Genomic DNA, 52,207 nt, shown 5'->3' with positions numbered 1-52,207 from the left:
GAACCGAACGTCCGAACCCTGCACCAGTGACGCCGAAACCATGCCTTACCAGCGGAAACTCAACGATCACATCCGGAAAGACAACGGCTTCTGAGCCTGTGCTGCGCGGGCTTGTGCGCTGGGTGCCGGCCTTGCGCTGAGGCGTTGGATGCGCCAGGTCAGGACTCGTGCGGGGCGGCGGGCGTCGCCCAGGGCGCGCTGGTCGGCGATCTGCTGGAGGAGCTGTTCCGGGTCGTGTCCGGCTGCTTCTGCCTCGGCGAGGGCGGTGGTGAGGGCTGCGAAAGCGGGGTCTTGGATGACCTGTTCCGCGTGCTCGGGTACGACCTGGCGTAGGCGGCGGATCTGCCGCTCCACGGCCTGCTGGGGCGGCTGGCGCTGTGCGAGAGCGGCCAGGGGTGCGGCGGCTGCTTGGTCGTAGGCGGCCTGGAGGTGGAGCAGTGTCTGCTGGGCGGCGGCGACTTGCTGGTCGTGGTGGCGCAGCCCGTGCCAGCGGGCGGCGGCGATCACGACGAGGATCGCGGCGTCCAGGAACATCGCCAGGATGGCGCCGTCCTGGGGGGCGGGTGCGCGGACCATCGCCCGTACCGCGCCGCGCAGTGCGCGGGCGTGTTGGTGTTCGGCCTGGATGCGGGAGCGAGTGGCACGCTCGAACACGGTTGCTGCGTCAAGGAGTTGGGGCCGCAGCGCCTGGGGTGCGAGAAGTGGGAGGACGTCGAGGGCTTCGCCGAAGGCGGCGAGGTGGGCCTGGGAGGCTTCGTCGTCGGCCTGGTAAAGGTGGTCGGGGATGCGTTCGGCTACGGCGGTGGCCTGGTGCCAGGGGTTGGGCCTGCGCTGGCCCGGCTGCCCGATGGGCTGCGGATCGCTGTTTTCCAGGCGCTTGCGGATCTTGGGGAAGGACAGGTCGGGAGCGAGTTCGGAGCCGGAGAACCAGACGGGCTCCTTGCCGGCGGTGGTGGTGTCTTCGGCAGCGACCTTGTAGCCGCGTACATCGCCGGAGGGGAAGTAGACGACTTCCACGAGCACGCCGTCGAGGTGGCTGAGCAGGTGGACGAACTCCTCCATGCTGGAGGCGGCGGCCACGGCGGTGCGCACGGTGGCGCGCAGCCGTTCGCGGGCGGGCTTGTCCTGGCCGGCGCGGCGGGCCTTCTCCTGCTCGGCGCGGGTGGGCCGCTTGGCGGCGGTGCGGTCCCCGCGGACCACTTGGAGCAGGCCGTATTCCTTCTCGATGGCGGCGAGTTCACGGTCGGCGGTGTGGTAGTCGTTCCAGTGCCGCGCGGTGCGCAGATCCGCCCGAGCTGCGCATGAGCGCCCAGGACCTGGCCGACCGCTGCGCGGAGATCGGCCATCCGATCCCGCGCAACGTGATCGCCAACATGGAGTCCGGCCGCCGCGCCAGCCTGCCCCTGGTCGACGTCCTCGTCCTCGCCGAAGCCTTGCGGACCTACCCGATCTGCCTGCTCTACCCCGTCGGCTACGTCGACCGAGTCCAGCGCCTTCCCCTTCAGCACTCCGACCCGACGTGGGATGCCATGTGCTGGTTCACCGGCGACAGGGAGGACTTCGGCATGGAAGACGACATGCTCCGCTCCTTCCGAGCCCACGTCCGCCACCAACGCGCCGCCCTGGCCGCTCTGAAGGGCGAGAAGCACGAGCGCTGGAAAGTTGCGACGGCGCCCAACCAGGCCGAACGCGAGGAAGCCGTACTCGCCCAAGCCGACTACGCCGAAAGGGCGTTGGAAGCCAAGTACCGACTCCGCAGCGCCCGCGCCTTCATCCGCGAAGACGGCGGCACACCACCGCACCTGCCACCAGAACTCGCCGACGTCGACCCACCCATCGGCGACACCACCGAGGAGAACGATCTTTGAAGGGTTCCACCCACCGCCGCTGCTACTGCCGCGACCCCCACACCGGTAAGCCGCTCGGCAAGCAGTGCCCGAAGCTCTCCAGCCGCAAGCACGGCTCATACTCCATACGCCAGGAGCTCCCGGCCCGCGAAGACGGCACCCGCCGCTCCTTCAGCCGTGCCGGCTACGAGAGCCTCAAGGCCGCCCAGGCCGATCTCGACCACATACGCGCCCTACTCGGCCTCGCCGACACCGACGACGCGGAGGGCTTGGCCCAGATAGCCGAGTTGCTGGAGAAGGTGGCCGACGTGAAGGCCCCGCTGCCGGACATCGAGGCGACCCGCAGGCGCCTCAGCCACGGCCTGGACCTGACGAGCAGGCTCACGGTCGGCGAGTGGCTGGACATGTGGCTGGCGGGCAAGAAGGGGCGGCAGAGCGCCATCAGCCGCGATGAGAGCAACATCCGGGTGCACCTGAAGCCGCGCATCGGCCATTACCGGCTCGACCGGCTACGAGTCGCCCACCTGTCGGAGATATTCGAGGCCATAGCCGAGGCCAACGTCGAGATCGCCGAAGGCAACGCAGCCCGCCGCAAGGCGTTCGAGGACCTCGCCCAGATCCCCTGGAAGGGCCGCGAGCCCCGCGCCCGCCGTAAGGCCATGAAGGCAGCCATCGCCGAGATGGAGCCCTACCGCCGCATCGTCGGTCCGGCCACACGCCAGCGGGTCCGCTCCACCCTGCGGGCCGCACTCAACGCCGCGATCGCCCAGCAGCTCATCGCCTTCAACCCGGCCGCTCACGTCGAGTTGGAGGCGGGCAAGCGGCCCAAGGCCCTCGTATGGACCGAGGAGCGCATCCTCCACTGGAAGCGCACCGGCGAGAAGCCGTCCTCAGTGATGGTCTGGACGCCGGAGCACACCGGGCTCTTCCTCGACCACGTCGCGGAGGACCGCCTGTACGCCCTGTTCCACCTGATCGCGTTCCGCGGACTGCGACGGGGCGAGGCATGCGGCCAGAAGTGGACCGACACCAACCTGGACGCCGGTCTCATCACCGTCGCCAAGCAACTCGTCGTGGACGGCTGGGAGGTGTACGAGGACGACCCCAAGACCGACGCCGGCGCGCGGACCATCGCGCTCGACTCCGACACGGTCCAGGCCCTCAAGCGGCACCGCGCCCAGCAGGACAAGGACCGTAAGGAGTGGGAGAAGGCCTGGGTGGAGACCGGCCGCGTCTTCACCAAGGAGAACGGCGAGATGCTTCACCCCGCCAACGTCACACGGCGGTTCATCGAGCTGTACGAGGAGATCGACCTCCCGCCGGTCCGACTCCATGACCTCCGCCACGGTGCCGCGACCCTGGCCCACGCGGCCGGGGCCGACCTGAAGGGCATCCAGGAGATGCTCGGCCACTCCTCGATCACCATCACGGCCGACACGTACACGAGCCTGCTCCCCGAAGCGGACCTGGCCATCGCCGAGGCCGCAGCCCGGCTCGTCCCGCGCGCCCGCGCCACCTCCGAGAACACCGCTCCCGAAGCGGCGCCGGAGCCCGATGACGCGGAGAAGCCCGCCCCGGAGTCAGTGCCGGATGATGCTGATCCGTTGGGAGATATTTCGGAGATCAACTCCCCGTCCGCTCACGCAAACGGCCCCGGACGACGAGTCCGAGGCCGAATAGGACCCCTCCCTGGGGGGATAAACCCCAGGTCAGAGCGGTGATGCGTTGTGCCCCCGGCAGGATTCGAACCTGCGACACCCGCTTTAGGAGTTCGATCCCTCCTCGGCACTGCCGGGAAATCACCCGGCCACACTGGCCGTGGCAGACCGCCCAGGAGTGCCGGCGTCCGGCGCCGTTGATGTCACTCGTGGATGTCAGAACGGAGCAACCCGCGCCTCGCTCGCTGGCACGATGGTCGCGTGGTTGACCTGGAGCGCATCAGAGCAGAGACCGTGGCGTACTTCCGAGCACTCGATGAGAACGCCACCCTGCGGCACCACTTCCGTCACGCGGACGAGGAGGGCGGCTTGTGGTACATCGAGGCCGTACCCGACCGCGGTGAGTCGATCGTCATCAAGCAAGCCGAGCTGACTTCGGCCGGCCAGCTCCACCGATATAGCTGGGAGCACCTGGAGGACGAGCACGGCGGCCTGACGGACCAAGCGATCGACCCTGAAGAGGACCTGCTGGAGACCATTCCTGCCGAGGAGTTCCAGCGGGTGTGGACTCGGTGAGCGGGCTGGACAACCACTTTAGGAGAGAGGCTGGGTGATCTTGGGCCTGAGTTGCGGCTTCGCCAGCCGAGGAAGCGGGCCGCTACTCGACCGTAGGGCACCGGTGTTGACCGTGGCTGACCCCTACAACTGGCACGGTTGTGGCACGAACCTCAGCCGACGACAGTCCGCCACGACGGCGGGTGCGCCGACCGACCAGGCGCGCGTGTGCCTCGCTGCGGCCCCACCGACCTCCACCACGCTGCCCAGTGCCGTCGACCAGAGCAAGTTACGACGGCCGGCACGTGAGGACGGTGCCTGAGCCCTTAGTGGTCTGCGTCGTAAGTCCTTCGGGGGTTGACTGCGGAGGCGGAAGATTTCAAGTCCAGTGAGACGGTCGTGAGGCTATGAGGTTTGTGGTGCGGGTTCCCTGCGCTTGGCCGGGTCGTTGATCCATGCCTGCTGGGGTATCCGGGGTGGTCGGGGGCGGCGGCCGAAGCGTTCGGGGTGGCGGGCGTATGCCTCGGCGAGGGTGACGGCACGCTGGTCACGGACCTCCTCGGCGGTGCCGAAATGCACGCTGGCGGGCGTGTGCCAGCCGATGCCCGAATGCCGGTGCTCGTGGTTGTAGTACGCGATGAACGCGTCGAACCACTCACGGGCATGGGCCAGCGAGTCGAACCGTTCGGGGTAGTCGGACATATACTTCGTGGTCTTGAAATGGGCCTCGCTGTAGGGGTTGTCGTTGGAGGTCTTCGGCCGCGAGTGCGACCGTGTGACGCCGAGGTCGATCAGCAGCTGCGAGACCTTCTTGGAGGTCATCGAGGTGCCGCGGTCGGCATGCACGGTCTCGGGCACGATGCCGTTGCGGATGATGGTCTCGCGGATCAATTCCTCGGCCCGTACCGCTGATTCGGCCCGCTCGACGGTGTGGCCGACGATGTAGCGGCTGAAGATGTCGATGATGACGTAGGCGTGATACCAGACGCCCTTGACCGGTCCGGCCGCCTTGGTGATGTCCCAGGTGAAGACCTGCGACGGTGCGGTGGCCACCAGCTCGGGCACCGTCTTCGCCGGGTGGGTGGCCTGTCTTCGACGTTCGCCGGACTGCCCCTTCTCGCGAAGGATCCGGTACATCGTGGAGATGGAGCAGTGGTAGCGCCCGGCATCCAGCTCGCGGGCCCAGATCTGCGCGGGCGGCAGTTCGGCGTACTCGTCGCTGTTCATCAGCTCCAGCACCGCGGCCCGCTCCTCGGGCGTGAGGGCCGAGGGCTGGACCTGCGGTTTCCTGGGCTTTCGCCCCGATGGAGGCCGCAGCCGGCGGTAGTGGGTGGCCCTGGAGCGGCCGGTCAGCCGACACGCTGCCGTGACGCCCAGCTCTGCCTCGATGCCGGTGAACGCTTCGTCGACCACCGGGCCGACGGCAGCCTTCAGTCCGCGCCCTCGGAGATCATTTCCAAGAGCGCGGAAGCTTTTCCCATGACTTCCAACGCGGCCTTGTTCCGGGCCAGTTCCTTCTCCAGCCGTTCCACCTGGCGGCGCAGCTTCTCGTTCTCCGCCTCAGCGGCCGGCTTCTTCGGCCTCGCCGGGCTGGTGCGCTTGTCGACCAGTTTCTCCAGTGCCCCGGCATCCCGCGCGGCCCGCCATTCCTTGACGTGCGAGTGGTACAGGCGCTCTCGGCGCAGGACCGCGCCCTTCTCGTTCTTCGGTGCGGCGTCGTACTCGGCCACGATCCGCAGCTTGTATTCCGGGCTGAAAGTGCGGCGCTTCGGCCGGGGAGCCGGATCGGACCCGGCAGGCTTGGTGCTGGTCATGAGGGGGTGGTTCTCCTGTCGTGCCCTCTCAGGCTAACCCGACGAAGCGGGACGTCTCACCCAAGGCTGACAGAGAGGGTCTCGCCCAACGACTTCACCGACCTGACCGAGGTTGGGGACCGGCTCCGAGCCTTCGAAGACCGCTACAACGCCACGGCACAGCCGTTCCAGTGGAAGTTCACCACCTCCGACCTGGACGATCTGCTGGCCAGACTCGACCGGCACACCACCGATCACCAGGAAGAATCCTCCGCCGGGCCAGCTACATGATCAACCCCCGAAGGACTTCCGGACCGGACCACTTAGCTCGGGAAGCTTGGGTGATCCAGGGGACGCTGGACGCCTCACCTGCGAGGGAGCGCCCGGACGCCCCTCCGGCGCGTCCGACTTCGTCGCTGCTGTTCCCCGTGGCTCCCCGCTCGTTCTGGCACGGTTGTGGCACGGGGAACATCCGATCCGTAGCTCTCTACGGGGCAGTCGATGACTTCCTCGTCGCCCCCTCCGTGTGGCTCACTCCTCCCCGTCCCTGTTCAGGTACAGCGGGGAGGAGAGGTCCGTGTCCAGGTCCAGGAACCACATGGTGACGGCGTGTTCGAACTTCGCGCAGGCGTTGAGGTGCTGGGCGGTGAGGTGGGCGACGTACCGGGCGGCGGACGTGCTGTGTCGGGCGGGCGCGTCGGTGCCGTTCGGCAGGTCGTTCTTCAACGAGAGGATCGCCAGCCACCAGCCGTTGAGGAGGTCGGTAGCGAATAAGTTCAGCATCTTGCGGGCTTCGTCCATGCCGTGTTCGGACGCGAGGTGGCGGATCTCGTCGGCGTCGAAGCCCCTGAACGCAATGTCGGGGATGCCGGACAGGTTTTCGCGGAAGCGGGCAATCGCCTCCAGCTCGGCCGCGGTGAACGGGTCGGTCCCGGACTCGTACTTGGACAGGTCATCAATGCCTGTGTCAGCCATCGTGCTCCTTCGGTGGTGCTACGGGGGTGGGACGGGGTCAGCCGAGGTAAGAACACAGGTGCAGGTGCTGGAGGAAGATCTCGGCGTCCTCGACACGTATTCGACAGGAGGGATTCCGAACGTCTATCGCCCAGGGGCCGAGTGAAGTTGGTGGAGCGAGTTGACCTGCCCAATCCAGAACTCGAGTCTCGCCGTTGCGGAGGAGCCCTTGGGGAGCAGGTCAAGCTGCTGCGCGAGCGTGTAGAAGCCCGGCCCGGCGTCGTTCGCACCGAGATAGTGAACCAGTGCAGAGATCATGAGCCCGCTCTTTGGGTAGTCCTGTCCCACTATCAGTCCAAGCAGGTAGCCCATGGCTGCACGTTCGTCCGCCTGCTCGAAATCGAAGCCGGGAAGCCCTGTCCGCCGGGCCAGCACAGAGTTCATCTCCGTGTAGGTCGTGACCTTGTGGAGCTGTGCCCGTTCAACGAGGAACTTCAATCCGGCATCGGTCAACTGCTCCCATGCCTCATCGCTTCGGCCGTACATCGCCACCCCCTGCACTCGCGGTCCAGGCATCAAGTATGCCGATCCGGCAGCCACGGTGGGGCGGCTTCGATCGCACGCGGCTCCGGAGGCCCCTTCGCTCTCAGGCGACTCCGCTGATCAGGGCACTGCAGATGCGATGCCAGCTAGGGTCTGTCCACAAGTGGTCCACGGGAGCCTCACCACCGCTTTAGGGAGAGGCTGGGGCATTGCCGGGGCCCCTTACAGGCCTTCGATCTGGGGCTCTACGCGAGGTGGTTGGCTGTTCCGCACACACCTCCTGGCCGTGCCACGAATAGCCACCCCGCCTTCCTACCGTGCCCGTGCTGGGACGGACGTATCCCAGCACGGGCATCACTCATGCGGTGAACGTCACGTGGCGCCAGACGTCCGTCTGCTCGAAGGTGACATGCGTGCCGAGGGCCTCGAAGTGTTTGCGCCCACACTTGATCTTTCCGAGCTCCTCCGGCCGGAGGAGGCTTTCCTGTTGGGTGCCCTTGGTCTCTATCACCAGGTAAAGGCGCTGCTCACCGTCGGGAAGGCGACGCACGATAGCCCAGTCCGGATTGTATGTGCCCAGCGGGGTTGGGACTTTGAACCAGGACGGGAGTTTCGCGTACACCTCGACGTCGCCTGCAGACTCCAGATCCTCGACGAACTTCCGCTCGGTCTCAGAGTCGTAGCGAACTTCCTCATAGACACTCTTGGCCGCACGGGTCAAGTTCTTGCCCAGGTAGCCGTGCAACTCCTCGGTGAGGAAGAGCTCCTGGGCGTAGACGTCGCTCTCCCCTAGCTTGACGTACTTGATCCCGTCGACAAGCGCCGCACGCCGAGTTTCCGTGATCTTCTCGGCTGCGAGGGACACAAACTCCTGCGGGTTGCGCTGGAAATCCCGGAAGCGGCCACTCGCAGAAAGGATCCGATGGATGGTGCGTCGGGTCAGCTTGGTCCGCTCAGTCAGTTCACCGAGGATATCCGGCAGCGGGATGTCTCCCTGGTCGATCAGCTGCGGGGCCGACGTCGCCGCAGCGCCGGTTTCGATGCCACGCTTGCTTATGGCCAATGTTGTTGATGTCCACGCCATGCGAGCAGGCAGAATCTGGCGGGCTTCCTTGAGAGCCCTCGCTGCCTCCGCGATCAGCTTCTCCGTGTCGAAATCCACCCGGTAGGTGGACCTCTGCTTGATGCGATTCCACAGTTCGTGGAACTGAGGGTTCTCGAAGACCTGCTTACGGACCTTGACCGTGCGGCGTTCATCCCGGTCGTTAATGGTGACGCCTTTGGCTCGTTGCTGGAGCCTTTCCACAACCGCGGTCTCTAGGCCGTCGAATTCCGCAGGCAGCCTGAACGTGTCGCCCGCGAGAGCCTGTTGGAGCAGCTGAGCGTCGATCTTGCCATTGCTCTGGATGTAGCCGGCCTCCTGCAGAGCAGCGAAGAGCCGCTGTGAGCCTTCGCTGCCGAGCCGCTTTCCGTCACTGTCGGGAAGCAAGAGGCTGGAGAACTGATGCGGCTCGATTCGACCGAAGCTGACCTTGGCGTCTTGCTCGTACTCGGTCTGCAGGGAGGCGGCAAACTGCTCCAGGCTCTCAGTTGCAACGACCGTAAGGGTGTTCACGTCGAAGCCGTGGAGCCGCTGGCCTTCCTGATTCACCGCGAGGCGTAGACCGCGACCGATGGTCTGGCGACGCTGCCGCTCGGTGCCCATCTCTCGCAGGCTGCAAATCTGGAAGACGTTCGGGTTGTCCCAGCCCTCGCGAAGCGCCGAGTGGGAGAAGATGAACTTCACCGGCTCGTCGAGGCTGAGCAGACGCTCCTTGTCCCGCATGATCAGGTCATACACGCGCTCGGCGTCCGCGCCGTCCTGAGCTGCTCCCTCCTTGATGTCCTTGGGCTTACCCTTGGCATCACGAGCGAAGTAGCCCTCGTGGACGGTGCTTGGCTCAGAGTCGAGATCCACCCCGCCGAAGAGGGCCGAGTAGCGGGGGTTGCGCTGGAGCTGCTCGTACTCCTCTTCGAAGATCTTCGCGTACTCGCCTGGAACCGGAGCGCCATCCGAACTTTCGGCACGGTAGCGGTCCACCCGATCGATGAAGAACAAGCTCAGTACCTTGATGTTTCTCGAGCGGAGCTCCAGTTCCCGATCAAGGTGCACCCGGATGGTCTTGTTGATCAGATGCCGGGCGCGCTCGAGCACCGGGATGTCGCCGTAAGCCTCGCCTTCCCTGAGGTACTCGTCGATTCCGCCGCCGTGGATCTGGATGAACCCCGGCTCACTCCTGCCACGGCTCTTTGTGAGATCGCCGACCAACAGGCCCTCGTAAACACGGTTGTCAGTGATCGATTCAAGGCTGCTTCCGGGGTTGACTCTTTTGGTCTGGCGTACAACGCGTCCAGACCGCATCACGTCGACTTCCACAGTCGCCGTGTAGTCGTCCTTGCGCGTACTGACCTTCTCAAGGCGGATGTAGGGGCGGCCGTGCGCGTGCTCTACGGTACCGCCGGCCACCTCAATCTGCTTCACCAGTCCCGCCTGATAGGCATCGACGGCATCCAGCTTGTAGACCATATTGAACACGTCGACATGTGTTGCCGAGTAGCGCAGGCTGAACAGTGGGGCCATCGCGCGAAGGGCTTGTCGCCCTCGCCCCTGGGGACCACCGTCTACGCTTTGCGGCTCGTCAACGATGAGGATTGGCCGCACCTGCTTGATCAATTCAATCGGTGCCTCGCCGCCGGTCTGCTCACTCCGCTGGTAGATCTTTGCGGTCGCCTGCTTGTTGACAGCGGCGGCCGTCACGATCATCAGCTCGATGCCAGAGCTGTAAGCGAAATTCCTCACCTCGCCCAGTTGCGCCGAGTCGTAGGTGAAGTAGTGCAGCGGGGTGCCGTCGTAGAGGGCCTTGAAGTGGTCCTCCATGATCTGGAGCGACTTGTGGACGCCCTCCCTGATCGCCACAGACGGCACGACAACAATGAACTTCGTGAAGCCGTAACGCTTGTTCAACTCGTAGACCGTACGCAGATAGACGTAGGTCTTGCCGGTACCGGTCTCCATCTCGATCGTGAAGTTCAGGTCACGCTCGTCCGCCAGATCGGACGGTGTGGAGAGCGGCAGGTTGTTACGCTCCTGGATCTCGTTCAGGTTTGCGTGCAGCTGATCGGGCAGAATCCGCAACCGGTTCCCGACGCCGGCTGAGGGCGTGAACAGGTCGTCGCTGTCACCGCTAACAGTGAACAGGCTGCGCCCGCTCTCCTGCCCGTGGAATAGATCGCACACTGCGTCCACGGCTGTCTTCTGATGCGACAGCTCAGAATCAAAGTGCAGTTTAGGCTTTTTCATCGTAACGTCCCCCGACTCACAGACTCTTAACGACGAAGGGGGACTCGTGCTGCTCAAGGATCGCCACAAGGTTCGCCTTGGCGACATCGTCAGCGAAAGCCACGTCCTTGAGGAAAACAGTCACGTCTGCCTCAGGCTGCAGCTCGTCACGCCAAGCGATGATGCCCTGGGCGATCTCCTCCGCATTGCCTTTGGTAATTGAATCGGACGGGGGCAGGCAGGCGAAGAGGAGGCCCCCACCTGTCGCAAACACGTGGAGGCCCGCGAAGGTGCGCGTGTCCACAGCAGAGGCGAGGTCGATCCCCTGGCTAAGCAGCAGCTCGAAGAGGATGTCTTGGTCGGAGCGACCCTCGCGGACATTTTCGATATGCTCGAATGTTTGCTGCTCGAAGTCCGGACGAGAGGTGTCCCAGCGGACAATATTACCCTCCGAAAGGGCAAAGCAGCGGTATCCGACATCCCCCACGCTAAGGTTTCCTGAAAGTTTCTCTCCGGCCTTACGGAGCCGCGCCCGCGTGATTTCCGGGATTGTCGCGTAGTCGCTACGCCCAGTGGATTCAGGAAGTTGCACCAAAATGAATCGGCGTCGCCCTCCGTCTTCGCTGTTCATTTCCATCAAGGCGTGTGCCACGCTACCGCTACCTGCAAAGAAGTCCAAAACGATGGAGTCTGAATCGCTTGCAGCAATGCGTAGAATGTGTTTGAGCATTTTAACTGGCTTCGGATTGGTGAATACTCGACCCCCGAAAAGCGAAATCAACTCCTGGGTCCCATCCCGGTTCCTCCCGTGCTCGGCATCCACCAGGAGACTCCGGGCGGTAACTCCGTCCAAGGACTCCCACGTCCGGGTGTAGATCCGCCACTCGCCCGTCTTCTTGTCACGCAGAAACTCCAACTCACCTCGACTGTCAGCCACCTTTGACTTGCTCCAGCGCCAGATGGTGGTCGGATTAGCCGGGTCATTCTGAGGTGGAGTGATCCACGTTCCGTCGGGACATTCGATTTCGAAGTCGAGTGCCGAACTGTAGGTGAGGCTCGTCTTGTCCAGTCGCTCCAGATAGTAGCGCCTACCGTTTTCCGACCGATTGTACTTGGCGGTCATGGCGGGGCTCTCATGCTTGATCCGTGCAAGCTTTACGGACTCGATTCGACGCCCATAACACAGCAGATACTCATGCTCAACGGCAATGTGACCGCTATCGTCACCACCTCCGGCTTTGCGCTTCCAAATGAATGATCCGATGAAATTCTCGCCACCGAAGATCTCGTCAAGAAGCGCGCGGAGATTATGGACTTCGTGATCATCGATCGACGCAATGATAAGTCCGTCGTCTGCGAGCAGGTTCCGAGCCAATGTCAACCGGGGATACATCATGTCGAGCCAGGCGCTGTGGTACCGCCCAGAAGTCTCGGCATTACTGCTGAGCCTCCCGCCACCACTGTCGGTCTGGCCGGTGAGTTCAAGATAGTTCCGGATGCTGTCCTGGAAGCTGTCGGGGTAAATGAAGTCCTTGCCGGTGTTGTAAGGCGGATCGATGTAGATGAGCTTGACCTTGTTGGCGTAGCTCTTCTGTAGGAGTTTGAGGACCTCGAGGTTGTCACCCTCGATCATGACGTTCCGGGTGGTATCCCAGTCCACCGATTCTTCCGGGCGAGGCAACAAGGTCGCCGTGCTCGGCTTGAGGGCGATGCGGCGGGCGTTGCGCTTGCCGAACCAGGTCAGCCCGAACTTCTCGTCGCCATCGTCGACGGCGTCGCCAAGCAACTCGCGCAGCGCATCAAAGTCAACCTTGCCCTCTGTGAAGGCTGACGGGAAGATCTTCCGGAGCTGTTCGAGGTTCTCCGCCACGAGGTCCTTGGAGTTGGTCTCCGAACCCTCCGGCTCAACCGTGTGCATCGTCACCTTGATCCCCCCTGCTTCACTGCGGCACCGCCCTGCTCGCCCGGTGCCCTCTTCTTGACCGTGTTCTTCGTCCTTGCTGCGTTGCTACGCCAAGTGCAACGTATCGTGCGCCACCGACAAGGCGACTCTCTTCGCCTTGATCTGGTCCTGCAGCTCAATCCTTCGTGGGATCTGCTTCTCCTTCTTGATCTGGGCGACCAGCTTGTTGATCTCTGTCTCGAGTCGGCTGCTCTCCGTCAGGGCCGTGAGCTGGGTCTGTGCCGCATCCAAGGTGCCCGCTAGCGCAAACTCCCCGATCACCGCAGCGACACGCAAGGCAACCGTACAGACCAGCCATCCCTCGTACACCGTGCTGAGGTCGATGCGCGGTTGCCGGTCGAGCTGTAGTGCGCTCAGGAAAGCATCGCCCACGGTCGCGGGGACATCCCTAAGGGAAGCGGTCACAGGCGGGCTATCCAGTGCGACATCGTCCTTGCGGGCGTGTGACATGCGCTTAAGGGCAACCGATACGCGCAGGCCGGACTCCTGCTCGCTGACGAGGAGGATCGGGTACGGCACGGCTCGATGGAGAAGCTCTTCCAGGCGGGTGAGCTTTGTTCCGGTCCGGGCCCGGAGAGTCATGACGTGAAGTTCGGGAACACGCCGGCTGCCGTCCGGAGCCGTGTAGGCAGGGATGCCCACGGCATCAGGGCGTATAGCGGCGTCCCAACTCAGGGTATCTATGCCTTCCTGAAGCAATCGCCGATCAGCGGCGCTGAAGTCGGAGTGCGCTTGCAGCTGGGTCTTCGGTACTCGGACATCCACGGCACAATCGGCAGGCAGCCGAAGCGCGTCGACCACGTCGTCCGGGGTCATTGCTGGGCTTCCTGGCCGTGGTGTGCAGCGGATCCGACAGGCTCGGCGCCAGCACGGGGCAAAACGGCAAGAAAGGCGAGCACTTCGAAGTCATTGGTCCCAGCGAAGCCTCCTGCCGCAGCAGCCTGAGTGCCGTCCAGGCTGAACAGACTGGCGATAGCGCGTTCCTCCTCCTTGCCAGTGATGGAACGTACAGCGGCAGCGAGAGCCTTACGTGCTCCTCCCATGTCGGCGCCGCGCCGGGTCCGGGCGTCGAACAACGCGGTGAGCTCCGGGTCGACTTGACTCTGTTCGGCACTGACCTTGCGCACCCGGTCAAGGATGCGCTTGGCCTGGGTATGGCTGAGCTGCACCACGCCCTCCTCCCCGACATGGATGAGGTAGTGAGGGGCAAGCGGGTCGCCGGCCTGCACTGCACGATCAGCCGCCTGGCCTTCGGCACGTAGGCAGAAGATCAGTCCCGGCGGGGTGTCGCCATCGCTGTCTGCGACCGCGTGAACCCCGAGTGGCTCCACATCCAGCTCGCCGGGGTGCCGCTTGGCGTAGTCGGCGAGGTCGATGCGCAGATCGGTGAGGGTGAGGTCGGCAATGGACACACCGGTCGACAGGTCCTCGAGGTCGAGGACGGAGTCCTGGAGCTTGAGAAGTTGTGCGCGCCGGTACTCGAGATCGTTCATCGGGTCGCCGGCGCTGGTCTCGATGACGTTCTCTTCCCCGGTGGCGGAGATGTCGAGCAGCACCATGCGGCCCGTGACTCGCTGCTCGAGGCCGATATATTCTTCCAGGTCCATCTGCGGCCAGAAGTTAACGAGCTGGATGCGAGTGCTCCGCGAACCGAGACGGTCGATGCGGCCAAAGCGCTGGATGATGCGCACCGGGTTCCAGTGGATGTCGTAGTTCGCAAGCCAGTCGCAGTCCTGCAGATTCTGGCCCTCGGAAATGCAGTCCGTGGCAATGAGCAGGTCGAGCTCGCCCTCTCCCGCCAGGTCGTCCGGACGCTGCTTCGAGCGCGGAGAGAACGCAGAGAGGATTCCGGGAAGATCGCGGCGCAACTCGAGTGTGGTGCGATTGCTCCCGGTGCCCGTCACCAGGCCAGTCTCGACGCCGAGTTCGGCCCGAGCCCATTCGGCGATTTCTTCATACAGATAAGCAGCTGTGTCCGCGAAGGCGGTGAACACGATGGCCTTACGATTGCCCGGGTTGACTGGATTGTGAACCTTGTCCCTGATCAGCTGCTTAAGGCGGCCCAATTTCGCGTCACGCTCCGGGATCACCTGCTCGGCCCGGTAGAGCATCGCGGTGAGGCGCTCACGGTCCTCCAGAAGGTCTTGACGCCAGCGGATCAGGTCCATGTCCTCGATGAGAACCTTGATCTTGCCACCACCGATCGCCAGCTCGTCTGAGCGAACGTCGTCGTATTCCTCCTCGTCGAGGGAGTCGGGGTGGTAATAGGTCTCGTGGCGGTCGATCGCACCCAGGTGCGCGTCGATGCGCTCCAGTTGTCGGCTCACCGTCAGCCGGAAGGAGTGAACGGAGCTCTCCAACCGCTTGAGGATGTTTACCCTCATCAAGTTGACCAGACTCTGCTCCCGGTCGGCCTGCTGGAAACTACCCTTGCCGCTCTTCAGACGGGTTGCGTACTTGTCCGCGTACTCCGCCCGCTTGTCAGGTCGCAGGTAGTGCATAGGGGAGTAGGCGGCCAGATTGAGCTTGCGGATTTGGTCATTGAGTTCGCTGATGGCGCCGAAGTCGCCCTGCGTGTCGATCTCCGACTTCACGTTTAGTGGTGCCAGGCGCTCGGGGAATGAGCCTGTCTCGGCGGTGCCGTAGTACTTCTCGATGTGCTTGCGCGAGCGGGCGATGGTCAGCATGTCGAGTAGCGCAAAGTAGTCGAAGCCGAGCATGTCCACGAGCTGCGCCGCCGTGCGCTGCTCTGGGCCAAGTTCCTGCCACCGATTGAACTGGCGTTGTGCGACGCGGACAGTCTCGGCGATGCTGGCGATGCCATATGGCGCCAAAGCCGTGTCGTCACTTTCAGTAGCGAAGGCGATCTGGTTGCGCAGGTCCGCGAGCCGGTTATTGACTGGAGTCGCTGAGAGCATCAGGACACGGGTCTTCACCCCTTCCTGAACGATCTGGCGCATCAAGCGGTCATAGCGCGTCTCGCCGTTCTGCTTCGGAGAGTTGGCGTTGCGGAAGTTGTGTGACTCGTCGATGACGACCAGGTCGTAGTTACCCCAGTTGACATGTGCGAGATCGATGTCACCCGATCTTCCGGACTCGCGGGATAGATCGGTGTGGTTGAGCACGTCATAGTTGAAGCGGTCTGCGGCGAGGAGGTTTCGGCGGTCGTTCGCCGTGTACATCGTCCAGTTGTCTCGTAGCCGCTTCGGGCAGAGCACCAGCACACGATCGTTGCGCAGCTCGTGGTATTTGATTACGGCGAGTGCCTCGAAGGTTTTTCCTAGACCGACACTGTCCGCGATGATGCAGCCGCCGTAGCGGTTCAGTTTATCGATGGCACCGATGACGCCGTCTCGCTGGAACTTGTAGAGCTTCCCCCAAACCACGGTGTCGCGGATGCCAGTCTTTGCATCGATGACCGTATCCTCATCCAGCTCCCCGCCAGCAGCGCTGAACAGATGGTGGAGCATGAGGTGGTAGATACGCTCGGGGTCGCGGTAGCGGCCGAGGGTGCGCATCTGCTCCAGCAGCGGGCCTGCCTCGCGAGAGTCAGGTGTGCTCTCCCACATCGCTTCGAAGAGGGCGGGAGCGAGAGCAGTCGCCTCGCTCTCATTCTCAGACCGCAGGATCGACGTGTACGGGTTGCCAGGAGTCAGGCCGAGACCGGCGCGATCAAAGCCGAAAGAGCCCTGGGCCAGCGAAGTCACTGCGCCGGAAGCCGCTCGGGTAACCAGGACGCCCTGGGGGATGGAATAGGACGGCGCATGACGTATCTCAGTCCGCCGAGCCAGCCACTCGGCGCACGACGCGGCCAGATAGCGGGTCGACAGGCGGTTACGCGCGGCACGATCGTGCTCGCCGCCCAACAGGTGCAGATCGGCTTCTACGCTCGGCAGTAGGAGGCGAGCCCGTTCCAGCTTGGCCAGCTCGTCACGGAGCTCGTTGAAGGCGTACACCGAGAAGGTTGGCGAGGTGAGGTCCATTGCACCGCCCGGTTGCAGACTGGGCCGCACCGCATCGATCAACCGGTCGCTACCTCGGTTGCTCACGACCTTCAAGGCGTCCCCCTCCAGACGCTGGTCCGACCAGCGCACTCGATGACCCAGAGCTTAGTGCAGGCTACTGATCCGCTACCTGCACGATTCCCGTATAGACGCCCTCCCCAAGGGCTGGCACGGTCGTTTGGTCTTCGTCGCGCACAGACTCGTGATGCTCGCGGTCGGTGGAGCGGGTTTGGCCGGTGGCCTGCCCGGTCTGGGGTCGAGCATGATCAGGGGGCCGTACGCTAGTTGGCAACTCGGGCAGGCTTTGAACCTGCCCGCAATGTGCACGAGTGGCCCCCTGATCTTGCTCGACGCGGGACCTGGACCGGGGAGGTGGGTAAAGCCGCGGAACCCCTAGCCACGACTTACCCCCTCTCGAAGTTCAAGTGGCTGTTTGCTCTGTGCGCGGCACGGGCGCCGGCCGGGCTGGAGCGGGGCGGAGACAGGAGCGCAGGCCCGGCCGGGGGCCGGGCCTCGCGCGGTGAGCGGAGCGAGCCGCCTTGAACCCGTGAAGAAGGTTGTTACTCAGGAGCCCTCTGTGATGCGCCATAGTGGGGCGGCGTACTGCTCCGGTCGGCTGTTGATGAGTAGCTGGCGTAGGGCCTCGCGCTGGGTGCCGTCGAGGTTCAGTGCTTCTGTGAGTCGGCGGAACGTCGTGTGGGTGACTCCGCGGCTTCGTGCCTCCGCCTCGAACTGGTCGAGTTGGGGTAGCACCGAATCGGCGTCCAGCTGCGTCGGCCGTTGCTCCTTCAGCCAAAGGGCCTTGTTGCGCTCGTAGTCGATCTCCGAGAAGCCGCACACCTCGCGGCTCAGGGCTTCAACCTCGTCCAAGGCGGCCGTCGTCATGATCGCGCGGGCCAGCTGGTTGCGGCTCAGTGCTTCGTCCAGGTCGACCTCGTGGATCGTCGGGCCCTCACCGGTCAGGGGGATGGGAAGTCCCGCGTCCCTGACCTCGCATGTGCCTCGTACTCCTCGGGCCGTTGCCGCGAGCATCCCGGTTGCCTCTGATGGGTGCCACTCCAGGACCGAGCTGACCGGTTCCACATCCTTGGCTGTGAGGGTGTGGACAACCGGGCCGAGTATGCCGCGTATGTCGTCGAGTGGGAGTTCGCCGTCCAGTCCCGGGCCTGCGATCAGCAGCCGGATAGGCGCGTTCACCTGGGCGCATGCGGCCAGTGTGACCGCGTCCGCGAGTGGACTCTTCAACGTCGGCTCGTCGCCCTGCGCCAGTACATCGCCGCCCACGTCCAGGAGGTCGATCGACTCGGGCTCCAAGTGGCTTGCCAACTCTTCCAGTTGGCGTGTCACACCCTCGGCGCCGTGTCCCGGGTCAATCAGCGCGAACGTGTGCGGGAGCTCTGCCGCGAGCCGGGGGAGCGTGGAGCCTGCCGGGGCGATCGGGCGAGCGTCCGCCGGCACCTTCCAGACGGCTGGGGTGATGGGCTCAAGGCCGGTGAAATTCTCGGGTCCTCGGGGGCCCGGTACCGGGTCGATCAGCAAGCGGTCCCAGGCGTACGTGAGGATCACCGCCCGGCCGTTGTCGTCGCCGTAGAGGGCGGCGTCAAGCATTGCGGCGGCGACTGCGTCGCCACCTCCTCCTGCTGCGACGATCAACCGCGTCATGGGGCCAAGCGTACGGGGTCCGGTATTGACCACTCACCCTATAGTGGCTAGAGGCCATAGCCACTTTGCCGCCAGAGCGGCGCTGGACGAGGAGGGCGCATGCCCAAGATCGAGGAGGCTCAGCCGAAGTATCTGCAGATCGCGCACTACATCCGCGATCAGATCCTTCGGGGCGACCTGCGGCCGGGGGATGAGGTTCCCTCGGAGCGCCAACTGGCGGCGGATTGGGGCGTGTCCAGGCCGACGGCGGCTCGTTCGCTGGAGGCGCTGAGTCATCAGGGGCTTGTCGAGAAGCGGCAGGGTTCGGGCACGTACGTGCGGAGCCTCGAAGTGAATCGGCGTGCGCGTGAGTTGTACGGCCGCGCTCGGCAGACAGGGAAGATCTACACGCCCGGCGAGTACGCGGTCATCACGTCGGCCGGCTGGCTGGAGGCGCCGGATTACGTGGCTGAGGCGCTGGGCCTGGTGAAGGACCGTCGGGCCGTTCACCGTCGGCGGGTGACCAACAACCAGGACGGGCCCATCACCTTGTCCACCTCGTGGTTCTCGCCGGATGTCGGTCAGCGCGCACCCAAGTTGCTGGAACCCGAGCGGATCCAGGAGGGCACCCTGATGTACGTCGAGAACATGACTGGACGGCAGGGCAGTTACGCCGAGGATCGCATGTGTGCCCGGACGGCGACGGACGAGGAGGCGGCTGACCTGCAACTCGACGCCGGGTCTGCCGTTTTGGTCGTGCATCACGTCGTCTACGACCTCCAGGATCGGCCGTTGGAGTTCGCCGAAGCCACTTACCCGCCGCTGCGTTGGGCGTTCGAGCAGGGCTACCCGCTCTCCTGACGGACAGCCAGCCAGTTGAGGCGAACCGCTTGCGTCGCGAAGTGGCTAATGCCACTATCCAGGAAGTGGCTAAGGCCACTTCATCGGAAGGGGGCACGGTGTGACGAGTCAGCGGCCGGATCAGGGCACGCACTTACCTTGTCGGGGTTGCCGAGGGCGCGGATGGAAGCGCGTCGGCTCGCGTACGACCCTGGCGCTTGCCACCGCCGCCGACCGCACCCGTGCCACATCGAAGCGGCGCTGCCCCGACTGCGACGGCAGCGGCAAGGAGTGAGCACGGATGGCCAACTACGCGATCGACCGCTATCCCTCTGAGGACTCACCGCGACTCGGCGCGATGACCTTGCAACCCGTCGCGGAGTCCGTTCCTCGGGCCCGGCGCTGGTTCAGGAAGTTCATCGCTCCCTACAACCCGGCCTGCTCTGTCGACGACTGCGCGCTGATGATCTCGGAGCTGGTCACCAACGCCATCTCCTACGGTCGCGCAGACGACCCCTGGGTCGTCCAGGTGGAGTGGTTCCGGGAGGGTGCTGCACTCCGGGTCGAGGTGCACAACCCGGGATTCCCGGCAAGCGTGCGACTGCGGCGCCCCGACGCCAATGACGCGCACGGGCGCGGGCTGCTCCTGGTCGACTCCATCGCCGACTCCTGGCACCACGGGCCCAGTCGCTTCGGCGGAACAGTGGTCTCCTTCGAGATGGCCGATGCCTGGCCGTCGTGAACGCAATACGCTCCGCTGGTACTGCGTCGGCGGAATCGTCGCTAGTCTGGTTGACCAGTTGACTTGGCCAATCTCGACAGGCGGCGGCACGCATGGCGTATGACGTGGAGGCACCGAAGTATGTTCGCCTCGCTCAGACCCTTCAGCGCCGCATCGAGGACGGCACGTACCCGCCTGGCACCCGCGTGCCCAGCGAGAACCAACTCGTGCAAGCCTTCGGGATGTCCCGTCCCACTGTCGTCCGGGCGCTGGAGCTGCTGAAGCGCGACGGCTGGCTTGAGTCCCGGCAGGGGTACGGAACCATCGTGCGGGGCCGCCCGGCCGTGGTCGAGCAGAAGGACCGCAGGGGGAGTGAAGCGCTCGCGCGTGACGAGTCGCAGGCTCCAGGGCGGTTGGTCGAGGTGGGCTACGTCTCTGTTCCGGCGCGAGTCGCCTCGGTGCTCGGGCTGCCCAAGCGAGCCAAGATCCTCATGCGCCGTTTCCTGGTCGTGGACGACGGCGAACCGGTTGAGCTGGTCTCGTCGTACTTCCCCGCCGGCCTGGTCGAAGGGACTGGGCTGGAGAGTGCCGAAGCGCTGACCGGCAGCACTCGCGCGCATCTGGAGGCTCGGAAGAAGGTCCGCTTCGACCACGTGACGGAACGGGTCTCGGCCCGACTGCCCGAGCGTGCCGAAGCCGAGCTCCTGGACCTTCCGGACGGCGTTCCTGTCCTCAGTGTCCTGGTCGTGGCATGCGACGCTTCCAGGCAGGCGCTGCAGGTCTCTGACGTGCTGCTGCCTGCCGACCGGCAGGAACTCGAAGACACCTACCGCCTGAACTGAGCCTGGTCCGCGGCCAGTTCCTCTCAACCGCCAGCCGGTTCGCGCTTGACAAGTCAACCTGGCATCTCTAGCTTCGAACTTGTTAAGTCAACTTGTCAGGTCACAGGTTGATCGACTGAGAAGGAGAAATCCGTGCGTGTGATCCGCGTTGACGCCTCGACCGCAACGATCCTGCTCACCGAAGCCCCGGCGCCGAAGGTGCGCGACCGGCAGACCGGCGAGATCGCCAAGGACGCCGTGAGCGGTGAGGCACTGATGACCGTCGGCGTCGTCTACATCGACGAGGGCGAGTCGTCGCTGATCCAGGTCACCATCCCCGAGAGCGGTGTGACGGACGGCCTGACCGTCGGCGCCCCGGTCTCGCTGCCCGGTCTCGTCGCCCGGCCCTGGCAGAGCGTGTTCAACGGCCAGCAGCGGCACGGCATCGCCTATCGGGCCACCGCCATTGCTCCCGGCGCCTTCTCGATGGACCAGGCGGGCTGATCGTCGTGGCCGACCTGGTGACGTGGGCCGAGCTAGGCGGGTCGCTCGCTGCGATAGGCGGCGCGGCCTACGCCCGGCACGCTCACCCGGCGGCGTACTGGTCCACGGTCGGGCTGCCCGTATCGATAGCCCGGCTGTTGGTCACGTACTCCTCGACCATGGACGCGTGCGGTCTGACGGTCGAGCCGTCCCGGTTACGGGCCCTGGCCGTCAAGGCGACCACTCGCCGTGAGGTACGGCCGGTGCCTCCGCGTCGGGGCATGATCCGGCCCACCTCGACCGGCCTGCGGCTCCGACTGCGCCTGGCTCCAGGGCAGGAACCGGCGGACGTGGCAGCCTCAGCCGAACGGCTGCGGCACGCCTGGGGCGTGCACGCCGTGTACGTCCGGGACGTCAAGCCCGGAGTCGTGGAACTGCGGCTCGTCGGCTACGACGTCCTGCGCAAGGTGCGGATGCCTCGACGGACCGACGCCGGTCCACTGCGCGTGCCGGTAGCCCTGCGGGAGGACGCGACCGCCTTCGTCCGGGACTACCAGGCCGTACCTCATGAACTCGTGCTCGGCGCCACGCTGTCCGGCAAGTCCATGTACCTGCGGAACCTGCTCGCGGGTCTGGCCGCTCAGCCGGTGGTGCTCGTGGGAATCGACTGCAAGCGGGGTGTGGAGCTGGCGCCGTTCGCTCCCCGGCTCTCCGCTCTGGCCACCGACCCGGAGCGGGCGGTCGAGCTGCTGCCCGTGCTCGTTAAAGAAATGGAGGACCGATACGACCTGATCAAGGCCCGTCAGGGCATCGCGCCCGGCACTCCGGCCGAGGAGATCACTTCCGATGTCTGGGGCCTGCCGGAGGACGAACGCCCGGCGCCCATTGTGCTGTTCATCGACGAAGTGGCCGAACTCTTCCTCGTCGCAACGAAGAAGGAGGAAGAGCGGCGGGACGAGATGGTCACCCAGCTCATCCGGCTCGCCCAGCTCGGCCGCGCGGCCGGCATCTACCTGGAGGTGTGCGGACAGCGGTTCGGGGCCGAGCTGGGCAAGGGCGCCACCATGCTCCGGGCCCAGCTGACCGGCCGGGTCTGCCACCGTGTGAATGACGAGGCCTCCGCCAAGATGGCGCTCGGAGACATCGCCCCCGAGGCGGTTACGGCCGCCTGTGCCATCGCTGCCGAGCTGCCCGGCCTCGCCGTCGTCGGTGACACGTCCGGTGGCTGGTCCCGCATACGTACTCCGCACCTGTCCCTCGCCGACGCTGCGGCCACCTGCCGAGACACGGCGCACCTCGCTCCGGACGTTCCGGCGCTCGCGCCGTTCCGGCCGTACGTCCCGCCGGTGCCGGTGAAGGAGTCCGGTCCTGCGGCCGCTCCTCAGCCGGTCACCGAGTAGCCCACCCGCTCCAACGGTCGGCGCGGCCGTCCCGCGCCACGTCCCTACCCCACCCATGCCTGGAACTGGAAGGAGTGGCCGTGCGCGCCCTGCCTATCCGCGTGGACGCCGTACTCGTCCAAGCGCTGATCGCCGCCGCGCTGTCCTTCGCTCACCTGCATGACCTGGCGTTGGCCGCCGGACAGGACGGCTGGAAGGCGTGGGCCTATCCGGTCTCCGTCGACCTGCTGATGGTCGCGGCCTGGCGTCGCCTCCGCTCCGGCGAGGCGAAGGCGGCCGGGTGGTGCTGGTTCCTCGTAGCACTGGCCGCGTCCCTCGGCGCCAACGTCGCCACCGCCGGACTGCTCGACCTGGACGACGTACCGGCCTGGCTGCGGATCCTCGTCGCGGGCTGGCCCGCGGTCGCCTTCCTCGGTGGCACCCTGCTCGCCCACGGAGCACCGAACCCGACCAAGGCTCCGGCAACGGCATCCGAACCGCCCTCGGCAGCAGCAGTGCCGGAACCTACCGCCGCAGAAGTCGAACCGCCCTCCACAGCGACCGAACTCCCTGCCGCCTCCCCCACGTCGGCTCCGTCCTCACCCTCCCCGGTGCCGCCCGCCCTCGTCGCCATGGCCCGCAAGGTCGCCGACGAACACCGCGCCCGGACCGGAACACCCATCGACACCTCGACACTTCGCGCCCGGCTCGGCGTCCCGATGCCGCTCGCCGAAGCGATCGCCGCCCGACTCACCTGACCCCGGAGGACCTTCCCCCGTGCGCCCGTCCACGCTCCGCGCGCTCAAGCGCGCTGCCGAGCTGACCCGACAGAACCGCCTCACCGAAGCCGTGCTGATCGCCGAGCCGGTGATCCTCGCCGCCGACAGCTACGAGGGCGACGAGATCTTGCGCTGGCTCGCCGACCACGTCACCGACTTCACCGGCGAAACCGACAAGGAGACCCCCTGATGCCCGCCCACCGCCGCTTCCGCCGCGTCGTCCGCATCGGCCCCGTGCAGGTCGCCACCTACTACGACGGCCGAGGCCACGAGAAGCACACCGCCGCCTGCACGGCTCCACGCTGCGGCTTCTCCACCGACTACGACACCCGCGCCGCCGCCGAGCTGGCCGCCCGCACCCACCGCTGCCGCGTCCGCTGAGGAGACCCCTGTGACTGTCTCTCTGCCGCTCGTCTTCGTCCTGGGCGTCATCGCCTGGGCCGCCATCAAGTTCCTCGGCATCCGCCTCTGGGTCGCCGTCGTGATCGCCCTGTTCGGCTTCTGGCTCTCGCACACCTTCCTCGCCCCCGCCATCGAGTCCGGCACCCGCTCCGGGGTCGACGTCGTCAACGGCACCCGCGAATGACACCCCGACCGACAAGGAGTCCCGCCATGTTCCGCCCCAAGCTGCCCGACACCCCGCACGTCCCGAGCATCACCACCCACATCCCGCAGGACCACGCCCCGGCCCCCTCCGCCGGCCGCCCGGTCGCCCCCTTCGTCGGGGTCGGCGTCGGCGCGGTCGCCGCCGTGGTCGTCGTCGGCGTCGTCCTCACGGCGCTCCTGGCGGCCGTCGCCGTTTCGGCCGTGTCGGTGGCCATCGCTGCCGTGGTCCTGCGCTCCCTCGTCAACGGCGCGAACAAGCGCTGACCGGCCGCCGGGGCGGCAACAAGCCGCCAAGCATCCCGCCGCCCCGGGGCCGTCCCTCCCAACCGCCGAAACAGCCGAAAGGAACACCCATCATCACCCGGCAGACTCCGCCCCCGCTGGCGGAACTCTCCATGCTGGCCTCCCTCGGCACCATGCCCGAGCTGGCACGCCAACTCTCCACCCTGGGTGGCTGTACCCGCCCCATTCGCCTCGACGGCCACCGCACCGAGTACGCGGTCGACACCACGACCGGTGAGATCGGCGGCGTCCTGCACCACCTCGACTCCGCCGCCCTCCCCGCCGGTCAGCTCCTCGTCCGCTGCAACAACCGCCGCGCGACGCGCTGCGCGGCCTGCGCCGAGACCTACCGCCGCGACACCTACCACCTGATCACCGCCGGACTTCGCGGCGGCAAGGGCACGCCCGAACAGGTCGCCACGCACCCTCGCGTGTTCGCCACGTTCACCGCCCCGAGCTTCGGCCCGGTCCACAACTGCCCTTCCAGCGGACGGCCCTGCCGCTGCGGTGCCCGGCACGACGAGGAGGACGCCGCACTCGGCACGCCGCTCGATCCGGACACCTACGACTACGAAGCGGCCGTGCTCTGGAACGCGCACGCCGGGGCTCTGTGGCGGCGCTTCTCGATCTACCTCCGCCGGGAGGTCGCCAAGCGCGCCGGACTCACCCAGCGGGCTTTCCGGGACCATGCCCGGATCTCCTTCGCGAAGGTGGCCGAGTACCAGAAGCGCGGCGTCGCCCACTTCCACGCAGTCATCCGCCTCGACGGTCCCGAGGGCGGCGACACCACTCCGCCGGCTTGGGCCACTGCCGAGCTGCTGAGCGACGCCATCCGTGGCGCTGCCACCGCTGCACACGTCTCCGGACCGGAGATCGACGGACGGGCCCACAGCTTCACCTTCGGCCGACAGCTCGACGTCCGCCCGATCCGCTCCACCGATCTCGACGACGGCCAGGAGCTGACCGAGCGGGCAGTAGCCGCGTACATCGCCAAGTACGCCACCAAGGGCGCCGAGACAGCGACCGGCACCCTTGACCGGCCGATCCGCTTCCTCGCCGAACTGGCCGGGGCCCGGATCACCGACCACGCCCGGCGAATGATCCGCACCGCCTGGACTCTCGGCGCGCGCCCCGAACTGGCAGAGCTCCGGCTTCGCGCATGGGCCCACATGCTCGGCTTCCGCGGCCACTTCTCCACCAAGTCCCGCCGCTACTCCACCACCCTCGGCGCCCTCCGCGACGCCCGCGCCGAATGGCGCCGCGCCCAAGCCACCCCACCCGCTCCGCAGGGCGGCGAAACCACGCTCGTCCTCGCCCACTGGGTCTTCGCCGGGACGGGCCTCAGTACCGGCGAAGCCTGGCTGTCCGCATCCCTCGAACCCGCCCCCGGATCGGAAGGAGAACCCACCCATGCATGACGACGAACTGCTGACGGTGCCTGACGTGATGGCGCGGCTCAAACTCGGCCGCTCCACGGTCTACGACCTCATCCGCTCCCGTCGTCTGCCCTCGATCACCATCGGCCGCTGCCGTCGCATTCCGGCTCGGGCTGTCCGCGAGTACATCACCCACGAATTGGAGGCGGCTGCCTGATGGCGCAGCAACGCAAGCGGAACCCCAACGGGGCCGGCACCATCACCAAGCGCAAGGACGGCTGTTTCCAGTGCGCGCTCTACGTCCTTCAGCCGGACGGCACCCGTGCCCGCAAGTTCGCCTACGGCAAGACCTGGGCCGAGTGCGACGCCAAGCGTCGCGAGCTGCTCGACAAGGTGGACCAGGGCGTGCCCGTGCCCACCAAGTCGGCGAAGCTCTCTGAGTGGCTCCCGTACTGGCTGGACAACGTCATCAAGCCCCGCCGGAAGCTCAGCACCTACGACAAGTACGAAGCGCATGTTCGGCTCTACCTGGTGCCGCTGCTCGGGGCCAAGCGGCTCGAATCCCTCGGCGTCGCCGACGTGCGTCGCTTTCTCGTCCGCCTGGAGAAGGAGACCACTGCGGCAACCGCCAAGGAGTCGCACCGCGTTCTAAGGTCCGCGCTGTCCTCCGCATGCCGCGAGGAACTGATCACGCGCAACGTCGCCAAGCTCGTCGAGCCGCCCCGGACGGACACGCCCGAGCTGCACCCCTGGACCCTCGACGAGACGCTCGACTTCCTCGCCGCCTCCCGGAAGGACCCGCTTTACGCGGCCTTCGTCCTCGCCATCGCCATGGGCCTCCGCCGGGGCGAGATTGTCGGTCTGCGCTGGTCGGACCTCGACCTGGACAACCGCGTCCTCTACGTCCGCCAGCAGACGCAGCGACGTCGGGGCGTCCTCTACGACGATGATCCCAAGAGCCGTCGTCGTCGGGCCGTCCCGCTGCCCGCGCTGTGCATCGCGCCCCTGCGCTGGCACCGGATGCGGCAGGCTGCGGCTCGGGCGAAAGCAGGGGAGACCTGGCGTGAGTCGGATTGCGTCTTCACCACCCGCACCGGCCGCCAGGTCGAGCCCCGGAACATCTACCGCTCCTTCACCCGCGTCGCCGAGTCCGCCGGCCTCCGCGTCATCCGACTCCACGACGCACGCCACGGAACGGCCACTCTCCTCACGGCGGCCGGCGTGGCGCCCCGCGTCGTGATGGAGATCCTGGGCCACTCCCAGATCAGCATCACCATGGACGTCTACACCCACGTCGTCCAGGACACGCAGCGCGAAGCCATGAGCCACATGGACCGGCTGCTCAGGAAGAGGCGCCCTGATCGTGGGTGATCGCCCGCGTTGATGTCAGAAGTGGATGTCAAAGGCCCCGGACCATGATCGGTCCGGGGCCTCTTGGCTGGTGCCCCCGGCAGGATTCGAACCTGCGACACCCGCTTTAGGAGAGCGGCTATAACCCCGGGCTTGACCTCTATCGATCTTCCCCGGGGAGATCGTTTAGGAGGGATTTAGGAGATCAACTCCACGGGGAGCCCTTCCGGAGCACCATCCGTCCCCACAACGTCCTCATCCCCAGGTTACCCATCGCGCGCTCGAACACCTCCTGCAATCCGTCAAGACGTTCCTGCCGCATCTCCGGCGTGGGCCGCTGGTAGTGCCGCTTGATGCCCGGCCGCCGGTGGCCGGCCGCCTCGAACGCCAGCGGCTCCTTCACCCCGATCTGCGCCTGCAGTGTGTCGTGCAGACCTCGCAGCGCCCGCATGTCCAGGCCCGGCAGGATCGGCTCCCACCCCGGACGGTGCGAGACACCTCGCCGCCTCTGCCGCTCCTCGCGGCCGTCGCACGCCGGGCGGAACGTCCGCGACCAGTTCCCGCGGCGCCACGGCGTACCCGACGCCGTGGCGAACACCCGCGCGTGCGGCCAGTCGTCGAGGTGATAGCCGAGCAGCAGAGCGAGGAACGGCGGCACGTCCACGTCGCGCGTCGACCCGTCGTTCTTCGTCGGCTCCAGCTGCAGCACGTACCCCTTCTTGGCCCCATCCTCGTCGCGCTCCTGGTACTCCGCGTACTCCTCGACGATGCGGATGATGGGGCACTCGAAGACGCCGGCCCCCCATGGCTGGCGTCTCGTCAGCAGGACGTTGTCCCGGTGCAGCCCGAGGCCCTCACCCCAACGCGGCCCGCAGAACGCGGTGGTGAGCACGTGCACACCGACGACAGGCCCGAGGCGCTCGGCGACGAGGATGGCGTCCTCGGGCCGCACGGTGCCGTCCTCACCGACCTTCGCAGGCTTCGGCTGCGCCGCCGTGCCCGAGGTGTCGCGCGTCCGTCGCCGTCCGAACAGCGGATTCACGGTGATGTACCCGGCGTCCACGGCGCCGGTCATGATGGTCGAGATCAGCGAAACGCAGTGCCCGCGCCGGACGTCCTCGACCTCCATCGTCTGCTGCCACGAATCGACGTCGAACCAGGTGATCTTCCCTAGGGCGACGTGCTCCCAGCGCGGCAGGATGTGCAGCTCCAGGTTGTCCCAGCGAGTGCCTACGGTCCTGCCCCGCTTCCGCCGGGACGCCATGAACGTCTTGGCGAACTCCCCGAACGTGAGGCTGCGCTTCTCCGGGTCGATCCAGGTACCCGCCTTGATCTGGCGTTCCTGCTCCTTGCCCCAGGCGACGGCCAGTGTCTTGGTCGGGAAGCCGGGCTCTGTTCCCTTGCTGCCGTCCGGCTTCCTGTAGCAGGACCGCCACGTGAACTGCTTCGTCTTCGCGCCGTCGCGGACCTTGTAGACCTTCTCGGCGTAGGCCACGGCCGTGCCCCCTTGCTCTCAGCTACCGCCGGCTTCCGTGCCGTTCTCATCGTGGTAGCCCTTGGGTACACGCTGCCAGTACGGAGATCGCTCCGTGTCGAGTCGGCCGAGATGGTCTGCGGCACGCTGGCTTATGAGCGACGGGTCCACCATGTACGTGATGGACGTTGCGCCGTCTTCCACGCCGATCGTCAGCCGGTCGTCAGGCCGCGGTATCCGGATCCAGCGGACGCGGACGACGGGGCCGGGCGGGGCCCCGGGCGGGCGAGGAGCCCAGCGTTGCGCCTGCTCGGTCAGGAGCTCGGCAAGCGGCGTGGTGCCGTCCTCACTGACGTCCGTCTCGTGCAGCCTGAAGATGCACCCCGTCCCGTCTTCGAGATCAACGATCTCGGGCTCTCTGTAGTCACCCTGAACACGCTCAACGCGCATGACCCACACGTGCACTCCCGATCCGAGCAGTGCCCCCCCTCGGTGACGGTGTGTCGATCGAAGCACACTTCTGGGTCACAGTCGACCAGTTGCGTCTGAAACTAAGTCACGACTCTTGAGGGTTGTCTGATTCGACCGGGATTGCCTGCAAGTGGCGTCGAGTCCGGCGCCACGTCTGCCACAGCTCGTCGATCTGCTCCTCGGTCATGTCCTCTGCACCCTTGAGCAGGACGATGATCCGGGTGTCGTCGTCGCCTTCGCCGCCGAGGTGGACCACGGCGTGGTCGAGGGTCTTCCCCGACCGGAGCTCACGGTCGACGGCCGACGGCAGACCGGACGTCGCGTCGGCCTGCGAAACGGGTTGCGTGGCCGGTTCTGGCTCATCCCCTCGGAGGATGCGTGCCGGCGAGTCCTCGGTCCACCCGAGGAGGCGGGCATACGCGCGCATGGTCGCGGTGACCTTGGTGAATGCGCTGCCGTTGGCCTGACGCCCCCGCTCAATGGCCTGGATAGGCGTGCGGGTGACGGATAGGCGATCAGCGACTTCGACCTGCGTGAGGCCTGCCGCCCTGCGTGCTTCGGCGAAGGCTTCGCCCAGCCGCTCCCAGCCCTGCTCTGGCTCCATGTCTCCACATCATGCACTACCGCCATGCAACCAACTAGCGGGGATCCAGCCTTTTGACCTGCGCTTGTGCTCTCAAACGAAGCATTTGGGTTGCATGGGGCGCACTGGGTGTGCGGCGGCTCACGAGGCGGATCGGACGGTAAGGCTCTCCTAAATAGCTAGCAAGGCTCTCCAGAGGCTTGCGCGGTTGCCTGCGTGCAGCTAGCTTCTGAGGCGTGAGACCGCACCCCAGCGCTATCCGCTTCAGACGGGAGGCTCTCGACATGAGCCTACGCACGCTCTCTGCCAAGACGGGCATCAACCGCGGCCACCTCTCACGGGTGGAACGAGGACTCGCCGGCCTGGGCGACGCGAACATCCAGAAGGTCGCGGAGGCGCTCGGGGTATCCCCCGCCGCCATAACTCAAGGAGAGACCCCGTGACCGCCGTGACCGCCCCCAGGGCCACGCGAACCCAGACCGACGCCCCGGCGTCCCGGAAGCCCCCCACCTGGGACCAGATCCGCGAGAACGTCCCCGCGCCCGGCACACCCGAGGGCGCCTACTTCCACTACACGCCGGCCGAGGCCGCGGAGTGGCTGCCGTTCGGCGCCCACAAGCTCCGCAAGATGGCCCACTCCCGCGAGGTCCCCTACGTGGACAACGGGAACCGGGTCTGGTTCTCCGGCATGAACATCCGGGCGATCTCGGAGCAGTTCACGAAGCAGCCGTTCACCAAGCCGGCCCGCGCCGCTGCCTGACGGCAAACGAAGAGGCCGCCCCAAACGCCAGCCCGGGACGACCTCGCGATCCACCCACACCATCCAAGAAGAGAAGGGCAGACCGTTGCCTACATCATCCCAGAACCCCGAGCGCGACGACATCGCGCAGGCCGCACGCACCGTCAGCGGCCACGCCTGGCGCACCCAGCCCGCGTTCGACCCGGAGCGACCGACTCTCGCCGAAACGCCGACACCTTCCCTCGACGAGATGGCCCAAGCGCCCGGCGCCACACAGACCCTCTACAAGGTCGTGTACGAGCGCGTCGGCCGCCGCGGGGGACGCGACGGCTCCCCGCCGCCGGCGCCGCTCACCGTGTGGGCGACCAGCGCCGACAGCCTCGCCGCGCACATCCACAAGGACACACGTCGCTACCTCACGTCGCGTGAGACCGAGGTAGTGGTGGACCTGGAGGAGCTGAAGGGCTACATCCTCGCGGGGTTCAACAACGGCGGCGGCTTCCGCCTGGAGGTCGTGGCAACGGCGGGGGTGGCCCGATGAGCGACCTCACCCCGGACTACCCGCTCGACGACTTCGACCGCATCACCACCCAGGTCCGCATGGTCTCCCCGCTGACCGCCCTGTTCGCGGAGGCCGAGGAGCGGCTGCTCGCCACGAACCCGGGCGGGTTCACGCCGGAGGACATCGGCCGGCTCGCCTGGCAGCTGCTGCCGGAGACGGAGCGGGACACCGCGTTCGCGGAGCTGCTCTACACGTTCTGGGAAGCGGTCACCGCCGACCAGGAGACGTGGACCCGCATCGACCTCGGCGGAGGCGCGGCATGAGCGTCACCCTGTCCCGCCCCGACGCGCCCGCCGCGGCCGTGGACGCCTGGAATCGCCTGCACCCGGTCGGCACCCCGGTGGTCGCCTACCCGGGCTGCCGGCCCGAGGACGTCCGTAACGCCACTCGCATCGTGACCTCGACCCGCAGCAAGGCCACCGTCCTTGGCGGCCACACCGCGGTCGTCTGGGTCCACGGGCACGGCGCCTGCATCGCCCTCAGCCACGTCGACGTGCGCACCACCGCCAGCGACGGTGAGCTCGCCGAGATGCGGCATCTGCTCTACGACGCCGACGCAGACGCCACGGTGCCCGCCTTCCCCTACCCGAGCGCGCCCACCGAGGCCGTGTCGTGACGGCCCGCCCGGCACCGCCGGTCGACTTGGCCGCGCTGCCGCCGACCGTCGTCATACCCGGCCTCCTCACCGGCCTCGGCGTCACCCGCCGCCAGGTGCCCGCCTGGATCACCGACCCGGCCGTCGCCGAGTCCATCGCCAGCGGCCTCTACGACATCGACGACGACCTCGTCACCCGCGACCAGCCGTCGCTCCAGCAGATCGAGAAGCGGCTCGCGTTCGCCGCCTGCTTCTACCTCATCTGCCAGCGCGCCCGGGTCGCACACCTCGAACAGCGGCTCACCGCCGCACACAACCACGCCGGACTGGAGGCGTCATGACCTGGATCCCCGCAGGGCTCCTCATCACCGCAGCTGCCTTCCTGCTCCTCTTCGGCGAGTACATCGCCGACCGTATCGACGCCCGCCGAACAGCTGCAGCCGAGCAGGCCTGGCGAGACCTCGTCGACGCACGCATCCGAGCCGAACGCGACCCGGCCCGCCGCGCCGCCTGGCGAATGATCCGCAACGACCGACTGGGGGACCTGTGACCCTCGCCACCCTGCTGATGCCGATCCGCGTCGGCTTCCTCGACCGCCGGCCCGTGGGCAGGCACCGCGCCCTCGACGAGGTCGCCCGGCAGCATGCCCTCCGCGCAGGCGCCGACCTCCTCATCAAGGCCCTCCGCCAGCAGCTCGACGACCAGGAGATCACGCACGCCGATGTCGTCACCCGCATCGACGAACGGCACGCCGAAGTGGTGGCCGAACTCCAGCGGCAGATCGCCGAGCTGAAGCGGCGCCTCGACATCAGCGCCAAAGCGCAGGCCGCCGCCGACCAGACCCAGCCCATCCCCGTCCTGCCCGCCGCGGTGCGCGTCATGCCGCTGGGTCAGGCACCGTTCGCCACGGCCGACCCCGGCCGGACCTGAACCCGCCGGCCGGACCTGAACCCGCCGGCCGGGCGGTGACCCAGCTCCCGCCCGGCCGGCGCACAACCCCATACCTGCGGCGCGTCGAGCCCCCACTCCGCGCCGCCACCCAGGGCCGCCAGCCCCGGCCACCCCCCGACGGGGCGGAGGCCCACCACCCCGCACACCCTCAGGAGAGCCACATGAGCACCAGCAGCCCCACCATTCCCGCCGACGTCGCCGCGCACGTCCTCAGCCACTTCGGCCGCGGCGGCTACCCGGCCGGCGACTGGACCGAGACCCTGATCACCCTCATCGACCGCGCCGACATGGTCCACCGGGCCAAGCTCGCCGACGCGTTCCCCGAGTACGGAGCGGCGGTGCTGCTCGCCAAGTACGACGAGGAAGGCATCGCCACCCTGCAGCGCATCGCCCGGGGCGAGACGGTGGCCGTCGACTCCAACCCGAACGTGCCGTTCTGATGAGCCCGCTCGCCTGCCGCCAGTGCGGCAACACGGACGGGCCGTTCACCCGGGACGGCCTCTGCGAGGACTGCGAGGACGGCCGCCCCGGATGGGTCGACGGTCTGCCGGCCGAGGCTTACCACGCGGACCGCACCACGATCTCCTCCTCTGGGCTGCGCGCCCTGCTGCCGCCCGGCTGCCCCGCACAGTTCGCCTACGACCGCGACAACCGGCCCGCGCCGAAACGGGAGTTCGACCTCGGCAACGCCGCCCACGCGGAGCTGCTCGGCGAGGGCCACACCATCGCCGTCCTCGACTACCCGGACTGGAAGAAGGCGGACGCCCGCGAGAAGCGAGACGCCGCCTACACCGCCGGGAAGGTGCCGCTCCTGCCGAAGGAGTGGGACCAGGTGCAGGCGATGGTGGCCGCGGTCCGTAAGCATCCGCAGGCCGGCCCGCTGTTCGCCGGAGAGGGCATCGCGGAGCGGTCGATCTACTGGACCGACCCGGCCACCGGTGTCCCCTGCCGGGTACGCCCGGACTGGCTGAAGATCCTGGACAGCCTGACCCTCGCCGTGGACTACAAGACCACCGCCGACGCCAGCCCGGCCGGCGCGCAGAAGGCCATCGAGAAGTACTCGTACCACCAGCAGGACGCCTTCTACTGCGACGGCATCGAGGCGGCAGGCCTGGCCCCACACGGCGTCCGGTTCGTCTTCGTCTTCCAGCAGAAGACCCCGCCGTATCTGGTCACCGTCCGCGAACTGACCGACGGCGACCGCGAGATAGGCCGGGCCCGCAACGCCCACGCCTTGCGCGCATACGCCGAGTGCGAGCGCACCAGCAACTGGCCCGACTGGACCGGGCCCGTCGACGACATCCCCTTCATCAACCTGCCCACCTGGGCTGCCCTTCGCCAGACCGAGGAGTACCTCCGTTGACCAGCCACGAGATCGCACAGCGCGACGAGCAGCAGGCCGTCGCCACCACCACCCCCGGCCCGGCCCCGACCGACGGCGCCACCGCCCTCATGCAGTGGGCGCAGGAAGCCGACCTCGCCTACCAGATGGCGCAGAAGCTCGCCGCCACCTCCTTCGTCCCGCAGTCCCTGCGGGGCAAGCCGGGCGACATCACCGCGGCGATCCTCGCCGGCGCCGAGCTCGGGCTGAAGCCGATGGCGACGCTCAAGTCCATCGACGTCATCCAGGGCACCCCCGCGCTGCGAGCCCACGCGATGCGGGCCGTCGTCCAGAAGCAGGGCCACGAGATCGAACTCGTCGAGTCGACGGCCACCCGCTGCGTGATGCGGGGGCGCCGCAAGGGGTCGGAGACCTGGCAGACCGTCGAGTGGACGATCGAGCGCGCGGCGCTGATGAAGCTCACCGAGAAGGCGGAGTGGAAGAAGCAGCCGCAGAACATGCTCGTCGCCCGCGCGACCGGCGAGCTCTGCCGACTGATCGCCTCCGACGCCCTGCACGGCATGGCCTACGTGTCGGAGGAACTGGAGGGCACCACGCACGCCGAGGTCGTCCCGGCCAAGGCGCCGCTGTCCGTCGCCGCCCTCACCGCACCCACCCCGCAGCCGCAGCCCGCCCCGGCCGACAGCGGCTACAGCGTGCAGATCTGCAACGGCGAGTGGGACACCGACGCCGCCGAAGACTCCGTCGACTGGCAGCCCGAGCCCGACCAGCAGTAGCCCGCACAAGCCGAAGCCGCCCCGCGGGCAATGCGGGGCGGCTCCACACCCCAAGGAGAGTACCCATGGCCGACCACACCTCCGAGTTCCGTTCGACCTCTGTCACGGAGTGGGCCGACGCCCTCGAGAACAGCAAACTCCAGCCGGGCCCCACGTTCGGCTACCAGATGGTCGACGGTACCTGGCACTGCGCCCTGCACCTCGCGGTAAGCCCGGAGCTGACCAGCGACGCCCAGCGCCTCCTCGCCGCCGAGCTGCAGCAAGCGATCAGCGACACCGTCAACCGCGTCCTCTACCTGGCCCCCGTCAGCGTCAGCATCCGCCCCAACACGGAGGCGTCCCGATGACGCAGCTGCAGTTCCCCGAGCCCGTGCAGGGCACGGTGTCCGCCGCGGCCGGTGAGGCGGCCAAGCAGGACGGTATCGCCCGCGCTACCGCCAGCACCCCGATCGACTGGGCGACCGCCTGCCAGAACGGCATAGCCGAAATGGCCCGCCGCGGTGTCCCGTTCCAAGCCGCCGACCTCATCCGCGAAGGCCTCGTCGACGAGCCCGAGAGCCCCGCCATGTGGGGCCCCCAGTTCGGGATCGCCGCCCGCGCCCGAGTCATCGAGCACGCCGGCGTCGTCGCCTCCGCCCGCGCCACAGTCCACCGCTCCCTCTGCCGCCAGTGGATCGGCACCGCCGCACACCGGAAGGCGGTCGCCTGATGTTCGACGCGATCAACGGACTCAACCTCGCCTGGCTGTACATCGCAGCCATCGCCGCCGGAGCCATCGGCGCCGGCATCGGCTGGATCACCAACAGGAGGCGGCGATGACAACCACCCCGCCCCACGGCACCGACGCCCGCTACAAAGGCAACCGCACCGGCACCCGCCCGCCCTGCCGCTGCACTCCCTGCAAGCGCGCCCACCGCCGCGCCGACCTCGAACGCGAACTCCGCCGCCAGCGCGGCGAACGCAACCTCGTACCCATCGAGGAAATCCTCCCCCACATCCGCACACTCCTCGCCAGCGGCATGAGCCAGACCCTCATCGCACGACAGGCCGGCGTGTCCCAGGCCGTCATCAGCTACATCACCACCGGCCGGAACAAAACCTGCCAGACCGACAAAGCCAGGCGCATCCTCGCCGTCCAACCGCACCACTTCGACGGCAACGCCGAACGCCCCGCCATCGGCGCGACCCGCCGCATCCGCGCCCTGTACAGCCTCGGACACAGCCGCGCCGACATCGCCGCCCTGAGCGGCCTCAGCATGGCCAGCATCAGCCTCCTCGCCGAGGGCCGCTGGAAGATCCTCGACAACCGGGCGGCGACCGCCCTCGCTGACGCCTACCGCCAGCTCGCCCACCGGCGCGGCACCAACTGGAAGAACGCCCGCCGAGCCGCCGCCGAAGGCTGGCACGGGCCCCTCGCCTGGGACGACATCGACAACCCCGACGAGCAGCCCGAGACCGAGCAGGTCAACGACCTCGACCTGAAGCGTGACGAGCTCGCCGCGCTCCGCCGCGCCGAGATCGAACACCTCGCCAGCTTCAACCTCTCCAACCACGAGATCGCGACCCGGCTCGGCGTCGCCATCTCCACCGTCAACGCCATCGTCCGCGAACTGCAGACCGGCGAGCGGCGGCAGCGCACCAGCCACGAAAGGACGGCCGCCTGATGTACCGCCACGACAACGACGCGCTGACCGTTATGGACTGGTTTTGCGGCGCTGGCGGATCCAGCCAGGGCGTCCATGCAGTGCCCGGCGTCCGCGTGGAGCGGGCCGCGAACCACTGGAAGCTCGCCATCGAGTCGCACGCCGCGAACTTCCCCACCACCAGCCACTACCAAGGAGACATCCGCAAGGCCCCCGTGTGGGACTGGCCCGTGACCGACATCTTCTGGGCATCCCCCGAGTGCACCAACTGGTCCGTCGCCAAGGGCAAGAAGCGGGACTTCGTCGGCGCCATGCAGGGCAGCCTCCTCGACCTCCTCGCCGCGACCGATGAGGACGACGAACCGTCCGCCGAGGAAGAGTCCCGCGCGCTCATGGAGGAAGTGCCGCTGTACCTGCGAGGCGTGCAGGAGCGCGGCGGACTCGTGAAGGCCGGCATCGTCGAGAACGTCACCGACGTCCGTGCCTGGGACCAGTGGGACCGATGGATTGGCGAGATCCACAAGCTCGGCTACCGCACGCGGATCATCGCCCTGAACTCGATGCACGCGAACCCGCGCTCCGTTCACGCGGCGCCGCAGTCCAGGGACCGCCTGTACGTGGGCTACTGGCACGAGTCCCTGGGCCGCGACCCGGACTGGGACAAGTGGCTGCGCCCGCGCGCCTGGTGCTCCCGCTGCGACGCCTACGTCCAGGCCATGCAGGTGTTCAAGGACCCGAAGCGGGACATGGGCCGCTACCGGCAGCAGTACGTATACCGCTGCCCGAACACCAGCTGCCGCAACCAGGTCGTCGAGCCCGAGGCCCTCCCGGCTGCGGCGGCGATCGACTGGTCCATCCCCGGGCAGCGCATCGGAGACCGGGCCAAGCCCCTCGCCGAGAAGACCATCAAGCGCATCGAGGCGGGCCTGAAGAAGTTCGCCCAGCCGATCACCCTTGAGGCCGCAGGAAACACCTTCGAGCGGCGCCCCGGGGTGCGGACGTGGCCCATCGACGCACCCCTCACCACGCAGACCACGACGATGACGAAAGCCCTCGCCGTGCCGCCGCTGATGGTGCCGGTCGAGGGGCGAGACGGGAAGGAAGCCCTGTCCGCGCACGGCCCGCTGCGGACGATGACGACCCGCAACGAGACCGGCCTGGCGTGGCTGCCGTTCATCGCCGAACTCCGTGGCGGCGGATCGGTAGCCCGAACGGTCGCCGAGTCCCTCGCCACCGTGACCGCTTCCGGCAACCACCACGGGCTGGTGACGCCACCAATGCCCGGAATGGTCATGCGGAACAACGGCAGCAAGGGCGACGGCGGCGAGCACTGCACCTCGCCGGCCGAGCCGTTCCGCACCATGACCACGGCCGGGCACCAGTCGCTGCTCACGTGGGAACACATGCTCGTCCCCTACTACGGCAACGGCGCCCCGCGGTCGGTGAACGAGCCGATCGGCGCGCTGACGACCCGGGATCGGTACGCGCTGGTGCGCGGCGAAGTCGACATCAACGACGTCATGTTCCGGATGCTCGAACCCCACGAGATCGGGCGCGCGATGTCGTTCGCCGACAGCTACGTCGTCCTCGGCAACAAGCGGGAGAAGGTCCGCCAGTACGGCAACGCCGTCACCCCCAACGCCGCCGAGATCCTCGTCTGTGCGCTCGTCGAGGCCATCACGGGCGAGGACATCGAGCGTCATGACGATCCCGAGCAGGAGCTCGCCGCGTGACCGCCGTCCGCCGGCCGCGCGACCAGCCCTGACCCGCAACACCGACACGACAAAGGCCCCGCGGTTGCGGGGCCCGGAGGAGAAGGAGGGGAGATGTCAGGACGACTTGGGCAGCGGCGCAATCTTGGCCACCCACTCGCGGGTGAAGCCGGTCAGCTTCGCCATGTGGGAGGGGCCTTTGCCAGCCGCTCGACCCTCGACCAGCAGGGTGCGCAGCTCAGCGTCGGCCCTGGTGAACGCCTCTTCGGCTCGGGTCCGCTTCTTCGCGGCGGCCTGAATCCTCTCGTCCAGCTCGTCCATGACGCACATGGTTGCACAACTCTCCGTGGTCGCGCTACGCGAGCGCGATCGACACTCGCGAACATCGACCGCGAACGGTATTCTCGCTTGGGGGTGATGAGACGGCAGAGAAACCGCCCTGCATCGCCCTGGTTCCGCACGCCCAGACCCCGAGGAGGGCGTCATGAGACACATCCGCCTTGTCATCGACGAACCGCCCGAACCCCACGAGGTGACCGCCACACCGGACTGGCCGCCCATCGCAATACCCGGCCGACCCGGCTGGCGCAGGCATTACATCGACGGCCAGCAAGTCGACCTCCCAAACGAGCAGGAAGGAACTCCCGCGTGATGCGCAAGACCGTCATCGTCAACGAGATCAGGCTCGGCGAACGGGCCCGCATGGACCTCGGCGACATGACCGACCTGGTCGACTCCATCCGTCACCTTGGGCTGCTCCAGCCCATCGTGATCACGGCCGACAACCAGTTGATCGCTGGACACCGCCGCCTGGAATCGGTCCGTCGCCTCGGGTGGGATGAAGTTGAGGCGACAGTCGCCGAGCACATCCACGACGCCGTCGACCTCCTCAAGGCGGAGCGGGACGAAAACACCTGCCGCAAGCCCATGACCGCCTCGGAACTGATCGCGCTCGGACGGCAGATCGAAGCGCTGGAGAAGCCCAAGGCGGCGGAAGCGCTGCGACGCGGCCAGCTGAGGGGCGCGGCAACTACAGCCGGAAGGCTCTCCGTACCGGCGAACGAAGAGCCTTCCGAGCGCTTCGATTCCCGCGAAAAGGCCGCCGAAGCAGTCGGCCTCTCGACGGCCACCTACTCCCGCATCAAGCAGGTCACCAACGGGGCGGACGGTTACGAGGTCAGCAAGGGCCAGCGGATACCGGTTTCGCTGGAGCGGCAGGCCGACTCCAAAGAAGCCCTCGAACTCATGGACCGGATCACAGCTGGCGAAGAAGTCCGCCCCGCCGATGGCGGCCGACCTCTCACCGTCACTGCGGTCTACGAGAAATGGAAAGGCCACAAGACCAACCGCGGAGACGAAGCCCCCGCCGAACGTCGACGCCCTGAAGTCATCGCTCCGCCCACCGTCCCGCTTCTCGACGGCCGCGGCAGGCGCGGACCCCAACGCTCACAGCGCAAGTCGCTCGCCGAAGGCATGGCTGCCCTCTCAGGACTCTGCGCCGGATTCGCCAGCGTCAACGACCTCGACGAATCCATCAACGCAGAAGAGGCCGCGCGATGGGCGCGCGACCTCTCCGAAGCGCTGCGTGTGCTGCGCAGCCTCAACAACAAGCTCAAGGAGCACGCCAATGGTAACCACTGACCCCCAGCGCACCCCCGACTCGATCGAATGGATCGCGCTCGCCGCGATCCACACCGACCACCGCGTCAACACCCGCACCTACGACCCGAACTGGGTCGAGAAGAAGCTCCGCGAAGGCTTCGACCCCAACAAGATCGGCGTACCGATCGTCTCCGACCGCGGCAACGACACCTACGTCTGGATCGACGGACAGAACCGCGGCGAGCTCATGCGCCGCGCCGGCTGGGGCGACCAGAAAATCCAGTGCCGCGTGTTCCGCAACCTCACCGAGGCGCAGGAAGCCGAACTCTTCCTCGGTCACAACGACAACCGCCAGGTCAAGCCGCTCTACAAGTTCATCGCACGCGTCACGGCCGGGGACCCGGACGCGGTCGCCATCAACCGCATCGTCGAAGCCCACGGATGGAAGATCGAAGAGCGAAGCAGCAGCAAGAGCATCACCGCTGTCGTCAGTCTCGACAAGGTCTACCAGAGCGACAAAAAGGAAGACGGCAGCGGTGGACGCGCCCTCGAGCTGACACTGCGCGTCGTCACCGAGGCCTGGGGCTACAAGTCTGAAGCCGTCGACGGCCGGATCCTCGCCGGGATCGGCGCCATCTTCAACCGCTTCGGTGACTCCGTCGACCGGGCAGCGCTCGTCAAGAAGCTCGCCGAATACCCCGCCGGCGCATCCGGCGTCCTCGGCAAGGCCCGCGGCATGCAGCAGTTCCAGGGCGGCACCGTCGTCCACTGCGTCGCCGAGGTCATCGTCACCGCCTACAACGCCCGCCGCCGCACCAACGTGCTGCCCGACTGGCGCTAGCCGCACCCGCGGGGCCGCCCTGCGCGACGGCCCCGCCCCCTCTCCATAGTCACGCCGTCTGAAAGAAGCCCCGATGCCCTGGTTCAGGATCGACGACAAGGCGCACTCCCACCCGAAGCTCATCAAGGCTGGGAACGCTGCGCTCGGTCTGTGGCTGCGCTGCGGTGCCTACGCCGCACAGCACCTGACCGACGGCATCGTTCCCGGCGTCGTGGCCGAGCTGTACGGCACCAAGCCCCAGGCCGCCAAGCTCGTCAAGGCTGGCCTCTGGCACGAGCATGGCCACGACTGCCCTCGCGGATGCCCCAATCCGGCGCCCGACGACTACGTCTTCCACGACTTCCTTGACGACGGCCGCAACACGTCGCGAGCCCGCCACGAAGCGGAGAAGAAGAAGGCCCGGGAGCGCCAGGCGAAGCACCGCGAGGAAGCCCGAGGCGGCCAGAACGGCGACGAAAACGCTGAGAAAACGAGGGACTTTACCTTCGATTCGTCCTCGAAAAAAAGTGAAAGTGCTTCGGAAAAATCGCAGAGTTCTGACTCAACCGCAGGTCAGAGCGGTGAGTCACGGCGTGACGCTTCCGTCACGGGTATCCATGCCGGTGCCACTCCTTACCCCAGTACTTCCTACGGAAGTACTGGTGCTGCAGGCGAGCAGCGATCGGCTGGTCTCCCCGACGCCCTCTCAGACCTGAAGCGAGGCATTGCGACCGCCGGCCTCACAGGCGTCGCCTGGGACCTCCGCGAGTCCAGCTGGGAGTACACCCGGCAAGCCATCGAACGCGTCGGCGTCGCCGCGATGGTCGCCTACGCCGTCAACTCCGCCCGCCTCAAGGGACAGCCCGCCGGAGCCTCCGCCTGGGTTCAGGGCTGGCGCTCCCTTGAGGCCCCTGAACAGCAGGACGGAATCGCCTACCTGCCGGCCGCGGTCGGGCAGATCGGGCCGGCCTCCCGTCAGCAGCAAGAGACCAACGACCTCTTCGACCGCGCCATGCAGCGCGCCAAGTCCCGGATGCAGGAGGACCAGTGACCCCCGACGAGACCGTGGTGCTCGCCCGCTACGTGCGGGCGCTGTGCCCCCAGCAGAAGTTCGACGAATACACCCCCGACGCCTGGCACGACGTGCTCTCGGACTTCGCCCTCGCAGACGCCCGTGCAGCTGCCGCCGCGGTTGCCCGCCGGCAGCCGTTCGTCAGCCCGGCCGAGATCATCGACGAGATCCGCAAGATCCGCGACGCCCGGGCCGACGGCTTCCAGGGTCCCGGCATGTCTGCCGAGATTCCCGACGCGGACCCCGACGACGTGCAGGCCTACTTGTCAGCCCTCCGCGGACTGCGGACCCGCGCCGCAGACGGCCTGGAGATGAAGAAGCGCCCCATCGCCCAGCTGCTGGCCGGCATCGGCCGAGACGTCTCGGGTGAGGTGGCAGCCGTGAAGAGGCCGGGCCCGCTCGGCAAGAAGTGCCCGAACTGCGGAGCCGCCATAGGCCGCCCCTGCCGCACGCCGGGCGGCAACGAGCGAGGACCACACTCCGCCCGCGCCGGCCAGACCGACCCCGCCGTCGAGCAGGCCGAGCTTGAGCGTCGGCGCCAGGCATCGGCCGCCTTCCTCGCCGCCCAGCAGGACACCCAAGAGGAGGCGTCATGACCGACTTCGACGCTGCGCAGATCCGTGCCGCCCGCCGCGACGGCAGCCTCCGCAGTCTGCTCCGCCAACAGATCGCCCAGGGCAAGGCTCGCCTCGGCACGACACCCGTGAAGGAGTGGCCGAGCGGCCGGCGCCGCGACGTCGGCGGCATCACCTGCCCGCACTGCGGTGCCGGACCCGACCAACGCTGCCACCTCCGCACCCGCGACAAGACGCTGCCCGAGCCCCACCCGCAGCGGCTCGCGACCTGGGCGCAGACCGTCGCCTGCTGCCCTACCTGCCAAGCCACCCCCGGTGAGCGCTGCCACCTGAACGGCGCCCCGCTCCCGCCCGCCACCGTCCACGCCGCCCGATACCAGGAAGCCGAGGCCACAGCCGCATGAAGAGTCCCGTTCCGTACTTCGGTTCGAAGCAGCGCATCGCGCCGTGGATCGCATCGCTGCTGCCGGAGCATGACCACTACGTCGAACCGTTTTGCGGCGGCCTGTCGGTCCTGTTCGCCAAGCGACCCGCGCCGATGGAGACAGTCAACGATCTCGACGGCGAGCTGATGACGTTCTGGCGGGTCCTGCGGGACAGGCCCGAGGAGCTGATCCGCGCCTGCATGCTCACCCCGCACAGCCGGACCGAGCTCGAAGCCACGTGGGAGCCGACGGAGGACGACCTCGACCTCGCCCGCCGCATCTGGTGTCGTCTCGCTCAGGGCCGGTCGGGCACGCTGCGCAACACCGGCTGGCGGCACTACATCGACCCGGCCGGCTCCGTACTCGGGATGCCCGGCTACCTCGAGGCCTACGTCCTGCGACTCGCGGCCGCAGCGGAGCGCCTTCACGGCGTCTCCCTCGAGGCCTTGCCCGCGCTGGACCTGATCGGCAAGTACGGCAAGCAGCCGAAGGTGCTGCTGTACGTCGATCCGCCGTACCTCGGATCCACCCGCGGGTGGGGCAACAACTACCGCTGCGAGATGAAGACCGACGCGGAGCACCGGGAGCTCGCGGCCGCGCTGGCTGACTGCAAGGCGGCGGTCGTCCTGTCCGGCTATCACAGCGAGTTGTACCTCGAGCTGTTCGACGGCTGGCACCGGTACGAGCAGTCGACGATGACCGGCAACGCGATCAGCACCAAGGGACGCACCGAAGTCATTTGGTCCAACCGCATTCTCGCCGGACAGGCCGACCTCTTCGCCGAGGAGGTGCCCGCATGAAGGTCCGCGCCGACATTGCCGCCCTCATCCGGGCCGGGCACACCAACGCGTCCATCGCCCACCGCCTGCACTGCGACCGCTCCACCGTCGCCCGCGCACGCCGCGCCCTCGACCTGCCGCCCGCGGACCAGCTCGGCCGGCTCTACGCCGAAGCCGTGCCCACCGGCCGCGCGTTGAAGCCGCCCACCGGCCGACTGCCACTGTCACCGGCACAGCAGGCAGCCAACCGGGAGCGGCTCCTCGCCGCACTCCGCGCCGACGCCGCCTGACCTGTGCGCCCCCGCACCCCACCCGCCCCACCCCGACACAGGAGCACCGATGACCAACACGACCGACGTGCCGCGCGCCTGGGCCGACATCGACCCCGCCGACGCGACCGAACTGGACCTGTCCAAGGACCTGACGATCACCGCCCCGCTCAACGAGAACGGCGAGCGCTGCCCCTGGCCGTGGGAGCCGCAGCAACTCGTCGGCGCCCCGATGGGCCAGTACCGCTGCGGCTACTGCGGCGCCATGGTCATGGCCGGGATGCCGCACCTGGACTACGCGCCGGAGGAGCGGCAGCTGACGGCCGACAACTTCGACGAGATCGCCGAGTGGAGCGGTGGCCGCCCGGCGGTGAGCGATCACCGGGTGCTGCTGATCGGTGGGACGGACGACACCGGTGAGGCCCGGATCGGTGACGTCATCCACCGCGACGGCTACGGCGAGTTCACGATCCGCCCCGCCTCCGCCTGACCGCCCCTGTCCTGCCCCCGCCAGCCAAGGAGACACACCCGTGACACCCGCCCCGATGACGGCCGATGCCGCCGACTGGATCCGCCTCAACGCCCTACCGCTGCTCTGGCGGTCCGAGACCGAGGACCTTCGAACCTGCCTCTGCCAAGCCCCACCCACCGACTGGCTCCACGGCACCACAGAACCCGCAGCACGCCTGTGGAACCGCGACGGGCGAACGGTCGCCTGGGGGGCCACTGGCGAAGAGACCAAGTTCCTTGGCGCGCGGCACCTCGTCGTGCTGTGGGAGGTCGGCCGTGTCTGCACGCGCCAGTCGCCCAAGCCCGCCGCCGTTCCCGCCCCGTGACAGCAGACAGTCCGGGCGTGCTCACAACACGCCCGGACCTGCCGGACACCGTACCCGTACCTGGAGGACACCCGTGACAGAGCCCGCAGCTGACGAAGTGCGCCAACTGCTCGTACACCCCGTCGTCTGGCCCCACCTCACCTCATGGCTCGCCGCCCGAGGCATCGCCCTCTCGCAGCAGCAGTTCACCGAGGACGACCTGCCCACCTACGTGATGACACCCGGCGCCGAGAAGCCGACGGACGCACGCGACCTCATGGGCGCGTACACGCGAATCTTCAAGCAGTTGCCGCGTGAGACCGCCGCGCTGCTCGTTGCCACGGTCACCTCCGACCCCGAACTGCACGGCCGACAGACGGCCCTCGCGCAGGCCGCGCTCCTCGTCAGCGTCGGCCACCGGCTCGGCTGGACCGACCCCGCCGCCTGACCACCCGCCGGCTGCCCTGCGGGGTGGCCGGCCCCGACTGAGGAGACACCCGTGACCCCCGGCCACCTGGTGATCGCCGCCCTGGTGTGTGGCGGGCTCGGCTGCGTGCTGCTGCTCGCCGCGGGCTGCCTCGCCCTGTCCACCGCTGTACGCCGCTACCGCAGGAGCTGACCATGACCGACCCGACCGAGACCGCCGCCCGTGACCAACTGCGTGGGATGGCCCTGAGTCTGGCCACCGGAACCGGGCCGCTTGTCGAGCCCCGCGAGTTCGACGCCGCCATCGACGCCTACCGCGATGCGGTCCTGGCCGCCGCTGTTCCTGCCGAGTTGGCCCGCGCGCAGGCAGAGGCGCACCAGTACCGGACCGCGCTTCAGGGAGTCGCACGCCGCGCCGCTGTTCCTGCCGGGCAGGCGCCCGCCACCGACCGGTCCGGCCTCCGCCAGCGCATCGCCGCCGCCCTGTACGAGCGGGAGCGACCCCCATGCGACCCGCACTGGCCCGACGTGTACGCCGCCGATCGCGAGGTGTTCGAGGCGATGGCCGACGCGGTGCTGTCGGTGCTGCCCGCGCACCCGGACCGGGCCACCGTGCTCCGGGAAGCCGCCACGGCTGCGCTGCTGCGGACCGCCGACCTCATCGCTCAACGAGCCGACAACCTGTGGGCTCCCGGTAGCAAGCCGCACACCGAGATGCACGCAGAAGCGGACGGGCTGCGCCAACTCGCCGAGGAGACCCCCGCCGCGCGCGAATGGTGCAAGTGCTCGTCCTGCTGGGGCTGGTTCGTTGAGGAACACCCCGGCGAAGACCTGGATGAGCTGGGCAAGGACTTGCGCTGGTGGTCGGGCCTGCCGGAGCACCGCGACCAGCCCGCCGCCGAAGCGCGGCAGGCGGCGGAGGACCGGACGTGACGTGGTCCACGCCGTACACCGGCACCCGCCGCCCTGCCCGACCCAAAGCCGCGATCACCAGCAGGCAGCTACAGATCCTCGCGCTCACCGCATCCGGCTACACCGCCGCCCAGATCGGCGCCCGCCTCGACATCGCAGCCTCCACCGTCCACGAACGACTGCACCGGACCTACCGGAAGTTGGGCGCCCGCGACCGTGCGCACGCCGTGGCGATCGCCCTCATCACCGGAGTGCTCGACCCGATAAGCATCGAACTACCCCAAACCCCTACAGATTCCCGGAAGGCATCGTGAGCCAGGATCCCCACACCCCCAACTCGACCCCAGGAACGGGCCTGAGCGCCCGCCTGACGGCCTCAGACCCCGTTGTCGGTGTCTCCGGACGCTCAAGCGCTCCTGAGGCGCCTCAGGCGGGCGCTGAGGGCTTCGACCTCCGTGACCGACTCACCGCCCTCCGCGCCCGCTGGCAGGCGGCCGGACCCCCGCCCGGCGTATCCCGCTGGTGGGACATCCGCCTCGCCGAACTCGACACCGCCCTCGACGGAACGCCCGCCCCGGCCGCGCCCGCCGGCTACTGCCCGCACTGCGGGCGCGGCGACTGCGCACCCACCCCCGAGGCCTACGAGCAGCAACGCCAACGCGCCGACCAGGCCGAAGCAGCGCTCGCCGAGCTGCGCGTAGAGCTCGACCGGGCGCGTCGTGTCGCCCTCAGCGTCCTCGACTGCGACCCGAACGCATGCCGCCACCAGGCCACCATCGAACGCGTCCGCCGGCTCGCTACGGCCGCCCGTGACGCCACCGCCGCAGGACGCAACGACTGGCAGATCGGGCAGCACAACTGCGCGGTGGCCGTCCTCGCCGCCCTCGACGGCAAGCCCGCCCCCGCCCACGACGCCGGGCCCACCGTGCGGGACTGCGCCGACGCCGACCGCGCCTGGCCCCTGCAGAAGCACGGCGAGTGATGGACGACAACCAGCTCACCCTCGACGAACTCTGCGACCTCGGCGCCGAAGAACTCCATGACCCCATCGACAGCCGCTGGCACGACCTTCGCCACCAGGGGATCACCGCCCGCCAGTACCACCGCCTCGTCGACGTGCACGTCGTCGGCGACTGGCTGTAACCCGCCCCGCCCGCACCAAGGAGCACGCCGTGATCGACGACGCACCCGAGTCCCGCCCCTGCGCCGTGTGCGACAAGCCCGCCCGCGAACGCGTCCACCGCGGCTGCCGCCAGCACATGGCCGACGCGCTCCGCGAACTCCCCGCCCTTTACCGGGAACTTGCTGCCACACTCGTCCCCGGCCGGCGGGGCGGCGACGGACGCACGGGCACCCGCACCGCGCCCATCCCGTGCAACCTCGACAGCCTCGACCTGCGGGGCCGCGGCGGCATCGAAGGCGTCGTCGGCGGCTGGGCCCGCGACCTCTGCGAACGCGAGCAGTGGGACATACCCGCCTACCAGTCCGTCGCCGCCATCGTCGACTGGGCCTGCGGCGTCCTCCTTGCCAACCTGCCGTGGATCTGCGACAAGCACGACGCCGTCAAAGAGATCGCTCAGGAACTCGCGCAGATCACCGGGCAGGCCCGGCGCATCGTCACCGGCGAGAAGCCGCCCATCCGCATCCCCGTCGCCTGCGACGGCTGCGGCCACATCCTTCGCGTCAGCCTCGACATGGACGGCATCCGGTGCCCGCGCTGCCAACAGCAGTACGACCACGCCGGAATGCTCAACCTCACACCCACCCGAAAGGCAGCCGCATGACGAAGGGCCCCGACCGCAACCCGCGGTCGGGGCCCTTCGCTGCACTCACTGTGTCGGCTGCCCGCTGCCCGGGCACGTCTCCCGGCTGCCCGGCCTCTGATGATGCGCCGCCGGGGCGCCCTTCTCCGCGCCAACCCAAGACCCGCACGCCGAACACGCCGCCCCGCACAGGCCAGGATCGAACCGGCCACCACGCTGATCACACACTTCGGCCCCCTCACTCGACGGGTAACGCACCCACAGTGCGCCCGCAGCGAGGGGGCCGGAAGGGCTCAAACCAGGCGCACGAACGCGCGCTCCCCATTCCGGAAGAACACCGTCAACCCCGGCGACTTCTGCCCCTCCCGCACCGACCAGACGTCGATCCGCTCCGTGTCCACCGGCTCCGCCCCGCCGATCACCCCAGCCAGCCAGGCGTCCGGAGCACCCCCCACAGGCACAGTCTCGACCGCGGGCGGCCGGCCCTCCACAGCCGGCGTCTGGCGATCGTGCTTCGCGCCGTCCGCCAGCTGCCCTATCACCTGCCACCGCTGCTCCCGACCACCCGCCGTAGCAGCCAGCGCATACGGGTACGGGCCACCCTCCAACGCCTTCGCCTGCTGCACATCCGGAGTGCGTTGCAGCAGGTCAACGAGATAGTCGCGGTACTCCAGCGGGCGCATGGTGAAGATTCCTTTCGTGGGGCGTGGGCCAGTCTATGAAGGCTGGGACTCGGGGGCAGCAGAAGGCGCGCGATGACAGCGAGACCAGCGGGAAAGAAGCGGGCGCCCCGCGTTGACGGGGCGCCCAAGCGGCAGTCAGCCGCGCGTCACGGCCAGCTGCGGCGGCACCGGCGGGGCTACGGCTCCGTTGACTCCTGCCACAGCCGAGCCGCCAGCAAGTCCACCTCGTCCTGCGATAGGCCTTGCTTCACCGCGATCACCATGCGCGCCCCGTCCGGCAACGTTGCTTCCCGCATCTCCACGCTCGGCTGCTCCGACACGCTGCTCCCTCACTCAGGGGTTCGGCTGTACTTGGCGATGGTCTTCTGGTTCGTCGATGAGTCCTGCAATCGCAGTTCCCAGGGCCCGGTATTCATGTCGAAATCCTTACCGAACCCAACCCACTTACCTGCCATTCGCTGGCCGGTCGGTTCGATCAGCATCTGGATTGCGCCGTGGTAGCGGGCGCCGCGGTAGTAGCCGTCGGTCGCGGTCGTTTCCACCCACGTGCCTGTGACGACACCCCCGTCCACCGTTAGGTCCATGGTGAGCGGCGAGTTCGGATTGGAGGACGCTTCCGGCAGGGAGCGCACCGTCAGTCGGTTGCCGTGCTGGAGCAGCACGACGTAGTGCATGCCGACGAAGCTGGAGTCCCGGCCACTGGAGAAGTACTCGTACTTCGACAGCCAGACGCCAGAGTAGTTTCCGCGCGGCGAGGTCTGCGGCGTGGGTCCGGCACTCGGGGCGGCGACCCCCTCTGGGGAGGAATGAACGTCGTGCCCGCCATGTCCGTCGCCGCTGACGCGCGCCATGGCGAGGGGCATGGCGAAACCCAAGGACTCGATGGGCATGCCGGTCACAGCTTCCAGCGCCCTGGCGTAGTTGCCGCGCGGAGTTGAGATCGCGCCAGACTCCCAGCGCTGGACGAGGCGCTTGTTGGCGCCGTTGGGCTGCCCGATGCGCTCGCCCGCGCCGTTGATCGCCTTGGCGAACTCTTCCTGGCTCATGAGCATGCCCATACGGACCGCCCGGAGTGTGGCGTTTGGTGTCGTCATGCGCACCACGCTAGCCCTCTTCTGAGGATTATGCCTCCGAAATGACACCCTAAGACGTCAGAGCGACGTCACTTTCGACGTCGCGAGCTGCAGGGCGCCGGCCTCACTGTGTGGATATGACGGATCACGGAGTGGGTGCAGCGTCTTCATTGGGCTCGCCGGCCAGCACGATTCGGCGCACCTGCTGGCGGGTGTAGCCGGTGGCTTCGCAGATGTCCTTCTGTGGGATCTCGTCGGCGTCGGCGAGCCGAATGGCTGCAGCCAGTTCCTGGCGCAGGAACTCGGTGCGCCTCTCCGACGCTCTGAACCGAGCCGCCATCTGCTCCAACGATCGCTTGTCCATGGTGATCAGTGTTCCATTCGCCATCCCGTTCGCCGTCATGGCACATGACGTTACGCGACACCCTCAGGATTGCCTAGGTCCTAGCGCTTGACGAAGGAACACAATGTTCCCTACGGTGGAGCTCGTTGGTCAGCAAGCGGCCAACAAAGCAGCCCCGCCCGGTGCGCCAACACCGAAACGGGGCCTAGGTCAGACGCCCTCACATCAGGGAGACCGAACCATGAGCACTACGGTACCGCCCGCCAGCGTCCACACTTTCCCGGCGATCGCGCCGGGTCACCACCTCGCCCCCGTGGCGCTCGGCGCCCCCGGCTCCGAGCAGAAGATCGTGTTCGTGCCGTGCCCAGACTGGTGCACGACGAACCACATCGCGGAGTGGGTCCACTTCCTGGAGGACCTCGACCACACCGGCGACGAGTACGCCGTCCACGTGGGCTCGTTCTTCAACGGCGACAAGCCGGTCTACTCGCTGACCTCCTCGGTCGGCCTGGACCCGATGTCGCCCGATCCGCAGATGCGAGCGGCGCACGTCATCGTCGGCGATGAGGGCAGCGTCGATGCCTACCTGACCCCGGACATGGCGGTCCAGGCGGCGGGCGACCTGGAGAAACTGGCCGCGAAGCTTCGTGAGCACGCACGTACCGCCCGCCTGCACAACGCGCACGAGTCCGGGGCGGCGGCCTGATGGTTGACGCTGCAGAAGTAGGCCGTGTGCGCATCGACGCATCAGACGATCTGCTCTTGCGGCTCTACCAAGAGACCGCACGGCAGACGGCTAGTCACCAACGAGCGACGTGCCCCATCCACTTGGAGTGGCGGGACCGCTGCCGCGACCTGCACGAAACGGATGCTCGGTGATGGCCGGCACGCAGGTCCGATGCCTGGGCTGCCTTCGTGTAGTCCCAGGGAAGATCCGTCGAGGGCGATGCGAAAACTGCTACCGGTCCCACGTGCGCGACCTCAAGCGGACAGGAGCCTACGTGCCCCTGTCGGGCCCCAAGCAGCTGGCGACGACCTTGAATCCTGCAGTCAAGATTCTTGATCAGGTGCAGGTTGGAGGGGACGGCTGCTGGCGCTATCAGGGATACATCAACAGCCAGGGGTACGGGGTGCTGGACTACAGCCGCAGCGCTCCCCAGGTTCGCGCACATCGGGCCGTCTGGGAGTACCTGATTGGGCCGATACCCGATTCCCTCGAATTGGATCACCTTTGTCACGGGCAAGACGAGACCTGCCAGGGCGGACGCCAGTGCCTGCACCGCCGGTGCGTGAACCCAGAGCATTTGGAGCCAGTCACCTCGCTGACTAACACCCGACGAGGACTGAGTCCGTCAGGGATCAACGCTCGCAAGACCCACTGCAAGCACGGCCACGAGTTCTTGCCGCAAAACACGTACTGGCGTCCTCCCGAGAAGCCGCACCTTAGGCCCCGCCGCTCTTGTCTTACCTGCATTCAAGAGCGCCGCGAAGATCGCCGCCGGGCCTCCTAGAGCCGCCGCGCCGACAGGGAGAGGCCGAATCCCCCGCGGCCCCTTGTCGGCGCGGCATTCCACCCTCGCATCACGCCTCAAAGGAGGACCCCGTGAACAAGTGCGCCAACTGCAACAAGGTCCAGAGCACCCACTGCGGGCGCTGCGGATGCTGCAACCCGCGCGAGGTCGAGCACCCCGACACCTGCCCGGTCCAGCAGCGCCGTGAGCGGAAGCGCTCGCCCTGGTCGCGCTGAACCTGATCAACCCCCGCCATACCCCCACCCCCTTCACCCAGTGAGGAACCACAGCCATGCCCGAGCAGACCCGTCTCGCCGTTCTCGCCGAGTACCGCGCCGCCCGCGCCGACGAGGACTACCAGCGCGCCCTCGACATCGCGATGGCCGCCATGGACCACGACGAGGCGCACCCCGACGAGCCGCCGCTGATGCCCGAGCTGCGCGGCATGCACCTCCCGGCCGCCGCCTGACCCCGCCCCGATCGACCTCCCACCGGTTCTGAAAGGACTGACATGCCCGGCTTCCAGATCGTCACCGACGCCGCCACCTACACCGAAGGCGAAGCCACCAGCGACTTCAAGGAGCTCGGCTACGACCGCGCCGTCCTGGAGTCCTACAAGGAGATCGGCGACTGGGTCGAGCTCAGCTACGGCGGTGGCCTCACCGTCTCGATCCCCGAGGCCCGCATCCGGTACATCGCCGAGCGCTCCGCCTGACCCCCACCTGCCGGGCGCGGTACCCCCCGCCGCGCCCGGCACCCCGGCTCTGGCCGGGCCCGAGGTCGCCCCGCACACCTCCAGGCGGGGCGGCCCCGAGCACGACCAGCACCACTACCAACCGATCAACCGAGAGGAGGGCCCGATGCGCCCGTACCTGATCACCGCGAAGCCCGGCCGGCTCAACCGTGTCGCGCGCTGGGCGGGCCGGTGGGTGCTCAAGTCCCTCGCCCTCGCGGTGATGGTCGGGCTCGGCGCGCTCGTGTTCGTCGTGCGCTGCGCTCGCCCCGTCACCAACTACCTCGCCACCCGGGCCGCCTGGCTGGAGCTGTGGGCCGCCTCGGTCACCGGCATCGACCCGGTCGGTGCCGCAGTCGGTTCCGGCCTGACTGACGAGTTCATCCGCGAATTCCACCGCGCCCGCACCGGCGCCAACGTCTGAGAGGACTGATCCGTTGTGACCACCTCCGTCGAGAAGGTCAACGGGACGCCCGTTGCCTCCGAGCCGCGCTTCGACCCGGTGCGCGCCGCCGAGGCGGAGGCGATCCGGGCCCGAGCCGCCGCCGAACGCCAAGCCCTGCTCGTTGAGGCCGAGAGCGCCAAGGAGCTCGCGCTTCAGCAGGCCGAGCAGTTGCGCCTCGCCAACGACAAGCAGCGCATGG

68 protein-coding genes, 1 tRNA gene and 1 pseudogene (1 of these 70 only partly in view) are annotated in these 52,207 nt (G+C 67.7%); 52 read left to right on the top strand and 18 right to left on the bottom strand.

Going from position 1 to position 52,207, the window contains the following annotated elements; translation table 11 throughout:
* Nucleotides 1-66: 66 nt before the first annotated feature.
* Nucleotides 67-1,293, bottom strand: a pseudogene (locus ACGF8A_RS22285) (mobilization protein); the annotation flags it as partial.
* Nucleotides 1,294-1,301: 8 nt separating this feature from the next.
* Between ACGF8A_RS22285 and ACGF8A_RS22280 the strand changes: the two are divergent.
* From ACGF8A_RS22280 to ACGF8A_RS22270, 3 genes are all read left to right on the top strand, one after another.
* A complete protein-coding gene (locus tag ACGF8A_RS22280) occupies nucleotides 1,302-1,868 on the top strand; it encodes a transcriptional regulator (protein ID WP_393110748.1) in 567 nt (188 codons plus the stop codon).
* Entirely contained in the window at nucleotides 1,865-3,568 is a 1,704-nt protein-coding gene (gene xerC / locus ACGF8A_RS22275; protein ID WP_393110746.1) for a tyrosine recombinase XerC, read from the top strand. The genes ACGF8A_RS22280 and xerC overlap by 4 nt, the downstream gene beginning before the upstream one ends.
* A 198-nt stretch (nucleotides 3,569-3,766) precedes the next feature.
* Nucleotides 3,767-4,081: a hypothetical protein gene (locus ACGF8A_RS22270; RefSeq protein ID WP_393110744.1), complete on the top strand. Its 315-nt coding sequence runs from the start codon at nucleotides 3,767-3,769 to the stop codon at nucleotides 4,079-4,081.
* 384 nt (nucleotides 4,082-4,465) lie between these two features.
* On the opposite strand, the gene ACGF8A_RS22265 is transcribed toward ACGF8A_RS22270, so the two are convergent.
* From ACGF8A_RS22265 to ACGF8A_RS22225, 9 genes are all read right to left on the bottom strand, one after another.
* Nucleotides 4,466-5,473, bottom strand: a complete 1,008-nt coding sequence (locus tag ACGF8A_RS22265) for an IS3 family transposase (protein ID WP_393110742.1) — start codon at nucleotides 5,471-5,473, stop codon at nucleotides 4,466-4,468.
* A gap of 17 nt (nucleotides 5,474-5,490) precedes the next feature.
* Nucleotides 5,491-5,874 (bottom strand): hypothetical protein, encoded by a 384-nt coding sequence (locus ACGF8A_RS22260; RefSeq protein ID WP_393110740.1) that lies wholly within the window; start codon nucleotides 5,872-5,874, stop codon nucleotides 5,491-5,493.
* A gap of 510 nt (nucleotides 5,875-6,384) precedes the next feature.
* A complete protein-coding gene (locus tag ACGF8A_RS22255) occupies nucleotides 6,385-6,828 on the bottom strand; it encodes a hypothetical protein (protein ID WP_393110738.1) in 444 nt (147 codons plus the stop codon).
* Between the two features lie 123 nt (nucleotides 6,829-6,951).
* Complete coding sequence (locus tag ACGF8A_RS22250; RefSeq protein ID WP_393110736.1) at nucleotides 6,952-7,353, bottom strand: hypothetical protein; 402 nt, start codon at nucleotides 7,351-7,353, stop codon at nucleotides 6,952-6,954.
* Nucleotides 7,354-7,708: 355 nt separating this feature from the next.
* Nucleotides 7,709-10,690 (bottom strand): DEAD/DEAH box helicase family protein, encoded by a 2,982-nt coding sequence (locus ACGF8A_RS22245; protein ID WP_393110734.1) that lies wholly within the window; start codon nucleotides 10,688-10,690, stop codon nucleotides 7,709-7,711.
* 16 nt (nucleotides 10,691-10,706) lie between these two features.
* Nucleotides 10,707-12,587, bottom strand: a complete 1,881-nt coding sequence (locus ACGF8A_RS22240) for a site-specific DNA-methyltransferase (protein WP_393110762.1) — start codon at nucleotides 12,585-12,587, stop codon at nucleotides 10,707-10,709.
* Nucleotides 12,588-12,677: 90 nt separating this feature from the next.
* Complete coding sequence (locus tag ACGF8A_RS22235) at nucleotides 12,678-13,448, bottom strand: DUF4391 domain-containing protein (protein WP_393110732.1); 771 nt, start codon at nucleotides 13,446-13,448, stop codon at nucleotides 12,678-12,680.
* Nucleotides 13,445-16,681, bottom strand: coding sequence for a helicase-related protein (locus ACGF8A_RS22230; protein WP_393110760.1), 3,237 nt, complete (start codon nucleotides 16,679-16,681; stop codon nucleotides 13,445-13,447). Before ACGF8A_RS22230 ends, ACGF8A_RS22235 begins: the two co-directional genes overlap by 4 nt.
* Before the next feature lie 519 nt (nucleotides 16,682-17,200).
* On the bottom strand, nucleotides 17,201-18,298 hold the full coding sequence (locus tag ACGF8A_RS22225) for a DUF1152 domain-containing protein (RefSeq protein WP_393110730.1): 1,098 nt from the start codon (nucleotides 18,296-18,298) through the stop codon (nucleotides 17,201-17,203).
* A 99-nt stretch (nucleotides 18,299-18,397) separates the two neighbouring features.
* Here ACGF8A_RS22225 and ACGF8A_RS22220 point away from each other — a divergent pair, with 99 nt between their 5' ends.
* The 13 genes from ACGF8A_RS22220 (at nucleotide 18,398) to ACGF8A_RS22160 (ending at nucleotide 26,935) form a co-directional block, all read left to right on the top strand.
* Nucleotides 18,398-19,138: a GntR family transcriptional regulator gene (locus ACGF8A_RS22220; RefSeq protein ID WP_393110728.1), complete on the top strand. Its 741-nt coding sequence runs from the start codon at nucleotides 18,398-18,400 to the stop codon at nucleotides 19,136-19,138.
* A 280-nt stretch (nucleotides 19,139-19,418) separates the two neighbouring features.
* Nucleotides 19,419-19,859: an ATP-binding protein gene (locus tag ACGF8A_RS22215; RefSeq protein WP_393110726.1), complete on the top strand. Its 441-nt coding sequence runs from the start codon at nucleotides 19,419-19,421 to the stop codon at nucleotides 19,857-19,859.
* A 92-nt stretch (nucleotides 19,860-19,951) separates the two neighbouring features.
* Nucleotides 19,952-20,680: a GntR family transcriptional regulator gene (locus ACGF8A_RS22210; protein ID WP_393110724.1), complete on the top strand. Its 729-nt coding sequence runs from the start codon at nucleotides 19,952-19,954 to the stop codon at nucleotides 20,678-20,680.
* A 132-nt stretch (nucleotides 20,681-20,812) separates the two neighbouring features.
* Nucleotides 20,813-21,163: a hypothetical protein gene (locus ACGF8A_RS22205; protein ID WP_393110722.1), complete on the top strand. Its 351-nt coding sequence runs from the start codon at nucleotides 20,813-20,815 to the stop codon at nucleotides 21,161-21,163.
* Between the two features lie 5 nt (nucleotides 21,164-21,168).
* Nucleotides 21,169-22,542, top strand: coding sequence for an FtsK/SpoIIIE domain-containing protein (locus tag ACGF8A_RS22200; protein WP_393110720.1), 1,374 nt, complete (start codon nucleotides 21,169-21,171; stop codon nucleotides 22,540-22,542).
* Nucleotides 22,543-22,622: 80 nt separating this feature from the next.
* Nucleotides 22,623-23,279: a DUF2637 domain-containing protein gene (locus ACGF8A_RS22195; protein WP_393110718.1), complete on the top strand. Its 657-nt coding sequence runs from the start codon at nucleotides 22,623-22,625 to the stop codon at nucleotides 23,277-23,279.
* A 19-nt stretch (nucleotides 23,280-23,298) separates the two neighbouring features.
* Nucleotides 23,299-23,490 carry a hypothetical protein gene (locus ACGF8A_RS22190; RefSeq protein WP_338783138.1) on the top strand — a complete coding sequence of 64 codons (192 nt, stop codon included), beginning with the start codon at nucleotides 23,299-23,301 and terminating at the stop codon, nucleotides 23,488-23,490.
* Nucleotides 23,490-23,681 (top strand): mobile element transfer protein, encoded by a 192-nt coding sequence (locus tag ACGF8A_RS22185; protein WP_393110715.1) that lies wholly within the window; start codon nucleotides 23,490-23,492, stop codon nucleotides 23,679-23,681. Before ACGF8A_RS22190 ends, ACGF8A_RS22185 begins: the two co-directional genes overlap by 1 nt.
* 10 nt (nucleotides 23,682-23,691) lie before the next feature.
* Nucleotides 23,692-23,886 (top strand): hypothetical protein, encoded by a 195-nt coding sequence (locus ACGF8A_RS22180; RefSeq protein WP_351223068.1) that lies wholly within the window; start codon nucleotides 23,692-23,694, stop codon nucleotides 23,884-23,886.
* A gap of 26 nt (nucleotides 23,887-23,912) precedes the next feature.
* Complete coding sequence (locus ACGF8A_RS22175; RefSeq protein ID WP_393110713.1) at nucleotides 23,913-24,170, top strand: SpdD protein; 258 nt, start codon at nucleotides 23,913-23,915, stop codon at nucleotides 24,168-24,170.
* A gap of 131 nt (nucleotides 24,171-24,301) precedes the next feature.
* Nucleotides 24,302-25,606, top strand: coding sequence for a replication initiator (locus tag ACGF8A_RS22170; RefSeq protein ID WP_393110711.1), 1,305 nt, complete (start codon nucleotides 24,302-24,304; stop codon nucleotides 25,604-25,606).
* A complete protein-coding gene (locus ACGF8A_RS22165; RefSeq protein WP_393110709.1) occupies nucleotides 25,599-25,781 on the top strand; it encodes a helix-turn-helix domain-containing protein in 183 nt (60 codons plus the stop codon). The genes ACGF8A_RS22170 and ACGF8A_RS22165 overlap by 8 nt, the downstream gene beginning before the upstream one ends.
* Nucleotides 25,781-26,935 carry a tyrosine-type recombinase/integrase gene (locus ACGF8A_RS22160; RefSeq protein ID WP_393110707.1) on the top strand — a complete coding sequence of 385 codons (1,155 nt, stop codon included), beginning with the start codon at nucleotides 25,781-25,783 and terminating at the stop codon, nucleotides 26,933-26,935. The genes ACGF8A_RS22165 and ACGF8A_RS22160 overlap by 1 nt, the downstream gene beginning before the upstream one ends.
* A 68-nt stretch (nucleotides 26,936-27,003) precedes the next feature.
* On the opposite strand, the gene ACGF8A_RS22155 is transcribed toward ACGF8A_RS22160, so the two are convergent.
* The 4 genes from ACGF8A_RS22155 to ACGF8A_RS22140 all read right to left on the bottom strand — a co-directional run bounded on the left by ACGF8A_RS22155 (nucleotide 27,004) and on the right by ACGF8A_RS22140 (nucleotide 29,463).
* A tRNA-Ser gene (locus tag ACGF8A_RS22155) sits at nucleotides 27,004-27,067 on the bottom strand.
* 52 nt (nucleotides 27,068-27,119) lie between these two features.
* Entirely contained in the window at nucleotides 27,120-28,409 is a 1,290-nt protein-coding gene (locus tag ACGF8A_RS22150) for a hypothetical protein (RefSeq protein WP_393110705.1), read from the bottom strand.
* 18 nt (nucleotides 28,410-28,427) lie between these two features.
* On the bottom strand, nucleotides 28,428-28,838 hold the full coding sequence (locus tag ACGF8A_RS22145; protein WP_393110703.1) for a hypothetical protein: 411 nt from the start codon (nucleotides 28,836-28,838) through the stop codon (nucleotides 28,428-28,430).
* A gap of 106 nt (nucleotides 28,839-28,944) precedes the next feature.
* Entirely contained in the window at nucleotides 28,945-29,463 is a 519-nt protein-coding gene (locus ACGF8A_RS22140; RefSeq protein ID WP_393110701.1) for a helix-turn-helix domain-containing protein, read from the bottom strand.
* Between the two features lie 215 nt (nucleotides 29,464-29,678).
* Here ACGF8A_RS22140 and ACGF8A_RS22135 point away from each other — a divergent pair, with 215 nt between their 5' ends.
* The 15 genes from ACGF8A_RS22135 (at nucleotide 29,679) to ACGF8A_RS22065 (ending at nucleotide 37,783) form a co-directional block, all read left to right on the top strand.
* Nucleotides 29,679-29,885 (top strand): helix-turn-helix domain-containing protein, encoded by a 207-nt coding sequence (locus ACGF8A_RS22135; protein WP_393110699.1) that lies wholly within the window; start codon nucleotides 29,679-29,681, stop codon nucleotides 29,883-29,885.
* Entirely contained in the window at nucleotides 29,882-30,202 is a 321-nt protein-coding gene (locus tag ACGF8A_RS22130; RefSeq protein ID WP_393110697.1) for a hypothetical protein, read from the top strand. Before ACGF8A_RS22135 ends, ACGF8A_RS22130 begins: the two co-directional genes overlap by 4 nt.
* Before the next feature lie 85 nt (nucleotides 30,203-30,287).
* On the top strand, nucleotides 30,288-30,722 hold the full coding sequence (locus tag ACGF8A_RS22125; RefSeq protein ID WP_393110695.1) for a hypothetical protein: 435 nt from the start codon (nucleotides 30,288-30,290) through the stop codon (nucleotides 30,720-30,722).
* On the top strand, nucleotides 30,719-31,006 hold the full coding sequence (locus ACGF8A_RS22120) for a hypothetical protein (RefSeq protein ID WP_393110693.1): 288 nt from the start codon (nucleotides 30,719-30,721) through the stop codon (nucleotides 31,004-31,006). The genes ACGF8A_RS22125 and ACGF8A_RS22120 overlap by 4 nt, the downstream gene beginning before the upstream one ends.
* A complete protein-coding gene (locus tag ACGF8A_RS22115; RefSeq protein ID WP_393110691.1) occupies nucleotides 31,003-31,359 on the top strand; it encodes a hypothetical protein in 357 nt (118 codons plus the stop codon). Before ACGF8A_RS22120 ends, ACGF8A_RS22115 begins: the two co-directional genes overlap by 4 nt.
* Nucleotides 31,356-31,679: a hypothetical protein gene (locus ACGF8A_RS22110; RefSeq protein WP_393110689.1), complete on the top strand. Its 324-nt coding sequence runs from the start codon at nucleotides 31,356-31,358 to the stop codon at nucleotides 31,677-31,679. The genes ACGF8A_RS22115 and ACGF8A_RS22110 overlap by 4 nt, the downstream gene beginning before the upstream one ends.
* Complete coding sequence (locus tag ACGF8A_RS22105; RefSeq protein WP_393110687.1) at nucleotides 31,676-31,888, top strand: hypothetical protein; 213 nt, start codon at nucleotides 31,676-31,678, stop codon at nucleotides 31,886-31,888. Before ACGF8A_RS22110 ends, ACGF8A_RS22105 begins: the two co-directional genes overlap by 4 nt.
* A complete protein-coding gene (locus ACGF8A_RS22100; protein WP_393110685.1) occupies nucleotides 31,885-32,268 on the top strand; it encodes a hypothetical protein in 384 nt (127 codons plus the stop codon). The genes ACGF8A_RS22105 and ACGF8A_RS22100 overlap by 4 nt, the downstream gene beginning before the upstream one ends.
* Nucleotides 32,269-32,450: 182 nt before the next feature.
* Nucleotides 32,451-32,729 (top strand): hypothetical protein, encoded by a 279-nt coding sequence (locus ACGF8A_RS22095; protein WP_393110683.1) that lies wholly within the window; start codon nucleotides 32,451-32,453, stop codon nucleotides 32,727-32,729.
* Nucleotides 32,729-33,652 carry a PD-(D/E)XK nuclease-like domain-containing protein gene (locus tag ACGF8A_RS22090; protein ID WP_393110681.1) on the top strand — a complete coding sequence of 308 codons (924 nt, stop codon included), beginning with the start codon at nucleotides 32,729-32,731 and terminating at the stop codon, nucleotides 33,650-33,652. The genes ACGF8A_RS22095 and ACGF8A_RS22090 overlap by 1 nt, the downstream gene beginning before the upstream one ends.
* A complete protein-coding gene (locus ACGF8A_RS22085; protein ID WP_393110679.1) occupies nucleotides 33,649-34,407 on the top strand; it encodes a hypothetical protein in 759 nt (252 codons plus the stop codon). Before ACGF8A_RS22090 ends, ACGF8A_RS22085 begins: the two co-directional genes overlap by 4 nt.
* A gap of 65 nt (nucleotides 34,408-34,472) precedes the next feature.
* Nucleotides 34,473-34,754, top strand: coding sequence for a hypothetical protein (locus tag ACGF8A_RS22080; RefSeq protein WP_393110677.1), 282 nt, complete (start codon nucleotides 34,473-34,475; stop codon nucleotides 34,752-34,754).
* The gene (locus ACGF8A_RS22075; protein WP_393110675.1) at nucleotides 34,751-35,116 is read left to right on the top strand and encodes a hypothetical protein; all 366 of its coding nucleotides are present in this window, start codon (nucleotides 34,751-34,753) and stop codon (nucleotides 35,114-35,116) included. The genes ACGF8A_RS22080 and ACGF8A_RS22075 overlap by 4 nt, the downstream gene beginning before the upstream one ends.
* Before the next feature lie 106 nt (nucleotides 35,117-35,222).
* Nucleotides 35,223-36,071 (top strand): hypothetical protein, encoded by an 849-nt coding sequence (locus ACGF8A_RS22070; protein WP_393110673.1) that lies wholly within the window; start codon nucleotides 35,223-35,225, stop codon nucleotides 36,069-36,071.
* Nucleotides 36,071-37,783, top strand: coding sequence for a DNA cytosine methyltransferase (locus ACGF8A_RS22065; RefSeq protein WP_393110671.1), 1,713 nt, complete (start codon nucleotides 36,071-36,073; stop codon nucleotides 37,781-37,783). The genes ACGF8A_RS22070 and ACGF8A_RS22065 overlap by 1 nt, the downstream gene beginning before the upstream one ends.
* A 96-nt stretch (nucleotides 37,784-37,879) precedes the next feature.
* On the opposite strand, the gene ACGF8A_RS22060 is transcribed toward ACGF8A_RS22065, so the two are convergent.
* Nucleotides 37,880-38,083 (bottom strand): hypothetical protein, encoded by a 204-nt coding sequence (locus tag ACGF8A_RS22060; RefSeq protein ID WP_393110669.1) that lies wholly within the window; start codon nucleotides 38,081-38,083, stop codon nucleotides 37,880-37,882.
* Nucleotides 38,084-38,413: 330 nt separating this feature from the next.
* Between ACGF8A_RS22060 and ACGF8A_RS22055 the strand changes: the two genes are divergently transcribed.
* The 15 genes from ACGF8A_RS22055 (at nucleotide 38,414) to ACGF8A_RS21985 (ending at nucleotide 47,241) form a co-directional block, all read left to right on the top strand.
* On the top strand, nucleotides 38,414-39,403 hold the full coding sequence (locus ACGF8A_RS22055; protein ID WP_393110758.1) for a ParB N-terminal domain-containing protein: 990 nt from the start codon (nucleotides 38,414-38,416) through the stop codon (nucleotides 39,401-39,403).
* On the top strand, nucleotides 39,390-40,205 hold the full coding sequence (locus tag ACGF8A_RS22050; protein WP_393110667.1) for a DUF6551 family protein: 816 nt from the start codon (nucleotides 39,390-39,392) through the stop codon (nucleotides 40,203-40,205). Before ACGF8A_RS22055 ends, ACGF8A_RS22050 begins: the two co-directional genes overlap by 14 nt.
* Nucleotides 40,206-40,278: 73 nt before the next feature.
* Nucleotides 40,279-41,235 (top strand): hypothetical protein, encoded by a 957-nt coding sequence (locus ACGF8A_RS22045; RefSeq protein ID WP_393110665.1) that lies wholly within the window; start codon nucleotides 40,279-40,281, stop codon nucleotides 41,233-41,235.
* On the top strand, nucleotides 41,232-41,852 hold the full coding sequence (locus tag ACGF8A_RS22040; RefSeq protein WP_393110663.1) for a hypothetical protein: 621 nt from the start codon (nucleotides 41,232-41,234) through the stop codon (nucleotides 41,850-41,852). Before ACGF8A_RS22045 ends, ACGF8A_RS22040 begins: the two co-directional genes overlap by 4 nt.
* Complete coding sequence (locus tag ACGF8A_RS22035; RefSeq protein ID WP_393110661.1) at nucleotides 41,849-42,235, top strand: hypothetical protein; 387 nt, start codon at nucleotides 41,849-41,851, stop codon at nucleotides 42,233-42,235. The genes ACGF8A_RS22040 and ACGF8A_RS22035 overlap by 4 nt, the downstream gene beginning before the upstream one ends.
* A complete protein-coding gene (locus ACGF8A_RS22030; protein ID WP_393110659.1) occupies nucleotides 42,232-43,056 on the top strand; it encodes a DNA adenine methylase in 825 nt (274 codons plus the stop codon). Before ACGF8A_RS22035 ends, ACGF8A_RS22030 begins: the two co-directional genes overlap by 4 nt.
* Nucleotides 43,053-43,325, top strand: a complete 273-nt coding sequence (locus ACGF8A_RS22025; RefSeq protein WP_393110657.1) for a helix-turn-helix domain-containing protein — start codon at nucleotides 43,053-43,055, stop codon at nucleotides 43,323-43,325. The genes ACGF8A_RS22030 and ACGF8A_RS22025 overlap by 4 nt, the downstream gene beginning before the upstream one ends.
* Nucleotides 43,326-43,374: 49 nt before the next feature.
* Complete coding sequence (locus tag ACGF8A_RS22020) at nucleotides 43,375-43,794, top strand: hypothetical protein (RefSeq protein WP_393110655.1); 420 nt, start codon at nucleotides 43,375-43,377, stop codon at nucleotides 43,792-43,794.
* 40 nt (nucleotides 43,795-43,834) lie between these two features.
* Nucleotides 43,835-44,140, top strand: coding sequence for a hypothetical protein (locus ACGF8A_RS22015; RefSeq protein WP_393110653.1), 306 nt, complete (start codon nucleotides 43,835-43,837; stop codon nucleotides 44,138-44,140).
* A gap of 73 nt (nucleotides 44,141-44,213) precedes the next feature.
* Nucleotides 44,214-44,567, top strand: coding sequence for a hypothetical protein (locus tag ACGF8A_RS22010; RefSeq protein WP_393110651.1), 354 nt, complete (start codon nucleotides 44,214-44,216; stop codon nucleotides 44,565-44,567).
* Between the two features lie 173 nt (nucleotides 44,568-44,740).
* Nucleotides 44,741-45,478, top strand: a complete 738-nt coding sequence (locus ACGF8A_RS22005) for a hypothetical protein (RefSeq protein WP_393110649.1) — start codon at nucleotides 44,741-44,743, stop codon at nucleotides 45,476-45,478.
* On the top strand, nucleotides 45,475-45,771 hold the full coding sequence (locus tag ACGF8A_RS22000) for a response regulator transcription factor (RefSeq protein WP_393110647.1): 297 nt from the start codon (nucleotides 45,475-45,477) through the stop codon (nucleotides 45,769-45,771). Before ACGF8A_RS22005 ends, ACGF8A_RS22000 begins: the two co-directional genes overlap by 4 nt.
* Complete coding sequence (locus tag ACGF8A_RS21995) at nucleotides 45,768-46,439, top strand: hypothetical protein (protein WP_393110645.1); 672 nt, start codon at nucleotides 45,768-45,770, stop codon at nucleotides 46,437-46,439. The genes ACGF8A_RS22000 and ACGF8A_RS21995 overlap by 4 nt, the downstream gene beginning before the upstream one ends.
* Nucleotides 46,439-46,600 carry a hypothetical protein gene (locus tag ACGF8A_RS21990; protein ID WP_393110643.1) on the top strand — a complete coding sequence of 54 codons (162 nt, stop codon included), beginning with the start codon at nucleotides 46,439-46,441 and terminating at the stop codon, nucleotides 46,598-46,600. The genes ACGF8A_RS21995 and ACGF8A_RS21990 overlap by 1 nt, the downstream gene beginning before the upstream one ends.
* Nucleotides 46,601-46,629: 29 nt before the next feature.
* The gene (locus ACGF8A_RS21985; protein ID WP_393110641.1) at nucleotides 46,630-47,241 is read left to right on the top strand and encodes a hypothetical protein; all 612 of its coding nucleotides are present in this window, start codon (nucleotides 46,630-46,632) and stop codon (nucleotides 47,239-47,241) included.
* 272 nt (nucleotides 47,242-47,513) lie between these two features.
* Here the strand turns inward: ACGF8A_RS21985 and ACGF8A_RS21980 are convergent, their stop codons facing one another.
* The 3 genes from ACGF8A_RS21980 to ACGF8A_RS21970 form a co-directional block, all read right to left on the bottom strand.
* A complete protein-coding gene (locus ACGF8A_RS21980; protein WP_393110639.1) occupies nucleotides 47,514-47,903 on the bottom strand; it encodes a hypothetical protein in 390 nt (129 codons plus the stop codon).
* Between the two features lie 329 nt (nucleotides 47,904-48,232).
* Nucleotides 48,233-48,997 carry a helix-turn-helix domain-containing protein gene (locus ACGF8A_RS21975; RefSeq protein ID WP_393110637.1) on the bottom strand — a complete coding sequence of 255 codons (765 nt, stop codon included), beginning with the start codon at nucleotides 48,995-48,997 and terminating at the stop codon, nucleotides 48,233-48,235.
* 124 nt (nucleotides 48,998-49,121) lie between these two features.
* The gene (locus tag ACGF8A_RS21970) at nucleotides 49,122-49,379 is read right to left on the bottom strand and encodes a hypothetical protein (RefSeq protein WP_393110635.1); all 258 of its coding nucleotides are present in this window, start codon (nucleotides 49,377-49,379) and stop codon (nucleotides 49,122-49,124) included.
* Nucleotides 49,380-49,560: 181 nt separating this feature from the next.
* Between ACGF8A_RS21970 and ACGF8A_RS21965 the strand changes: the two genes are divergently transcribed.
* The 6 genes from ACGF8A_RS21965 to ACGF8A_RS21940 all read left to right on the top strand — a co-directional run.
* The gene (locus ACGF8A_RS21965) at nucleotides 49,561-50,025 is read left to right on the top strand and encodes a DUF6907 domain-containing protein (protein ID WP_393110633.1); all 465 of its coding nucleotides are present in this window, start codon (nucleotides 49,561-49,563) and stop codon (nucleotides 50,023-50,025) included.
* 897 nt (nucleotides 50,026-50,922) lie between these two features.
* The gene (locus ACGF8A_RS21960) at nucleotides 50,923-51,066 is read left to right on the top strand and encodes a hypothetical protein (RefSeq protein WP_393110631.1); all 144 of its coding nucleotides are present in this window, start codon (nucleotides 50,923-50,925) and stop codon (nucleotides 51,064-51,066) included.
* Between the two features lie 56 nt (nucleotides 51,067-51,122).
* Nucleotides 51,123-51,299 (top strand): hypothetical protein, encoded by a 177-nt coding sequence (locus tag ACGF8A_RS21955; RefSeq protein WP_393110629.1) that lies wholly within the window; start codon nucleotides 51,123-51,125, stop codon nucleotides 51,297-51,299.
* A gap of 42 nt (nucleotides 51,300-51,341) precedes the next feature.
* Nucleotides 51,342-51,545, top strand: a complete 204-nt coding sequence (locus tag ACGF8A_RS21950; protein ID WP_393110627.1) for a hypothetical protein — start codon at nucleotides 51,342-51,344, stop codon at nucleotides 51,543-51,545.
* A 145-nt stretch (nucleotides 51,546-51,690) separates the two neighbouring features.
* On the top strand, nucleotides 51,691-51,987 hold the full coding sequence (locus ACGF8A_RS21945) for a hypothetical protein (RefSeq protein WP_393110625.1): 297 nt from the start codon (nucleotides 51,691-51,693) through the stop codon (nucleotides 51,985-51,987).
* A gap of 15 nt (nucleotides 51,988-52,002) precedes the next feature.
* On the top strand, nucleotides 52,003-52,207 hold the start of the coding sequence (locus ACGF8A_RS21940; protein WP_393110623.1) for a hypothetical protein. It continues 1,061 nt past the right edge of the window; only the first 205 of its 1,266 coding nucleotides appear in the window; it begins with the start codon at nucleotides 52,003-52,005; its stop codon lies beyond the right edge, outside the window.

Origin of the sequence: Streptomyces sp. NPDC047706 (genome assembly GCF_043204795.1) — a bacterium.
Classification (GTDB): domain Bacteria; phylum Actinomycetota; class Actinomycetes; order Streptomycetales; family Streptomycetaceae; genus Streptomyces.
This window is presented reverse-complemented; position numbering and strand designations above follow the sequence as displayed.

Bases quoted from the DNA above. Each gene is read 5' to 3' on its own strand.
- ACGF8A_RS22280 (WP_393110748.1), top strand. From the start codon at position 1,302: ATGAGCGCCCAGGACCTGGCCGACCGCTGCGCGGAGATCGGCCATCCG.
- ACGF8A_RS22260 (WP_393110740.1), bottom strand. From the start codon at position 5,874: ATGACCAGCACCAAGCCTGCCGGGTCCGATCCGGCTCCCCGGCCGAAG.
- ACGF8A_RS22255 (WP_393110738.1), bottom strand. From the start codon at position 6,828: ATGGCTGACACAGGCATTGATGACCTGTCCAAGTACGAGTCCGGGACC.
- ACGF8A_RS22250 (WP_393110736.1), bottom strand. From the start codon at position 7,353: ATGTACGGCCGAAGCGATGAGGCATGGGAGCAGTTGACCGATGCCGGA.
- ACGF8A_RS22245 (WP_393110734.1), bottom strand. From the start codon at position 10,690: ATGAAAAAGCCTAAACTGCACTTTGATTCTGAGCTGTCGCATCAGAAG.
- ACGF8A_RS22240 (WP_393110762.1), bottom strand. From the start codon at position 12,587: ATGCACACGGTTGAGCCGGAGGGTTCGGAGACCAACTCCAAGGACCTC.
- ACGF8A_RS22235 (WP_393110732.1), bottom strand. From the start codon at position 13,448: ATGACCCCGGACGACGTGGTCGACGCGCTTCGGCTGCCTGCCGATTGT.
- ACGF8A_RS22225 (WP_393110730.1), bottom strand. From the start codon at position 18,298: ATGACGCGGTTGATCGTCGCAGCAGGAGGAGGTGGCGACGCAGTCGCC.
- ACGF8A_RS22220 (WP_393110728.1), top strand. From the start codon at position 18,398: ATGCCCAAGATCGAGGAGGCTCAGCCGAAGTATCTGCAGATCGCGCAC.
- ACGF8A_RS22215 (WP_393110726.1), top strand. From the start codon at position 19,419: ATGGCCAACTACGCGATCGACCGCTATCCCTCTGAGGACTCACCGCGA.
- ACGF8A_RS22210 (WP_393110724.1), top strand. From the start codon at position 19,952: ATGGCGTATGACGTGGAGGCACCGAAGTATGTTCGCCTCGCTCAGACC.
- ACGF8A_RS22185 (WP_393110715.1), top strand. From the start codon at position 23,490: ATGCCCGCCCACCGCCGCTTCCGCCGCGTCGTCCGCATCGGCCCCGTG.
- ACGF8A_RS22175 (WP_393110713.1), top strand. From the start codon at position 23,913: ATGTTCCGCCCCAAGCTGCCCGACACCCCGCACGTCCCGAGCATCACC.
- ACGF8A_RS22170 (WP_393110711.1), top strand. From the start codon at position 24,302: ATGCTGGCCTCCCTCGGCACCATGCCCGAGCTGGCACGCCAACTCTCC.
- ACGF8A_RS22165 (WP_393110709.1), top strand. From the start codon at position 25,599: ATGCATGACGACGAACTGCTGACGGTGCCTGACGTGATGGCGCGGCTC.
- ACGF8A_RS22160 (WP_393110707.1), top strand. From the start codon at position 25,781: ATGGCGCAGCAACGCAAGCGGAACCCCAACGGGGCCGGCACCATCACC.
- ACGF8A_RS22145 (WP_393110703.1), bottom strand. From the start codon at position 28,838: ATGCGCGTTGAGCGTGTTCAGGGTGACTACAGAGAGCCCGAGATCGTT.
- ACGF8A_RS22140 (WP_393110701.1), bottom strand. From the start codon at position 29,463: ATGGAGCCAGAGCAGGGCTGGGAGCGGCTGGGCGAAGCCTTCGCCGAA.
- ACGF8A_RS22120 (WP_393110693.1), top strand. From the start codon at position 30,719: ATGAGCGACCTCACCCCGGACTACCCGCTCGACGACTTCGACCGCATC.
- ACGF8A_RS22115 (WP_393110691.1), top strand. From the start codon at position 31,003: ATGAGCGTCACCCTGTCCCGCCCCGACGCGCCCGCCGCGGCCGTGGAC.
- ACGF8A_RS22105 (WP_393110687.1), top strand. From the start codon at position 31,676: ATGACCTGGATCCCCGCAGGGCTCCTCATCACCGCAGCTGCCTTCCTG.
- ACGF8A_RS22095 (WP_393110683.1), top strand. From the start codon at position 32,451: ATGAGCACCAGCAGCCCCACCATTCCCGCCGACGTCGCCGCGCACGTC.
- ACGF8A_RS22090 (WP_393110681.1), top strand. From the start codon at position 32,729: ATGAGCCCGCTCGCCTGCCGCCAGTGCGGCAACACGGACGGGCCGTTC.
- ACGF8A_RS22080 (WP_393110677.1), top strand. From the start codon at position 34,473: ATGGCCGACCACACCTCCGAGTTCCGTTCGACCTCTGTCACGGAGTGG.
- ACGF8A_RS22075 (WP_393110675.1), top strand. From the start codon at position 34,751: ATGACGCAGCTGCAGTTCCCCGAGCCCGTGCAGGGCACGGTGTCCGCC.
- ACGF8A_RS22070 (WP_393110673.1), top strand. From the start codon at position 35,223: ATGACAACCACCCCGCCCCACGGCACCGACGCCCGCTACAAAGGCAAC.
- ACGF8A_RS22065 (WP_393110671.1), top strand. From the start codon at position 36,071: ATGTACCGCCACGACAACGACGCGCTGACCGTTATGGACTGGTTTTGC.
- ACGF8A_RS22060 (WP_393110669.1), bottom strand. From the start codon at position 38,083: ATGGACGAGCTGGACGAGAGGATTCAGGCCGCCGCGAAGAAGCGGACC.
- ACGF8A_RS22055 (WP_393110758.1), top strand. From the start codon at position 38,414: ATGCGCAAGACCGTCATCGTCAACGAGATCAGGCTCGGCGAACGGGCC.
- ACGF8A_RS22050 (WP_393110667.1), top strand. From the start codon at position 39,390: ATGGTAACCACTGACCCCCAGCGCACCCCCGACTCGATCGAATGGATC.
- ACGF8A_RS22045 (WP_393110665.1), top strand. From the start codon at position 40,279: ATGCCCTGGTTCAGGATCGACGACAAGGCGCACTCCCACCCGAAGCTC.
- ACGF8A_RS22035 (WP_393110661.1), top strand. From the start codon at position 41,849: ATGACCGACTTCGACGCTGCGCAGATCCGTGCCGCCCGCCGCGACGGC.
- ACGF8A_RS22030 (WP_393110659.1), top strand. From the start codon at position 42,232: ATGAAGAGTCCCGTTCCGTACTTCGGTTCGAAGCAGCGCATCGCGCCG.
- ACGF8A_RS22025 (WP_393110657.1), top strand. From the start codon at position 43,053: ATGAAGGTCCGCGCCGACATTGCCGCCCTCATCCGGGCCGGGCACACC.
- ACGF8A_RS22020 (WP_393110655.1), top strand. From the start codon at position 43,375: ATGACCAACACGACCGACGTGCCGCGCGCCTGGGCCGACATCGACCCC.
- ACGF8A_RS22005 (WP_393110649.1), top strand. From the start codon at position 44,741: ATGACCGACCCGACCGAGACCGCCGCCCGTGACCAACTGCGTGGGATG.
- ACGF8A_RS21990 (WP_393110643.1), top strand. From the start codon at position 46,439: ATGGACGACAACCAGCTCACCCTCGACGAACTCTGCGACCTCGGCGCC.
- ACGF8A_RS21980 (WP_393110639.1), bottom strand. From the start codon at position 47,903: ATGCGCCCGCTGGAGTACCGCGACTATCTCGTTGACCTGCTGCAACGC.
- ACGF8A_RS21975 (WP_393110637.1), bottom strand. From the start codon at position 48,997: ATGACGACACCAAACGCCACACTCCGGGCGGTCCGTATGGGCATGCTC.
- ACGF8A_RS21970 (WP_393110635.1), bottom strand. From the start codon at position 49,379: ATGACGGCGAACGGGATGGCGAATGGAACACTGATCACCATGGACAAG.
- ACGF8A_RS21965 (WP_393110633.1), top strand. From the start codon at position 49,561: ATGAGCACTACGGTACCGCCCGCCAGCGTCCACACTTTCCCGGCGATC.
- ACGF8A_RS21955 (WP_393110629.1), top strand. From the start codon at position 51,123: ATGCCCGAGCAGACCCGTCTCGCCGTTCTCGCCGAGTACCGCGCCGCC.
- ACGF8A_RS21950 (WP_393110627.1), top strand. From the start codon at position 51,342: ATGCCCGGCTTCCAGATCGTCACCGACGCCGCCACCTACACCGAAGGC.
- ACGF8A_RS21945 (WP_393110625.1), top strand. From the start codon at position 51,691: ATGCGCCCGTACCTGATCACCGCGAAGCCCGGCCGGCTCAACCGTGTC.